This is a genomic window from Streptomyces sp. NPDC048416, from assembly GCF_043200435.1.
Classification (GTDB): Bacteria; Actinomycetota; Actinomycetes; order Streptomycetales; family Streptomycetaceae; genus Streptomyces.
Genome location: NZ_JBICXU010000036.1, coordinates 1 through 55,562 on the forward strand (window position 1 = coordinate 1; position 55,562 = coordinate 55,562).

The window sequence follows — 55,562 nt, forward strand, 5'->3', positions numbered from 1 at the left end:
CGCGGACGAAGTCGGGTTTCTGCCGCGGTGGCCGCGAGAGGCGATTCCGGGTGCCCTACAGGGGCGCGAGGAACTGCGCGACCAGCCCCGCACGGCGGCGCGGACGAAGGGCGGGTTCCAAGGGGCGCGGGGAACTGCGCGAGAAGCGTCCACGGTGCGAGGACGAGAACGGGTTCTGGGGGTGCAGGACCGTGACTTTACGTGGCTCCGCCGCGGTGGGCGCGGCTGGCAGTTCGGGGTGCCCTACAGGGGCGCGAGGAACTGCGCGACAAGCCACCCACTGCCCGCAGTCGAAAACCGGGCCTCCCAAAGAACGCGGGGAACTGCGCGACCAGCCACCCACTGCCCGCAGTCGAAAACCGGGCCCCCAAGAAGCGAAGCGCGGGGAACTGCGCGAGAAGCGGGCACGGCTCGCGGCCGGGAGGGGGGTCAGGCGGCGTGGGGAACCGCGTGCGTTCGGCCGGGTTGGGGGGAGGGCGCTCGTATGCTCGAAGGATGACTTCCAGCGCACAGGCCCCACCCCCGCACCAGCCCGCCGCCCCCACCGCCAACGCGACGCGGCGCGCGCTGAAACGTGCCAGGGACGGTGTCGCTCTCGATGTCACCGAGGCCGCCGTGCTGCTCCAGGCCCGCGGCGCCGATCTCGACGACCTCACCGCCTCCGCCGCCCGGGTGCGCGACGCGGGCCTCGCCGCAGCCGGGCGGTCGGGTGTCATCACGTACTCCAAGAGCGTCTTCGTCCCGCTCACCCGGCTGTGCCGGGACACCTGCCACTACTGCACCTTCGTCACCGTGCCCGGCAAGCTCCGCCGGGCCGGACACGGGATGTTCATGTCGCCCGACGAAGTGCTCGACGTCGCACGCCGCGGCGCCGAACTCGGCTGCAAGGAAGCCCTGATCACGCTCGGCGACAAGCCCGAGGACCGCTGGCCCGAGGCCCGCGAATGGCTCGACGCGCACGGCTACGACGACACCATCGCCTACGTACGTGCCATGTCCATCCGCATCCTGGAGGAGACGGGTCTGCTCCCGCACCTCAACCCCGGGGTGCTGTCCTGGACCGACTTCCAGCGGCTCAAGCCCGTCGCGCCCTCCATGGGCATGATGCTGGAGACCACCGCGACCCGCCTGTGGTCCGAGCCGGGCGGGCCGCACTACGGCTCGCCGGACAAGGAACCGGCCGTACGGCTACGGGTGTTGGAGGACGCGGGGCGCTCGTCGGTGCCGTTCACCAGCGGGCTGCTCATCGGCATCGGCGAGACGTACGAGGAGCGCGCCGACTCGCTGTTCGCGCTGCGCCGCGTGGCGCGCTCCTACCACGGCGTCCAGGAGCTGATCATCCAGAACTTCCGCGCCAAGCCGGACACGGCGATGCGCGGCATGCCCGATGCCGATCTCGACGACCTGGTGGCCACGGTTGCCGTCGCCCGGCACATCATGGGTCCCGCCGCCTGCCTCCAGGCGCCGCCGAACCTGGTGGCGGGGGAGTACGGCCGGCTGATCGGCGCGGGCATCGACGACTGGGGCGGGGTCTCGCCCGTCACCATCGACCACGTCAACCCCGAGCGGCCCTGGCCGCGGATCGAAGAACTCGCCGAGAAGTCCGGCGAGTCCGGTTTCGTACTGCGCGAACGGCTGTGCATCTACCCGGAGTTCGTCCAGCGCGGCGAGCCGTGGCTCGATCCCCGGCTGCTGCCGCACGTGCGGGCGCTCGCCGACCCGGAGACGGGCCTCGCCGACGAGGGCGCCGAGGTGCGCGGACTGCCCTGGCAGGAGCCCGACGAGGGTTTCACCAGCAGCGGTCGTACCGATCTGCACCACACCATCGACACCGAGGGCCGCACCGGCGACCGGCGCGAGGACTTCGACTCCGTGTACGGGGACTGGGCCGCGCTGCGCGAGGCGGCGGCCCCCGGCATGGTGCCCTCCCGCATCGACGCCGACGTACGGCAGGCACTCGCGGTGGCCGCCGACGACCCGACGAAGCTCACCGACGCCGAGGCGCTGGCCCTGCTGCACGCGGACGGCGAGGCGCTTGACGCGCTGTGCCGGGTGGCGGACGACGTCCGCAGGTCGATGGTGGGCGACGACGTCACGTACATCGTCACGCGCAACATCAACTTCACCAACGTCTGTTACACCGGCTGCCGCTTCTGCGCCTTCGCCCAGCGCCGCACCGACGCGGACGCCTACACGCTCTCGCTCTCGCAGGTCGCCGACCGGGCCGAGCAGGCCTGGGACGTCGGGGCCGTCGAGGTCTGCATGCAGGGCGGCATCCACCCCGACCTGCCGGGCACGGCCTACTTCGACATCGCGCGGGCCGTCAGGGAGCGGGTGCCGGGCATGCACGTCCACGCGTTCTCGCCGATGGAGGTCGTCAACGGCGCCAGCCGCACCGGCATGTCCATCCGGGAGTGGCTGACCGAGGCGAAGGCGGCGGGGCTCGACTCGATCCCGGGCACGGCGGCGGAGATCCTGGACGACGAGGTCCGCTGGATCCTGACCAAGGGCAAGCTGCCGACGGCCACGTGGATCGAGGTGGTCAAGACCGCGCACGAGCTGGGCATCCGGTCCTCCTCCACGATGATGTACGGCCATGTCGACCAGCCCCGCCACTGGCTGGGCCACTTCCGCACGCTGGCCCGCATCCAGCAGGAGACCGGCGGATTCACGGAGTTCGTCACGCTGCCCTTCATCCACACCAACGCGCCCGTCTATCTGGCGGGCATCGCGCGCCCCGGCCCCACGACCCGCGACAACCGCGCGGTGACGGCCATGGCGCGCCTGCTCCTGCACCCCCACATCCCCAACATCCAGACCAGCTGGGTGAAGCTGGGCCAGGAGGGGGCGGCCGACATGCTGCGTTCGGGCGCGAACGACCTGGGCGGCACCCTGATGGAGGAGACCATCTCCCGTATGGCGGGCTCCAGTTACGGCTCGTACCGGTCCATCGAGGACCTGGTGGCCATCGCGGAGTCGGCGGGCCGGCCCGCGCGTCCGCGCACGACGCTGTACGGCGAGGTGCCGGCCGAGCGGATGACGGCGGCCCACGCCTCGGACGGGCATCTGCCGCAGCTGTTGCCGGTGGTGGGGGACTGAAGCTGTTGCCGGTGGTGGGGGACTGAGCCGAGCGGAAGGCGCCGCTCCCACGCGTTGCTCCCACGCGCCGCCGGCCACGCGCCGCTGGCCACGCGCCGCGCCCCCCCACGCCCTCTGGCGGTGCCCGATAGGGTCGAGTGGGGAACGTTGCGGTCTCGGCCGGCGGGGAGTGGAGGGGGAGTCGTGGGGGGCGTACGGCCTTCGATGCAGGAGCTGATCCGGCGGCGCAGGCGGTCCGGGTTCGTGGGGCGGCGCGATGAACTCGCCCTCTTCCGGCGGAACTTCGACCTGCCCGTCGACGACGAGCGGCATCGGTTCGTCTTCCGTGTGCACGGCAACGCCGGAGTCGGCAAGACCTCTCTCGTGCGCGAGCTGGAGCAGGCGGCCCTTGAGCGCGGCGCCCTGACCGCCCGTACCGACGAGGCCGCCGACCAGGTGCCCGACGTCCTCGGCGCGATCAGTGCCCGGTTCGCCCGCCAGGGCCGGCCGCTCAAGGCGCTCGACCGGAGCCTGGCCACCTACCGCAGGCGCCGGTACGAGGCCGAGGCGGGCGGCGCCGCGCCCGGCCCGGGGCCTTCGGCGGGTGCGGTCCTCACGGCCAGGGCGGGTCTTGCCGGGCTCGGGCTCGTACCGGGCGCATCCGTGGTCGCCGCGGCCGTCGACCCCGACCAACTCGCCGAGGGCGCCGAGCGGTTGAGGGCCGCGCTGAGTGCGCGCCTGGGACGCGAGGAGGATGTGCAGCTCGTCCTCGACCCACTGGGCGTGCTCACCCCGGTGTTCGTCGACGAGCTGGGCCGGGTGGCCGCCCAGGTGCCGTGGGTGGCCCTCTTCTTCGACACCTACGAACGCACCGGGGCCTTCCTCGACCGCTGGCTGCGCGACCTGGTCACCACCGACCGGTACGGCGCGCTGCCCGCGAACATGGTGCTCACCCTGTCCGGGCAGGGCAGGCCCGACCCGCTGGGCTGGCCCGCCGCCGAGGACTACGTCGCCGAGCTCCCCCTCGAACCCTTCACCGAGGACGAGGCACGCCAGCTCCTCGCCGCCAAGGGTGTCCTCGACGAGGACGTCGTACGGGACGTGCTGCGGCTCTCCGGGCGCCTGCCCGTGCTCGTCAGCACCCTCGCGGGCAGCAGGCCCGCGACCCCAAAGGACATCGGCGACCCCAGCGCCACGGCGGTGGAGCGGTTCCTGAAGTGGGAGTCCGACCCGGTGCGCAGGAGCGCCGCGCTGGAGGGCGCGCTCCCGCGCCGGCTCGACGAGGACGTCTTCCGCGCGGCGGTGACGGGGGATGCGGCCGGGCTCTTCGGCTGGCTGCGGTCCCTGCCGTTCGTCCAGGACGAGGGCGGCCGGATCAAGTACCACGACGTCGTGCGGGCCCCCATGCAGCGCCTCCAGCGCACCTCATCCCCCCAGCGCTGGCGCGCGGGACACGAACGGCTCGCCGCCTGGTACGCCCTGGAGCGGGCCGCTGCCGGGACCGGCGCCGAGGGGCGCTGGCGCGACGAGGCGTGGCGCGAGCCGCGTCTGGAAGAGCTCTACCACCGGCTGTGCGCCGACCCCGTCGGCGCGTTCGGCGAGGTGCTGCGCGACGGCATCGAGGCCTGCCGGCAGGGCACGGTCACCGCCCGCCGCTGGGCGCGGGTGATCGCCGACGCGGGCGAGGACGCCAACCGGGAGCCGCTGCGCAAGTGGGGCGCCGCCTGTCTGACCGCGCTCGCGGCGGAGCATCGCCACGGCGTCGACGTGCTCGGCATGATGCTGGCCCGCCCCGAACTCACCGGCGAGGACCGGGTCGCGGTGCACATCGCGCGCGCCTGGGGCCACTTCAGGTCGGAGGCGTACGAGGAATGCCTCGCCGACCACCGGCGGGCGCTCACCCTGGACGCGTCCAGCGCCGACGCCCACCACGGGCGGGCCGTCGCGCACCGGGCACTCGGCGACCACCCGGCCGCGCTCGCCGACCTCGCCCGGCTCGAAGAGCTGGAGCCTGGCCGGCCCCGCGCGCCCCGCGAGCGCGGCGAGACCCACCGGCGCGCGGGCCGCTACGCCGAGGCGATCGCGGAACTCGACCGGGCCCATGGGCTGGATCCCGGCGACGCCCTCGTCCTGGGCAGCCGAGGTCAGGCACAGGCTCAACTGGGCCGTCCGGCCGAGGCGTTGGCGGACTTCGACCGGGCGCTGCTCATCGACCCCGACTACGGCTGGGCGCTGGTGCGCCGGGCCCATGTGCGCGGGCTGCTCGGCGACACCGGGGGCGCGCTCGGCGACCTCGACCGGGCCGAGCAACTGTCGCCGTCGTGGGCGTGGGTGCTGGGCGAGCGCGGTGACGTGTACCGGTTCGCCGGGCGTCACGAGGAGGCCGTCGCGGCGTACGGGCGGGCGCTCGCGCTCGATCCCGGGTACGCGTGGGCGCTGGGCAGCCGGGCGATGGCGCTCGCGGAGCTGGGGCGCACGGAGGATGCGCTGGCCGACCTGGACCACGCGGTCGCCCTGGTGCCGGACTACGCGTGGGCGTACGAGCAGCGGGCCCGGCTGCACCGGGCCGCGGGCCGCGAGGGGGCGGCGCTCGACGACCTGGCGCGGGCGGCCGGGGTGCGGGCGGGTCCGGCGGTGGGCCTGCCGCGCGGCCCGCTCCCCGCCGACGAACGCGACCCCGCCTACCCGGGCAGGCCCCCCGAGCCGGGTCCCACACCCCGGGCCGAGGGCACGGACCGGGACCCGCGCCCCGGGGGCTGAAGGCCCGGACCGCGGCCCACGCCCCGGGATGGGGGCGCGGCCAGGGAGCCCGGCGGCCCAGCGTGTCCAGGATCGCTCAATTTGCCCTCTTAAACGGGCGCACCCGTTCAGGTACCGTGCTGCCGCATGAGCGCAGCAGCCGGAGCCACCGCACCCATATGGGGCCGGGCCGAACAGCAGGACTTCCGTAGCCGGGTGCGGGGTTGTCTGCTGGGCGGGGCGATCGGGGACTCGCTCGGCGCGGGCGGCGCCGGACTCGCCCTCGCGGAGATCCGCGAACGGCACGGACCGGACGCGCTTGCCGACCTCGTCCCGGTGTACGGCCGCACGGGCGCCGTGACCGCCGCGACCCAGCTCACCCTGTTCACCGTCGACGGCCTGATACGCGCCCAGGTGCGCCGCGACACCGGCGCCTGGCACCCGCCCACCGATGTGCACCGGGCGCATCTGCGCTGGGCCGCGACCCAGCGCGACTGGGGGCCGGACGAGCGCCGCGAGGACAACGGCTGGCTGGCCCAGCAGGAATGGCTCTACGCCCGGCGCGACCCCGCCAAGGCCTGTCTCGTGGGGCTCGGCGACGACATCATGGGCACCCTTGAGCAGCCGAAGAACCCGGGCGCCGACGACCCGGCGGCCCTCACCCGGTCCGCGCCGTTCGGTCTCCTCGTGGGCTGGGAGCCGCAACTGGTGCTGCAACTCGCCGTGGAGTGCGCGGCGCAGACGCACGGCGACCCCGCGGCCTACCTCTCGGCCGGCGCGCTCGCCGTCATCGTGCACGGCCTCGCCCGGGGCGAGTCCATGGACGGCGCCGTCCAGCGCACCCTGGCACAGCTCGCCCTGCGGCCCGGCCACCAGCGGGTCACCGAGGCACTTCAGCACGCGCTCGGCGCCGTACGCCAGGGGATGCCGAGCCCGGCCCTCGTCGCCACCCTCGGCACCGGGCACACCGCCCCCGAGGCGCTGGCCATCGGCGTGTACTGCGCGCTGGTCGGCGAGGACGTCCGGCACGGCCTGCTGCTCTCCGTCAACCACGACGGGCCGTCCGACGCCACCGGCGCCGTCTGTGGAAGCCTGCTCGGCGCGATGCACGGCGAGACTGCGCTGCCGCCCGCGTGGCTGGCCCAGCTCGAAGGCCGCGCGACGGTGCTCGAACTCGCCGACGACTTCGCGATGGAGATGACCCAGGGGCCCGCGCTGCACGGTCCCGCCGTCAACACGGCGGGCTGGCTGCTGCGCTATCCGAGGGGCTGAAACCACTCGTGCGGGCGAAGGATCGGCTCGGGCGCCGCGTGTTGTTCGCGCGCGCACGCGGGGGTTCGCCAGGGTCGTCGGCATGACCCCCCTTTCCACGGCCCGCACCGCGTACGCCCTTCGCACCGTGTCGGCCCGCTGGTTCACCGCTCCGCTGCTCGCCCTCGCGCTGATCGGATCGGGCGCGGGAACGTCGTCCGCCGCCCCGGCCGACGACGCCGATCACCCGGCCTACGTCCAGAGCGAGACCGAGCCCGCCTTCACCGACCCCTCGGCCCGGGTGGACGACCTGCCGCCCTACGACGCGCGGGACGCCCAGCAGGCCGTCGACGCCATGGTGATGGACGAGGAGGAGGAGACCGAGGGGCAGCACTGCCCGCCGAGCGACGAGGACCGGGCCACCCGGTACGACCACTGGGGGCCGCACCGCGACGACGCCTACCCCGCCGAGGGCGGCGGCGACGGCCAGGACGCCCCGTCGCCGCGTGACGACGGCGACGATCAGGGGATCGTCGGCTGATGCGGCAGGGGGGCCGGGCGTGACGGATGCCGGCGCCCGCCGGGGCGGCCCCGGGACCGGCGAACCGAACGTCAGTCGGCCGTCATCGCCTCCGCCCCCGCCCCCGTCTCCGCTTCCGTCTCCGTCTCGCCGGACGTCCGGCGCCCCACCGCCGACGCCGCTGCCGAGGACGAACTCGGGCCCGGGTCATCGGAGTTGATGCGGGCGAGCAGCGCGTCGCGCTCTGCGGTGTCCTCCGGCTTGAGCAGGCCGACCACGATGTACAGGACGAGTGAGATCGCCAGCGGCACCGACACCTGCCACTCCAAAGCCACCCCGGTCCGCTGGGAGCCGTCGAGGTCGTAGTTCACGAAGAAGAACGCGAGCAGACCGGCCGCCCAGCTGCTGAGCGCCGCCGTCGGGCCCGATCTGCGGAACGACTTCAGCATCCCCAGCATGAACGGGATCGCGATCGGCCCCATGAGCCCCGCCACCCACTTGATCACCACGGTGATGATGTCCTTGAAGGTGGGCGAGCTCACCTGCGTGGCGATCGTCATCGAAAGGCCGAGGAAGACGAGCGTCGAAAGGCGCGCCGCGACGAGCCCCGCGCGCGAGCTCCACGCACGGGCCGACTTCGACAGGGCGGGCATGATGTCCCGGGTGAAGACGGCCGAGATGGCGTTGGCGTCCGACGAACACATCGCCATGGTGTGTGAGAAGAAGCCGACCACCACGAGCCCGAGCATGCCGTGCGGCAGCAGCTCCTCGGTCATCAGAGCGTAACTGTCCGAGCCGTCCGGCCTGTTGGCGTGGACGAGCAGCGGCGCGCACCACATAGGGAAGAACAGGACGGTCGGCCACACCGCCCACAGGGTCGCCGAGAGCCAGGCCGAACGGGTCGCCGAGCGCGCCGAGTCGGTGGCCATGTAACGCTGGGCCTGGTTCCACATGCCGCCGTTGTACTCGAAGGTCTTGATGAAGAGGAACGCCATCAGGAAGGTGACCGTGTAGGGGCCCGCGGTGGGGTCGGCGTGGCCGCTGGGCAGCTTGTCCCAGACCGTCCACAGGGTGGGGAAGCCGTCGAGCCTGCCCATGACGGCGATGAGCATCGCGACCCCGGCGAACAACTGGATGATGAACTGGCCGAGTTCGGTCAGGGCGTCCGCCCACAGGCCGCCGACCGTGCAGTAGACCGCGGTGATGCAGCCCGTGACGACGATGCCCTGGGTGATCGTGACGCCGGTGAACACCGACAACAGGGTGGCGACGGCAGCCCACTTGGCGCCCACGTCGACGATCTTCAGAAGCAGGCCCGACCAGGCGAGGGCCTGCTGGGTGGAGACGTTGTAGCGGTTCTTGAGGTATTCCAGCGGTGAGGCCACGTGGAGTCGGGAGCGCAGCCGGTTCAGGCGGGGCGCGAAGAGCTTGGCGCCGATGCCGATGCCGACCGCGATGGGGAAGGACCAGGTGACGAAGGACGTGACGCCGTACTTGTAGGCGATGCCCGCGTAACCGGTGAACATCACCGCGCTGTAGCCGGACATGTGGTGCGAGATGCCGGACAGCCACCACGGCATCCGGCCGCCTGCCGTGAAGAAGTCGGAGACGTCGTCGACCCTCTGGTGGGACCAGATGCCGATCGCGACCATCACGCCGAAGTAGCCGATGAGCACGGCCCAGTCGAGACTGTTCATGTGCCCCCTCCCAGGGGTCCGCCTTGTGAACGCCGCCCGGCGGCGTCAATGAACTCGGATGCTCTTCGTCGGCGCGTCCGATTCAGCGGTTCCCCGTGCGGGAGCGGGGACTTGGGGGATTGAACCCCTTGGCGGAGGAGGTGGTCAAGACATCTGACGGTCATGGATATGAACGAGGATCAGAAAGTCGAACGAATTTACCTCGCCTTTGCCTGGGCTGGTGTTGTGGTGCGCCCGGCGCGAGCCACACGATGAGCGGGCTCTTCGTCAGCCTCAGCCCACGACGCCGCGTACGGACGCGTGCAGGCGCGTGCAGGCGCGTGCAGGCGCGTGCAGACGCGTGCAGACGCGTACAGCCGTGTACGGACACGTACGGACGCGAACGGCCGCGCGGGATGCGGGTCCCGCGCGGCCGAGAGAGACAGGTGCGACTGCCTGCCGTCGCCTGCCCAGGTGGTGCCCATGCGCCTCACCTCATGGGGGTGCCCATGCGCCTCACCTCATCAGTTCACCGGCGTTCACCAGGAGTGACTGGCCCGTGATCGCGCGGGCCCGGTCCGACGCCAGGAAGACCACGGCGTCCGCCACGTCGCCGTCCGTGGCCAGCTCCGGCAGGGCCATCCGTTCGGTGAGCCGGCCCAGCACCTCGTCCTCGCCGACCCCCTCGGTGTGCGCGGTGAACTGCACGTACGCCTGCACCGGCGGCCCCCACATCCAGCCCGGCAGCACCGTGTTGACCCGGATCCGGTCGGGCCCGAACTCGCGCGCCATCGAGTACATCGCCGACGTCAGCGCGCCCTTCGACGCGGCGTACGCCGCCTGCCGCACCTGTGAGGGCGCCGCCACCGAGGACTGGGTGCCGATGACGACGACGGAACCGCCGTGCACCGTGAGGGCGGGCAGACAGGCCCGGGTCATACGCAGGGTGCCCAGCAGGTTCACGTCGATGACCTGTTGCCAGGTGGCGAAGTCCGCGTCCCGCACGCCGCCGAAGTAGCTGTCCCAGGCGGCCACATGGACGACCGCGTCGATGCCGCCGAACCGCTCCACGGCGAGCGCGGCCAGTGCCTCGCACTGGGTCTCGTCGGTGATGTCGGTCGGCAGGTGTGCGGTGCGGGCGCCGTCCGGGTCGATCTCGGCCGCGGACTTGGCGAGGTTGGCGCCGGTGCGCGCGCCGAGCACCGCGTTGCCCCCGTCGCGCACCACGGCCGCGGCGACCTGGTGCCCGAGCCCTGCCCCGACCCCGGAGACGATGACGGTCTTCCCACGCAGCAACATCCGGTCGCCTCCCGGCTCTGGCACATCTTCTGACGGAGCGTCAGAGTAGGGCGCGTCCGGTGGCAGAGGGAAGGGATGCGGCATGAGCGAGGACACGCGGCCCGAGGCGTACGCGGAGCTGGCGTCGGCGGGGCCCTACGGGGTGCGGCCGGGACACGCGCTGATCACCTTGGTGGAACCGCACCCGGGCCACGAGTACGCGTACAACCGCTGGTACGAGGACGATCACTACTACGCCGGCGCGATGGCCATGCCCTGGATGTTCTCCGGGCGCCGCTGGGTGGCCACCCGTGAGCTCCAGGAGCTGCGCTACCCGGAGAAGTCGGCGATCGCGCAGCCGGTGAGCGCCGGGTGCTACCTCTCCACGTACTGGATCACCGAGGGGCGCTACGACGAGCACATGAGGTGGACCGTCGGCATCAACAAGCGGCTCAACCGCGACGGCCGTGTCTATCAGGACCGTACCCATGTCTTCACCGCCTTCCAGGACCACGAGGCGACCGTCTACCGCGACGGCGCCGCGGGCCCGCGCGACTACCACGCCCTCGACCACCCGTACGCGGGCCTCGTCCTGGAGGTCGTCGACGCGCACAGCCCGGACGCGCGGCCCGAGTTGCTGGAGTGGCTGCGCTCGCGCCGGCTGCCGCAGCGTCTCGCCGGAGGGCCGGCCGCGCTGGTGACGGTGTTCGCGCCGACCCCGCTGCCGGGCGACCGCATGACGTACGTGAAACAGGTCGAGGGCGTCGGCACCCGGCTCACCCTGCTTTGGTTCCTCGAACAGGACCCGAGGGAGGTCTGGGCCGACCACTTCACCGGGCTCGACGCGGCGGTCGCCGAAACGGGCCTGGGGAGGCTGGAGTTGGCCGCGCCGTTCCTCCCCACCGTGCCGGGGACCGACCGCTACGTGGACGAACTGCGCCGACGGGCCGGGTGACGCGGGCATGGCCGAGCCCCCTCGGCCGGGACGGCGGGCCAGTCGAGAGGGCTCTGTCGGTAACGCGGATATCACGGGGGCGGGCGTCCTGGTCAGCTGAGGGAATCCCGGGTCACCTCGGCCACGAACGCGTTCCACGCGCCGGCGGCGAAGGAGATCGAGGGGCCCTCGCAGACCTTGGAGTCCCGCACCGCGATGGCCTCCATCACGGGGGACTTGACCTCAACGCATGCGCCGTTCCCGGTGGAGTACGAGGACTTGGTCCAGGTGTCCGTGGCGCCCTGAAGAATTGCCATGTTCGCTCCGGTTCTTGCGAGTTGGTCGTTCTCGGCCAGCGTTTTTCGTTGGCGTGATCGACGCTACTCGCAGGTCCCGGGGTAGGAGGCGGCCATTCACTCGACCGGATGGCATATTCCGGTTGGGTCTTCCACCGCGGTACGCGTGGGGTGTACGCTGCCGCGCTTCAACGCTCAGCCGGCCGTTTCGGCGGCGTAGTCCTTGGCGATGGCGGTGATGAATTCCCGGGTCTGGTCCACATTCAGGGCCTGGGCCCGCAGATGCTCGTACATCACGCTGTATTTCTGGACATCATTGGCCTTCTCCAGGTACAGATCGCTGGTGATGCCCTCGATGTAGACGACGCTGGAGTCCGAGGCGTCCGGGAATTCCAGGATCGCGTACTGGCCGTTGATGCCGGGGTGCGCGCCCATGCTGAACGGCAGCACCTGCACGGTGACATGGGGCAGCTGGGACTGCTCGATGAGGGATTCCAGCTGGTTGATCATCAGCTGCCGGTCGCCGACCCTGCGGCGCAGCGCCGCCTCGTCGATGACCACCCACAGCCGCAGCGGGTTCTCCGCGGCCTTCACGCGCTCCTGCCGTCGCAACCGGACGTTCACCCGCTTCTCGACGTCGCTCTGCGCGGTCTCCGGAAGCGCCCCCGCGATCAGTGCCTCCGCGTACTGCCGGGTCTGGAGCAGGCCCGGCACGACCTGGGGATCGTAGACGCGCAGGCTCGCCGCGTCCGTCTCCAGGCCGATGTAGACGCTGTACGGGATGTCGCCGAAGGCGTGCCACCAGCCCTGCTGGCGCGAGTCCTTGGCCATCTGCATCAGCGAATCGACGATGCGGTGGTCCTCGACCTCGTACACCCCGCACAGGTCACGCACGTCGCGCTGGCTGATCGAGCGGCGGCCGTTCTCAAGCCGGCTGATCTTCGACTGGGACACCAGCAGGCGCTCGGCGACCTCTTCGGCCGTCATGCCCTTGAGCTCGCGGAGCCTGCGCAGCTCCTGGCCCAGTCGGCGCCGCCTGACGGTGGGATTGACATTGGACGCCACGGGTAACGCACCTCCGGCTCACGGCTTTTCTGTTCTTCTGCTCTGCAGACTGCCACCAACTTCCTGGCGCGCGCTGGAAAACGGCCACACACAGCGACTACGCGAACGCGCGGGGCTGTGACGACGCGAACGCGTGGGGCTGCCGCGACGCGAACGCGCGGGGCTGTTGGTACAGCCCCGCGCGTTCTGGGTGCGGCTCCCGAACCGGGTCATGGGGACGACGGTGCGGCGGTGGTGCGACCGGGGTGGTGCCGGGCCCTGCTAGTGGTGCACCACGGCCCTGGCCATCGCCCCGTGATGCGACTGCATCGGGACGCCGGCCGCCGCGGCGTGGCGGCTTCCGTTGTCCGGCGTGGCCGTGGTGCTGCGGCGTGGCTGAGCGGCCACACCGTTCTGGACGTCCATCACGGCGTGCGCGACGAGACCGCCCATGGGGTCGTGCCTGATCAGATCCCTGAGACGGGAGCGCGATGACCGCCCCTCGTTGCCGGGGTACAAATGCTTGCCGAGCCCGACTGCGTGGGCCAGCGCGGCAAGCGCCGCGGTCCGCGGGTCCGGCGGTACGCCGGTGCGGATCGCGCTGTCCAGCCGGGCCCTGATGTCCCGGCTGATCGCTGTCTCCGTCGCCTGGTAGCGAGTCGTCGGCAGCACCCCGCACATCTGGCCCGCCACGGCATGGACCATGCCGCACCGCTCCAGGTGCGCGAGGTAGATCTGGCGGAGCCCGAGGCGGGGTCCGCCGATCCAGTGGACCGCCCGAACCGGGCTGCCGCGCCTGCGCAGCAGTTCCAGTGCGGAGTCCAGTGTCGGATCTCCTGTCGGCCGTGCCATCACCACGGCGATACGATCCCCGTCTGGGGCTATCCGTCCTGCCAGAGCCAGCTCCACTAGCTGGGCTCCGGCGAGGCCGAGGTCGAGCGACTGCGGCTGTGCTGTGGTACCCGTGGCCGGGTCCAGAGCGAGCAGCAACAGCTCTTCCGGAATAGTTCTGCGGCTCCTGCCCATCCATGCCTCCCCGCGTGGATGAATGACAGGGTGACCCCTCTCACATTCATCTGTCGAGAGCGCCTGGGTGGTTCGTACGGGAACCAACAGGTATGTCGTTCTCGTCTAGCCGGGGGGTCCTACCCGGCACACAGGACACTGGTACATGGTTCGGACAGTTTCGAATGACGCCACCCGGCGTCTGGAGGAGGCATCGGTGGCGGGCGAGTCCCCCGACAAGTCGGAGCAGAAGCAGTCGTCGGGGGAGACGGCTACGAGCGAACGCGATCCGCGTCTCGCGCTTTCGCACTCCCCGTCCCCTTCCGGGTCCCCTTCCGGGTCCCCCTCCGGCGAGAGGGAGGACGACGCGAAGACGGCGAACGGTTCCGGGGCGGGTTCGGGCTCGGCTTCCGGGTCCGGTTCCGGGGCGGGTTCGGGTTCCGCCGGCTCCTCCGGTACGGGTTCGGCCTCCGCGGCCGACGGTGCGGCGGGCTCGGCGGACCACGCGACCGCGGTCTTCCGGACCCCGCGCCAGGAGGACGGCGACTCGCGGCTCCGCGCGGCGGTCGCGGCGTGGGTCGACCAGGAGGGCGAGACCCCGGAGGGTGCCGAGGGCGCCGAGGGCGCTGGGGGTGCTGGGGGTGCGGCTGCGGCTGCCTCAGCGGCCGGGTCCGAGGCCGACGGCGATGCGACCGGCGCGACCGGGGCGGACGACGACGAGGCCGCTTCCAGCAGCACCAAGCAGCCGGGCGCGTCCCGGGGTGGCGGCGAGAAGCGGGCCACGGAGCCGGACGCGGTTCGGGCGGACGAGCCCGATGCGGTGGCCGCGGCCACCGAGCCGGAGGCGCCCAAGGAGGACGACACCAAGGACGGCGGCGCCAAGCCCGCCGCCACCGAGACGGCCGCCCCGAAGTCCGAGCCCAGCGGCACGTCGACCCCGGCCGGCGCCCCGGACGCATCCGACGCCGACGCATCCGGAACCTCCGCTGCCGAGCCCACCAAAGCCTCCGACGACGCCGGTACGGCGACCAGCGCCAAGGCCGCTGCTGAGGCCGAGGCCGCCACCAGCGCCAAGACCGGTGCTGACGCCAAGCCCGGTACCAGTACCGAGCCCCGTACTGACGCCGCTTCCGACGCGACGCGGACCGCGTCCTGGGGAGCCAAGCAGAGCACCGCCGAGGGCGAGCAGAGCGCCGCCGAGACCAAGGCCGCCCCGGCCGATGGCGTCGGCGCGAAGCCCACCCCGGGTGCCGACGCCGCCGCCGACGCCGACGCGGCGAAGCCCGCCGGTACCGACGCGGCGAAGCCCGCCGCCGACGGAATCGATCAGCCCACCGCCGTCTTCAAGGCCGTCGCGCCGCCCGCCGTCGATCAGCCGACGGCGATGCTCAAGCTGCCCGCGCCCCAGCGGGAGCCGGCCGCCGAGCGGACGGGTGAGCGGACCGGTGAGCGGGTCAGCCAGTTCGTGCCCCTGCGGTCGGACGACGCGGGCACCAGGACCACCGGCACCGGCACCGGCACCTCCGCGACGCGCACCTCCGCGACGGGTGCCTCCGCGCCCGCCGCCTCCGCGCCCGGCACCCCCGTACGCAAGCCGGACGCCCCCGCCGAGCGGTCGGACGCCCCCGCCAAGCGGCCCGAGGCACCCAAGGTGACCCCGCCTCCGCCGCCCGCCGCCGGGATGGGCGCAGGAGCCGCCATCCCCGAGCGCGCCGAGCGGACCAGACAGCAGCCGCTGCCGCCGAAGCCCCCGCTCGACCTGCTCGCCGAGCTGACCAACACCCCGCCGCCGGCGCCGACCGCGGTCCGCTCCACCATGCGGCGGTTCAAGATCTGGACCCCGCTGGTCCTGCTGCTCCTGGTCGTCTTTGCGGTCGTACAGATCATGCGCCCGCTTCCCGAGCCGAAGCTGGACCTCACTTCCTCGGCCGCGTACACCTTCCAGGGTGGCGCGCTCGACCTGCCGTGGCCTTCGGACGGCCAGTCGGCGATCACCGTGGACGGCGTGGGCAGCCTCGGCACGCACGGCGAGCAGAAGCCCGCGCCGCTGGCGAGCGTGGCCAAGACGATGACGGCGTACGTGATCCTCAAGGGCCACCCGATCTCCGGGAAGCAGGAGGGCGACAAGATCACGGTCGACCAGCAGGCCGAGGACGACGCGAAGAAGCCCGACGAGTCGACGGCGCCGATCCGCAAGGACCAGCAGTTCACCGAGAAGCAGATGCTCGAACTGCTCATGATCCCGTCCGGCAACAACGCCGCGCGCCTGCTGGCCCGTTGGGACGCCGGGAACGAGGAGGCCTTCATCGCGAAGATGAACGCCACCGCCAAGGAACTCGGCATGACCGGCACCACGTACACCGACCCGAGCGGTCTGAAGGAGACCACGGTCTCCACGCCGACCGACCAGCTCAAGCTGGCCCAGGCCGTCATGCAGAACGATGTGTTCCGCGAGATCGTCAACACGCCCCAGATCAAGATCCCGGGCATCCCCACGATGATCTACAACAACAACAAGATCCTGCTCAAGCCGGGTGTGAGCGGTATCAAGACGGGCTCCTCCACGCCGGCCGGCGGCAACCTGCTGTGGGCGGCGGACACCATCGTCGACGGCAAGAACCAGCGCATCTACGGCATCGTCATGGGCCAGCGCACCGGGACCACCCTCGACAACAAGCTGACCTCCGCGATCAACAACAGCTACAAGCTGATCCAGGCGGTGCAGAAGGACGTCACCTCGGCGACCGTCATCAAGAAGGGCGATGTCGTCGGGTACGTGGACGACGGGCTCGGCGGCCGGACGCCGCTGGTCGCGGCCAAGGACCTCAAGGCGGTCGGCTGGCCGGGGCTGAAGGTCGACGTCAAGCTCGGCGCGGGCGGCAAGCCGGTCCCGCACTCGGCGAAGGCGGGTGACGTGGTGGGCGAGCTGTCCATCGGCTCCGGCAACGGCAAGCTGACGGCGCCGGTCCAGCTGAAGAGCGCGCTCACCGAGCCGGGTGTGGGCGACAAGCTCACCCGACTGGGCTGATCGTCCCGATCGCATCGAGGGCGCCCCGACCTGCGGGGCGCCCCCGTGCTAGCTTCGGGCAACTGGGGGCGCGGGGACGGCGTCCCTGTAATCGGGGCAGAATCGAGTCCTTCCCGTTCACAGCAGTACGGGCCGAACCGGGCGGCCCCGCGCAGGTCGTGTGCAGATGCGTACGGCGGCGCATTTCCAGCTGAGACAGCGTGAGGCGGGAGAGCCGCAGTGACCACCGCTGAGCCGACGCCGACCCGCGCCGACAGCAGCACGAGTACAGGTACGGGTACGGGTACGGGTACGGGTACGAGCACGGGTACGGGTACGGGCAGAGGCACGGGTACGGGTACGAGCACGACGGGTGCCGCGTCCGGGTCCTCGGGGGCCGGGCCCAAGGCGCCGTCCGGCTCCGGAACGGGGACCGGGGCGCGAATACGAGAGCCGCGACAACTGCGACAGCTGCGACGGCTGCGACAGCTGCGTCCGGGCCCGGACTCCTGGCCGATGCGTCACCCCGTCGCGTTCATGACGATCGCAGGGGCCGTGACCCACGTCCTGTGGTTCTTCCTCTTCGCCAACAGCGGCGGCGACCTCGCGGCCCAGGACGCCTGGACCGAGTTCGTCGGCCGCAACCCGGAGTCCGCGTACAACCTGGCCTGGTACGGCGGGATGCACCCGGTCTCCTACAGCGTCGTTTCGCCGTACCTGATGGCGCTGCTCGGCGTCCGTACGACGATGATGATCGCCGGGACGGTCTCCGCCGGGCTCACCGCGCTGATCCTGGTGCGCGTGAAGGCGGTCCGCAACCCGCTGGCCTGCTCGTTCGCGGCGCTCTTCGCCTTCCTGTGCAATGCCATGTCGGGCCGGGTCACCTTCGGGCTCGGCACGATGTTCGCGCTCGGCGCGGTGGCCGCGGTGTTCTGCTGGCCGCACAACAAGCGCGAGAACCGCTGGCCCAAGGCGGCCGTGGCCGCGCCCTGCGCCGCGCTCGCGACCGCGAGCAGCCCGGTGGCCGGGCTGTTCCTCGGTCTCGTCGCGGCCGCGCTGTTCCTGAACAAGCGGCGTCCGGGTGCGTACGCGATCGGTCTGCCGCCGGTCGTCGTGGTCGCTCTGTCGGCGTGGCTGTTCCCGTTCTCGGGCACGCAGCCGATGTCGCTGGCCACCACCTCGGGACCGTTCCTCTTCGCGGTCCTCATCTTCTTCCTGGTGCCCAAGGACTGGCGGACGGTCCGTACGGCCGCTGCGGTGTACGGCGTCGCCGTGCTGCTGTGCTTCGCGATCCATTCGCAGATCGGCTCCAACATCACCCGGCTCGCGATGCTGTTCGCGGGGGTGCTGTTCCTGGCCGCGCTGCCGTTCGCGGTGCCGAAGTCGCGCACGTGGTACGTGCTGGTGCTGGCGTTCGTCGGCCTCAACGGCTGGATCGGTTTCAAGTCGGTGGACGACATCGTGCACACCGCGCCTGCGGCGACCTGGGCCCGCGACCTGGCGCCGCTGGTGGACCAGTTGCAGGGGCGCGACGCCGCGACGGGCCGGGTCGAGGTGGTCCCGGCCTCCAGCCACCGCGAGGCCTCGGCGTTCACCCCGTACGTGAACCTGGCCCGCGGCTGGAACCGGCAGGCGGACATGGAACGCAACCCGCTGTTCTACGACGACACCCTGAACGCGGAGAACTACCAGGCCTGGCTGAATCGTTGGGCGGTGAGTTATGTCGTGCTGCCGCTGGGCCCGGCGGACCGCAACGGGGCCGTGCAGGAGGGCAAGCTGATCGAGCAGGGTCTGCCGTACCTGAAGCAGGTCTGGTCGAACGAGCACTGGCGGCTGTTCGCCGTCGACAACCCGACCCCGCTGGCCGACCCGCCGGCCACGGTCAAGCACGCGGGCGAGGGTGAGCTCACCGTGGACGTCCGGTCGGCGGGCACCGTGCTGATCCGCATCCCGTACTCGCCCTGGCTGAAACTGGTCGACGAGGACGGCAAGGGCGTCGAGGCACCGCAGGAGACACCGGCGTCGAAGCTGCGCGGCCACGGTCCGAAGACGTACACCAACACCAACGGCTGCCTGCGCAAGTCCCCTCTGAACGGCTCCGGCGACGAGTGGACGGAGCTGGTCGCACCGAAGCCGGGGACGTACCGCGTGGCGGCTCCTTACAGCATCCCCCGCGGCACGGGCTGCCCCCAGGGCACCCTGGTCAACCCGTGAGACGCCGTCCGCCAGGTGAGGCCCGTGCCGTCAGTCAGGGCACCTGGGCAGTTCACGGCGGACCAATGCCTGAGCGAACGGTTCGCCGGTCGCCCGCGCGTAGGCCATGCGCTCGCGCACCTCGCTGAGGGTGCGGGGGCGGTAGCCGGGGCCGCCGCAGCAGCCCATGGAGAACCGCACCCCGGCATGCAGCAGTACGGAGAGGGTGCGCCAGGCGGCCGCGTCCCGCCTCTTGGGCGCCGCGAAGGCGGCCCCGACATGGATCAGGGTTCCCGCGCAGCGCGGACAGATCCGGGCATGGTCGTGGTGGCCGGGGTGCGACTGCTTGTACGAGGCCCGGCAGGGCAGGCAGACGTACGAGGTCTTCGCAGGGGTCATACGGGGAGGGTAGGCCCGCCCCGGATCCGGGCTCGACCGAATTTGGCCGTGGGAATTTAGTGGGCGAGTCCCCGTAGTAGGGCTGCAGCGAGACTGGGTTGACACGTAGTCAGAACGTGCAGATAGGCCGAAGGTCCAGGCCGTACAGCTCTGTGACCTGGACCTTCACGGAGAGACGAACCTCTCACCTGGTGCCCCCGGCAGGATTCGAACCTGCGACACCCGCTTTAGGAGAGAACGCAAAGCGATCATGAGCTTCAGTGAGACTGAATGAAGCCCAATGAGTCCAGCCGCGGGGGGCGATGTCCTGCACAAACAGGTTTCAGTGAGTCTGAGTGAGACTCAGTGATGGGGTGTTGTGGAATCCATGTGGAATCCAGCCCCTCACACAGCCCGCAGCATTCGCACAACGGGCTCCTGCGGCACCATCACCGCCCGCACCTGGGCCGCGACATCCTCGGCCGAGTGCTGGTAGATCCACGTCACCTTCGAGCCGCGATCGTGTCCCATGACCGTCTGCGTGTCCTTCTCCGGGACGCCCAGATCCTTCAGCCACGTGGCGAACACGTGCCGCAGGTCGTGGACGTGAGGCCACCACTCGTTGCGGCCGGAATCCGGGTTCTTCACCTTCCGGGCCAGCCCGGCCTTCTGGATCGCATCCACCCATGTGCGCCGGAAGTTGTGGCGAGTCAGTACGCCGCCCTGCGGGCCCCGGAACACCAGCTCTTCCGGCACCAGCTCGAAGGGATCGTCGCCGATCGCTGAGGCCGTCTCCCGAGGGCGCCAGCGCCGAACCATCTCGCGGACCGCGTCAGCCGCCTCGGGGGTGAGCGGCACCGTACGGAACCCCGCGGCAGACTTGGGCGCCGGCTTCCGGAAGAGCTTCCCGTTGTCCTCGCTGAGCACCTCTTTGACCTTGAGGTGGTGCGCGTCGAGGTCCACGTGCTCCCACCGCAATCCCGTCGCCTCGCCCCACCGCAGACCCGTGTGTTCCAGGAACACGAGAAGGGGCCGGTAGTACTCCGGGGCGTGCTGGCGGATCAGCGCGCACTGCTCGCGCGACGGCGGCCGCAGCTCGTCAGCGTGCTTGTGCGCCGGGGCCTCTACCTGGACCTCGGCGGCGGGGTTGAACGGGATGCGCTTACCGTCCCGCACAGCGTCCGCGAGCAGGCCGTTCAGAAGCTCCAGCACCTTCTTACGGGTGTGGTGACCCTTCACGCCGTTCGTGATCCAACTCTGGATCTCCATGAACTCCAGGTCGCGCAGACGCCACTTGCCCCACTTCGGTTCGATGTGGGTGTTCCAGTTGCTGAGCTTGCGGTTCTGCGTCGTGACGGCCCGCTTGGGCTGAGCTGGCCACCACGTCTTCCACCACTCGCCGAGCGTGATCTCGCCGCGCTTCGGGTCGTTGTGGGTGCGCCGGCGTACCTGCGTGCGGATGTCGTCGAGGAAGTCATCCGCTTCGCTCTTCTTGGGGAAGCACTTCGCGAGCTGCTTCCCTGCCCGGTCGCGGTACCGGGCCTGCCATGACCCCTGGCAGTCGCGCCGGCGCTTCCTCTCCCCGTACGTTTCGGGCGGGTACTTCTCGATGCACAGCTGACAGCCGCACGATTGCACGCGCAGCTGCCGGGGGTTGTTTGCTCCTCTACGCCCCATGGCTCATCACCTGCTCTCTCCTTCGCTGCTCGGGTACGCGGGGGAGCAGCCGAACGGGCTCCCCGCAGAAACAGCGTGCACCGACCCGCGGCTGGGGGATGGCGAGTTGGGCGAGAACTGCCCGTACGGCGCCCACCGTCACGAGCCAGGAGCAGCCGGCGGGGACGGTGATGATGACGCGCTCTGCGTCCCATGGGACGTACGTGACGGCAGAGGTGTAGTGGACGCGGATGCACATGCGGAACCCCCCGTGGTGCGGGCGACGGAACGTCAGCCGCGGGGGAGGACGCGAGCCGAGAGATTGACCGTACTCCCGGATAGTGGAATATGCGACCACTCCAGAAACACGAGATGTGGAGGGTTCTACTGGCTGGTCAAGTGCCCATCTGTGTGGGACTCGTGAGGGTCCCGGACGGTTGCACAGGTGCCTGGGTCAGGAGCGGTTTGCGTCCCTGAGTGCCTTCATCTCGATCTCTTTCATCTGCTGCTGTTCGGGCGTCAGCTCGCGGAACAGCTCCAGGAGTCGCGCCTCGGCCTCGGGGGCGAGTGGGCCGGGCGCCTTGCGGCCGGTCGCGGCGAAGATCTCGGCGACGGTGAACTTGGGGAAGGCCGCGGACAGGGACCGCAGCGTGTCCGGGTTGGGGCCACGTCCGGTGCCGCGCTTCCGGTTCACCCAGGCGTTCACGGTGGCTGGCGAGACGTTCAGGGCACGCGCGATCTCCGACTCGTTGACGTCGTACGTCAGCTTGAGCCGCTTCAGTAGATCGGCGAAATCCTCGTGCTGCCCGTCGTGCTCCACAGGCACAGAGTGCCTGCCCGCCTTCTACTTTCGCAAGTGAAAGTAGAAGCGTGGCGCGAAAGGAACGCGGCGCGCGGCCTCCCCGCCGCGCGCCGTGCTGGATGGCATATGCGCCCAGAGTAGAACACTCATTCGATGCGAACCATCCACTTGCACAGACTCACCGAAACTCGGGAACGCTTGCTTGACCTCATTGACACTCACACTGTAGAAATGTGTCAACAGCGGCGATGGTGCCGCAGTTCACTCTCCATCAGCACGAGGTCTCTCATGAGCAAGGTGCTCCGCAAGGACGACGGCAAGCCACTGAGAGCCGCCATGCAGGCGGCCGGCCTTTCCGGACCCGGGCTCGCGGCGGCCACGAAGGCGGCCGACCCGCGCGGGATCGGGATCAGCCCGGCGATCGTCGGGCGGCTCACCACCACGGGCAAGACCGCCCGGACGCGGTGCCGCCGCAGGACGGCGGACCTGATCGCGGTGGCGCTCGTCGTGCCCCTGGAGCAGCTTTTCACGCCCCCAGTTTCAACTGACACAGTAGAAAGGTCCAGCCCTGATGCCGACTCTCGCTGAACGCGCCGAGACGCTGCGCACCACCGGGCTCGCCCCCCTGCTCACCACGGCTCAGTTGATGGCGCGCTACGGCGTCAGCAACTGGACGGTCAACGAGTGGGTGAAGAACGGCTGCCCCGTCGAGCCGACCGCGTTCCGCGGTCGCCGCTTCGACCTGGAGGCCGTCCGTACGTGGATGGCCGAGCGAGCGCAGCTCGCGGCCACCGCCTGACCAAAAAGAACGGGGCCGCCCGGACCGGGCCTGGTCCGTACGCGACCCCTCGGCACCTCAACCACACGAAATCGAGGACACCGTGACCATCGAGATTACCCCCGCACCCGCACCGGGCTCCGAGGACGCCCGCCGCTACGGGTACATCGCTGCCCTGTCGACGGCCGAGCACGTCGTATCGACGTCGCCGGTCGTGCCGACCGAGGTCAACATCAACTGCACGCCGTGGTCGGACGGCCCGTCCCTGCGTATCTACTTCCACGACTCGGCCGACGACATCCGCGCGTTCGCCGAGGCGTTCAGCGGCACGGTCGCCGAGGAGGAGCGGCCGGACGGCGAGCGACTGCACACGTCGGCGGTCGGCAGCATCGCGGGTATCCCGTTCGAGGCCTGGACGCTGGTGCACGTCGGCGGCGCGGAGTGAATACCCGCGCGCTGAACGCGCTGGCTGGCGTGATCGCCGCCGCGTTGAAGCAGGACCGGACGCCGATGGGGATCGCGCTCGCGGTCGAGTCGGCGGGGATGCTCCAGTCCCCCGAGACGGCGTCGCGCCTGATGCGCGCCGAGCAGCGGCGGGCGGAGCTGGAAGCGGTGCTCACGACGCACCGTAAGGACGACCGGGCCGAGATCGAGAAGTTGCGCGCTCGGGTCGCCGAGTTGGAGGCCGTGGCCGCACGCCCGCCGCTCCCGCGCCGCCCGGTCTCCCCACTAGCGCACGGGCGCGCCGCGTCGGAGCCGACGCAGACGCTCCGCGACCTGCTCGGCCACCAGCCCGTCGAGGACCCGCACGACTCTCCCCTCCACCACACGTACACGACCGCGCGTCTGCGCGACGACGAGCAGGGGGCCACCGATGGCCGATGACCGTACGCCCATAACCGGGCTCATCCCGATCCACGTGGTCGCGATCCCCGGCGGAGCCGCGCTCGACCTGAGCGCCCTGACTCAGCTGGTGGTGCAGGACACCGTCGAGGCGCTGCTCGCCTCGGAGGACCTGTGGGAGCGGCTGAACCAGCTGGGCATGCCCGGCCGTGCGGACGACACCCGGCTGCCGTTCGAGGAGCTGGTGGCGGAGATCGCGGAGCGCTGCTCGTCGCGGGTGCCACTGTACGGCGCCGAGCAGGTGTTGCTCCTGACGCGGGCCCTGCGCGCGGCCGTGGCGCCGAAGAGCATCCCGGGACAGCGAGGTGCCGCATGAGCGCCGCCGACGATGTGCGTGAGGCGATCGCCGTGGGCTGTACCCGCGACGACCACGACCACGTAGCCGATCACCGCGAAGAGGTCCGCGCCGAGCGTGACGCCGAGATCATTACGTGGCTGATCAAGAAGGCACGCGAGTACCGCTCCACCGGCAGCAGGCAGCACGAGTTGCAGGCCGAGGCCATCGAGCGGATGGCCTCCAAGATCCAGCGCGGGGCGGTCCGGTGAGCGCGCGTGAGCGGCTGCTGGCCGCGCTCACCGTGTCCCCCGAGGTCCGCGCCGGCGACGCCGAGCAGCTGCTCGACGAGGTCGCCATTGAGGACTGGCCCGGGGAATTGGCAACACTGCGCGCTGCTCTCTCTGCGGTCCGTACAGCGACTCAGCAGGGGTCACTGCCCTTCGTGCAGTTCTTCGTCTCGCAGTACTACGCGATCGAGCGCACCGCCCTCGACGATGCGGCAGGTGATGCGGAATGACAACGACCGCGCAGGCCGGGACTTCGGTCCCGGCCGCCGGCCGCCGGGTCACCCCGACCGGCCGACTCATTCTCCCTGCCGACGCCGACCGCGCTGACTGGCTCGCCGCCCGCCGGGGTGGCCTCGGCTCCAGCGACATGGCCGCGATCCTCGGGATCAGCGCGTACGGCAACGCCCTGTCGGTCTGGCACGACAAGACCGGCGGACTCCCTCTCGAAGGCGACGACTCCGAACCCGCGTTGTGGGGACGCCTTCTCGAAGAGACCGTGGCGCGCGAGTGGGCCCGCCGCAACCGCGCCGTCGTGCAGCGCGTCGGGCTCGTCGCGAACGACGCGCGGCCGTGGCAGATGTGCACGCTCGACCGCCGAGTGCTGAAGTGCCCGGTCTCCTCGGCGACCCGCGAGCGGTGCGCCGTCGAGATCAAATGCCGGTCGGCGTTCAAGGCCGGGCAGTGGCGCACCGGTTGCCCTGACGACGTCCTCGCCCAGGTGCTGCACCAGATGGACGTGTGCGGATACGCGCACATGCACGTCGCGGTGCTGATCGGCGGGAACGACTACCGGCAGTTCACCGTGTACCGCGCCGAGCACGAGCAGCTGCTCGACGACCTGCGCGCCGCCGGCGCCCGAGCCTGGCAGCAAATCGTCGACCGGCGCCCGCCCGTCCTGCCGGAGAGCGCCGACCCCGAGGTGCTGCTCGACCTGTACGAGCAGCTGCACCCGGCGCGCGCCGGGGACGTGTTCATCGACCGCGACGGCGACGCGCAGGACGCGCTCGCCGACTACCTCGACGCCGGGACGGACGAGCGCGAGGCCAAGGCCCGCAAGAACGCGGCCAAGGCCAAGCTCGTCGGCGCGCTCGGCGCCGGCGGCACGGCGTACCTCGGCGGCCACATCGCCTACTCGTACGACGAGACGGCCCGCGAGTACTGCGACACCGACCGGCTGCGCGAGGAGCACCCCGCGGCGTACGCGGCCTGCGTCGAGGACCGGCCCGGCCGCCGCATCAACATCCCGAAGCCTGTGAGAGAGGCGCACCAGGTATGACAACCCTCGCTGAGCGCGCGGCGGCGGCCGCCGGCCGCGCTGATACCGCGCCGGAGCCAACGGCTCTCGCGCCCGAGCACACCATCGAAACTGCCGTGGATCCTGGGATCCCGGAGCCCGGGCCTGATGGCCCGGAGCAGGTGCCGGTGTGGGCCGCGTGGTCCCGCGTCATGGGCACCGTGCGTGAAATCGCGAAGAACGGCTGGTACGGCAAGCCCGGCGAGCGAGGCAGCTACCAGTTCCGTGGTGTTGACGCGGCTCTGAACTCGTTCGGTCCGGCCTGCCGCCTCCATGGTGTGCTTGTCCTGCCGGTCCGTACAGACGCCTCGTACCGCGACGTGAAGACGTCGACAAACAAGGCGTCCCGCGAGTGCACCGTCACCGTGACGTACCGGATCATCGGCCCAGGCGGAGACCACATCGAAGTCCAGTCGGTAGGCGAGTCCATGGACTCGGCGGACAGGGGCACCGCAAAGGCGCTGTCCACGTCGCTGCGGTCGCTGCTCCTCCTCGGTGGTCTCGTGCCCGTCGACGGGCACGACCCGGACTCGACGAATGTCGAGCGCGGAGAGGCGCCGGTCCGTACGGCCGTCTCGTACGTGAACGAAATCTGTCACCCGGAAACGAGCGCTGGCCGCCTGCGGCAGATCCACTACGAGTTGAGGCAGACCCAGCAGCTCGGCGCATTCGTCACGAACGAGGTCGGCGACGAGGAAGCCGTGGGCGACATGGTCGTTCGGATCGGCAAGGCTCGCGCGGAGGGTGGTGCGTGATGTTCGGCGCCAAGTCCCGCGAGATCGCCCGGTTGAACCAGCTGCTCGATACCCGCGCGCAGCAGCTGAACAAGGCGAACACGACCATCGCGATTTACAGCGTCCGTATCGACCGGCTCGGCGGCAACCTTTCCGCCGCGCGTCGGATCGACCGCGCTGTGCGCGCCTGCGCCCGGTACCGGCACGAGCTGGCCATGGAGCGCCGGGTCGTCCTGCGGTTGTCGACCCAACTGTTCGACTCGCTCGACTACAACGCGGCGGCCCGCAAGTCGCTCGGCATGCCGCCACTCGCGGCCGCCGAGGAACCCGAGGTGAAGCCATGATGGGCCTGCGGACATTCAGCTTCGGCGGGGGTGTTCAGTCCACGGCTGCCCTGGTGCTCGCTGCTCAGGGGCGGATCGACTTCCAGACGTTCTTGTTCGCCAACGTTGGCGACGACAGCGAGAACCCCGGGACGATTCGGTACGTCGAGGAGTACGCCCGCCCGTACGCGGCTGAGCACGGCATCGAGCTGGTGACCCTCGACCGCGTGATGGTCCGTTCAGGCGAGACGCGCACGCTCTACGGGGAGATCACCCGCGCGGGCTCCAAGTCCCTCAAGATCCCGGTACGCATGTCCAACGGGGCGCCCGGTACCCGTTCGTGCACCGCCGACTACAAGATCATTGTGATTGGTCGGGAACTCAAGCGGCGAGGTGCGACGCCAGAAGACCGCGCGACGATCGGCATCGGGATCAGCCTCGACGAGATCCACCGCGCGAACAGCCGTCGCCCCGAACCGCACGAGGACATCGTCTACCCCCTGCTCGACCTCGGCCTCCGCCGGTCGGACTGCGCGCACATCATCCGGGATGCGGGCCTGCCCGTACCGCCCAAGTCGTCGTGCTGGTTTTGTCCCTTTCACCGGCCTGAGACGTGGCACGACAGGCGGCGTACGGACCCGGAGCACTTCGAGAAGTCGTGCCAGCTCGAAGAACTCCTGAACCGTCGGCGCGACGAACTCGGCAAGGACCACGTCTACCTCACCCGGTTCGGCAAGCCCCTGCGTGAGGCCATCCCCGACGGCGTCGACCTGCTCCCGATGTTCGACGAGGCCGACGGCCTCTGTGACTCCGGCTGGTGCATGACCTAGCCAGGCCACTCATCTCCCGCGGCCGGGCTGCCCGTGCGCCCGGCCGCGGTGACCCCTTCGCCACCGACCCAGGAGCCACCATGTCCTCCTCTCACGCTCCCACCGCGTACGGCCGACGCGACACCTGGCGCGAGCACGCGGCCTGTCTGCACCTCGAAGACCCCAACATCATGTTCCCGGACACCAGCCAGATCCGGGAGCGGCAGGCCATCGCGGTTTGCCAGTCGTGCCCCGTTCGTCAGGCGTGTCTGACCGACGCCTTCACGCACCCTGATGATTACAGCGTGCGCGCCGGCACCACCGCCAAAGCGCGCCGTGCCTTCCAGGCCGGGAATCCGGGCTGTTCGCCCGACGTTCTCGCCGGACATGTTCACGCGCTGCGCCCTGGACGGGTGGATCTCGGGGCCTATCTCGACGCGCGCACGGAGTTCCTGCCGGACGGGCACGCGCGGTGGTTCTCGTCGCACTGCTCCCTGACGGTCGACGGAGAGTCGTTCACGCCGATGAAACTCGCTTTCACTGTCGGCCATGGGCGACGTCCCGAAGGGACGGTGCGCGCCGCGTGCGGGGTAATCGGCTGCCTGACCCCGGATCACCTGACGGACAACGTGCTGCGCGCCGGTCGGCGTACGAAGCGAGCAACGGTGCGGGACGCGGCATGAAGGTCCGCGCCGATGCTGCCGAGCTGCTGCGTGCGGGAGTGCCGCAGATCCACGTCGCCCGCACGCTCCACATGTCCCCGGTCACGGTCCAGCGCACCCGCGAAGCGCTCGGCCTGCCCGCCCCGCGCTCATGTCGCGTTCTGCCGACGTCCCTGAAGGACGCGTTCACCCAGCACACGACACCTGTCGAGGGGGGGCACCTGCACTGGTCCGGATGGCATAGGGCGGGCAACCGTCCCGAGATGGGATACGGCGGCCGACGGTACCTCGGGTATCCGGTCGCGTTCCAGATCCGGTGGGGCCGCGCGCCGGTGGGCCACGTCCGGCCGGGTTGTGGTGATGACGGGTGCATTGCTCCGGACCACGTCGAGGACCGGCCGATGCGCGAGCAGAACCGCGCCCTGTACAGGGCGATCTTCGGCAGTCTCCCGTGACGCCGCGTCGCAAACGGCCGCCGGTTCCGGAGAACGGGGTTCTGGACTGGCGGGACTCGTCGCATTGGTCGTGGACGCCGCGGCCGTGCCGGTACTGCGCGCAACCCACGCAGATGCGCGACTCCAAGGGGTCTCCTGCTCACAAGATCTGCGCCGAAGAGGCGCTGCGCGTTCAGGCCGCTGAGGCGGCCGACGCCTACGAGAACGGACAACTCTGATGGACACCGAAGAGGCCTCGCAGCTCGCTTACAAGGCCTTGGCCCTGGCCGTGGCCGACGAGACGGACGAGGTGGCCGACGTCCTGGATGTGCTCGGCCACGGTTGCACCGACAACCAGATGTACGGCGTTTGCTGCGGGTTCGCCAACGTCGGAAAGCTGATGCTGGAGCGCCTTTATGGGGTCCGGATCGGCGCCGACGGCCCCATGGTCGCACTTCGGGAGATCGTGACGGGGGCGGCGGAGCTGGACCCGCCCCAGGCCTTCGCCATGCGGTTCCTGGCTGCCTTCGCCAACGGCGACAACGATATGACGCTCACTCTCTTCAACGTGGCGGTCTCCGCTGGTGCGGAGCAGTACGTCGACTCGGTGTGCGCCCTGCTGGCCAACGTCGCCGGGATCTGCCGTCTCGCCCGAGACACCCCTGCCCGCGAGTAACGCGCCTCGCGATCTAGAGCAATCGATTCCGCAACATCGTTGAGAGCAGGGCGAGTTGAGCAACGTAGAGCAGGGCCGCGCCAGCGGGAGCGTTCCCCACGCATTCGGGAACGCGATCGCGTGGCGCTGGTCACGGGAGATGCCCGCATCGCTGAAGCGATCGGGCATGCTCACCCTGCTCTACGCCCTGCGCGCCATGGCCAACGCCTCCGGCGAGCTGAAATTTCACGGCGACCACAAGCCCATCCGGATCCAGGACATCGCGAAGGCCGCCGGCGCCGACGAGAAGGACACCCGGGAGCGCATGGAGGCCGCGATCCTCGCGGGCGTCGTGATGGTCAAGGGCGAGCGCCGCCGGGGCCGTGCGTCGCTGTACGTGGTGATGGTGACGCCGTGGCCGGATTGGTCGGCGGCGGCCGCGTTCCTGGACGCGGCGAAAGCTCGGCGTGAGGCGGCGAAGAAGGGTCGAGCCGATCGTCGCCCGGCGCCGTGGGCCGAGGAGAAGCCGGGCGAAAAGTTCGGGGGGCGGTCCCCTGAACTTGATGGCCCGGAGTTCGGGGGACCGCCCCCCGAACTTACCGACGGTACGGCAGAAGAAGTTCGGGGGACCGCCCCCCGATTGAGTTCGGGGGACCGCCCCCCGAATGGTTCGGGGGACCGCCCCCCGAACAACCCAGGTACTACCCATGTGATTACCCAAGAGCGGGCTGAGGTTGTTCCCCAACCTCAGGTGGATGAGCCCCCCGGGCCTCACAAGATCACCAATTCCCACGAGCAAGACCACCCCGCGCAGCCGCCCGAACTCGACCGCTGCCGCCGCTGCTGGGGCGTGATGATCCCCGACCCGCAACGTCCCGGCCGCACCACCCACGCCCACTGCGCCGAAAGGACCTCCTCATGACCGGGAACCAGTGCCGGACGGACCGCTGCACCCGGCCCGCAGCCGCCGACCGCGCCACCTGCCACACCTGCCGTGAACGCAACCGCCCGCCCAAGGTCCACGTCCCGGAGCAGGAAGTCATCGACGCGGCAATCCGCGACCGCCAGCCGGTACGCGCGCTGTGCCGCCGGGACGCCCAGTTCGTCTCGCGGCGGTTGACCGCGCTCGGTGTCCCAGCGACGGAGATCGGGCGCGTCGTCGGCCGGACGCCGCGCACGATCAGCCGCTGGCGCGCCGCCGACCGCGCCGCCAACTCGTTCACGCACGCCGAACTCGTCGACCTCGACGGGCAGGGCGTCGGCCCCGTCGCCCTCCACACCTCCACCACCGTGCCCACCGGGAGCTACCTGTGACCGACCTGACTCTGATCATCAGCCAGCCCGAGCCGGGCGAATGGTTCGGCCGGCTCGACGTCGTCGAAGCCCTCGAAGCCGGTGGCTGGATCGGAGACGCCGACATGCCGCAGAGCATTCTGCGGCACCCGTCCGGCGCAGTCTGGGCCGTGATCAACGAGGGCGACGACTCCGGCCTCGACTGCCCGAACGGCGTGACCATCGAGTTTCCCAGAGACACCCCATCCGTGGTGATCGTCGCCGCCTGCCTTGCCGCAGCCGCCTGCCCGACGTACGGAGATCGACGGTGACCGACCGCATTCCGCTCGACGCGCTGGCCAGCGACCAACTCGACGCCCTGCACGAGCGCGCCGAACAGGCCGAGGCCGCACGGGACGCCGTATACCGCGAGCGCGCCCACCTTGTCGCTCACCTTGCCGCGCTCTACCCGTCGCACATCGGTTACACCGACCCCAGCGCGCCTGACTGGCCGGTACTCATCATCGAAGCCCCCGGCGGTCAGCTGAGCTGGCACATCGCACCGAACGACGTTGGACTCTTCGCGCACGTACGCCGAACCGATCGCATCTGCCGCGGCTGGGACGGACACGCCACCGACGAGAAGTACGAGCGCTTGGACCGGCTGACCAGCAGCACAATCCCGTTGCCCCTGGACGATGACTCGTCCGGCCCGTACCCGACCCGCCAGCAGGTCCATGACCACGCCGAGCAACAGGTACGAGCCGCCGCGCAACGCCTGCGCGCCAGCGTCGGCTGCCGCGTCCTCGACGCGCTCAACACCGAGGCCTGAACATGCGCAAGGGGCGCGCTCATCCGTCCGCCAAGACCGAGCACGCCCCCAGGTGCGATCACCGTACGCCCCACACGCACACGGAGCCACGATGACCACCCGACAGAACCTCACCACCATCGCCACCCACTGGACCGACCTCTACGACGCCCTCACCACCACCGGCACCGGCACATGGCCACCCGCCGGCCGCATGAACGACTACCTCGCCGCCCTCGACCAGGTCGACGCCGAAGAGATCGAGGCCCGCCGCGCGCTCCGCGACCTCGAACGCTCCCCCGAACAGCTCGGCGAGACCCGCGCCCCGATCCGCCTCCACATTCACGACACGATGCGCGCCGTCGAGGCCGCCCTCCTCGCACTCGCCGACCAGATCGCCGCCGACATCCAGCGCCCTGTGATCGAACCCCGGCGGATGCCCCGCGGCTGGAACGACGACACTGCCCTCCAGGTGGCCCTCCTGTGCGCCAAGGACGCCGCTGACTCCCGCCGGTGGCGCTACGTCGGCACCGACCGCCGTACGGCCCCGCGCGCGGCCCTGTGGCTCCTGGGCCGGTACGAGAACGCGCCCGGTCCCTTCCGGGCCCTCACCGAGGCGCAGGCGTACCGCGTCGAGCACACCGCGGCGGCCGCCGCCGACCGCGTCGAGGGCGCCCTCCAACTCACCCGCACCACCGCGACCACCCGCATGCAATGCGCCTGCACCGGCACCGTCGAGATCCACGGCGGCGACGGACACCCACCCACCGCCCGCTGCACCCTGTGCGGCCGCACCTACACCGCCCACGACCACGCCGCCTGACCAGCACGGACACGGTGTCCGGACACGTCCGGACGGAACATCCGGACACCGCCTTGACGCATCCGCTAGGATGCTGCTCGCGCTCCAACGGCTGAATAGCAGCGGCCCGAACGAGCCCCACAACCCCACAACGAAACGGGCCCCGGACGCGGAGATAGCAGCTCCGGCCGAGGCCCTGACCACAGGAGATGACACCTCCCATGGCTAACCCGCACTCTAGCGGGGCCAGTCCGCGCACCCGTGAAGTGATCCGGACCCGGACCGTCCCGCACACCATCGACGGCAAGACCCGCCTCGTCGAAGAGACATACACCGTCGCCATTCCCACTCCGCCGCGCGACTGGGACCTCGTTGCCCGCCGAGCCGCCACCGGCGGCGCCATCGTCCTCGTCACCGCCTCGGTGATCTGGTCAACCGCGAGCATCGGCGACCTCCTCACCCGCGTCACGATCCCCGCCGCCGCCTACGCCGCAGCCGGCGTCTTCGACCTTGCATGGATCATCTGCATGGCCGTCGAATGGCTCGCCCGCCATGATCCGCAGCGCGCCAAACTGCCGCGCGCCGCCGGGTACGTCGCGCTCGCCATCGCGATGGCCGCGGTCGGCGTGCACGGCTGGCTCGGCGGCCTCCTCTGGATCGGCGTCATCGGCGCGGCTGTGTCCGGCATCGCCAAGGGCGTCTGGAGCGTCGTCCTCGGCACCTACTCGACGCAGCTCGACCCGCGCACGCAGCAATGGGTCGACGCCGAGCGTGCCGAAGCTGCCGGACGGCTCGCGCTGATCCCCGTGCGCCGCGAACTGGCCCGCGCGAACAGCCTGATTGCCGCAGAGCACGCAGCCACCGAAACCTCGGACGACGAGGCGGACGACGAGCCCGGCATCCTGCCCATGCGTCCTAGCGCCCGTCAGGCCGTGCAGACCGCCGTCGCCAGCGGAGTAACCGACGCGGACCAGGTGCTCGCGTACGTACAGAAGGTCGCCGACGCCAAGGCCAAGCCGGACACGATCGAGCGGTACTTGCGCGGACTCGGCGTCCACCGCAGCGCCTGATCGCCGTGCCCTGGCTGGGCCTGTTCTTCGCGTGCACAGCGCTCCTCGCGCTCCTCGGCCTCGCATACGTCGCGGCCCCCGACGTCCCCCGCATCACCGGGACCGTCGCGCTCATTGTGACTCTCGCCGCGCTCGGCGCGGCCATCCTCCACTGAGGAACCCTCGTGAACGTCCAGTACGTGACCTTCGGCGGCGTCACCGTCGGCGTCTGCATCCTCGTCGCCGTCCTCGTCGAGTGGTGGCCCGGGCTCCGGCCACTCCGCAAGGACCCACTTCGCCACCTCGGCACCCTCCTGCCCTTCCTGCTTGCATGGGCCTACGGCGCCCTCACGATCCTCGGAGTCGGCGGCCTGATCGGCTGGGCCGCCCGCACCACCTTGTGGATCTCCAACTGGCTCGGCGATGCGGCTCTGGTCTGGGGTGTCGGCGGAAGCGTCGGCCAACACGGCAACGGAGCCCGCTACGTCCCGCTCACAGTGACCGGCGCGGGCGTCGTGCTCATCCTCACCGTGGCCATGGCTGCCGCGGCCAAGAAGTCCAAGTACGGCGACGTCCTCAAGAAGGGCACGTGGTGCGGGGTCTGCCTCGGCACGTCCGCCGGCGTTGCCGGGTTCGCGGCCGTGCCCCTGGCTCAGGCCGCGAACTGGCTCGGGACCACGGTCTACGGGGCCTTCGCATGAGCAGCCCCGAGAGCGGCGCCTGCGTCCTGATCGTGCTCACTGCGACCACGGTTGGGGGCACGTTCGCCGCCTCACCCACGGTCGGCGTCCTGCTCGTCTGGGTCGTGTCCTCGGCGCTGCTGTGGCGGGCCGTCCGGCGCCATGTGTCCAATTCGTCCTCCACTCCCCCACCGCCGCCTGACGGCTCTTCTGGCGACGTTTACGCAGCCCAGCCCGTACGTGTCGCAAGAGTGCAGCACGGTCCGGGGGAGGGGTTGTCGATCTTGCACCCGCAACGCGAGGAGGTGAACGGATCATGATACGGCGCCTATTGACCCTCGCAGCCGACGCCTACTGCGCCACCTGCGGATGGTGGTACCCGCCGCACATCCACTGACAGCCGTGCTCGAATCCGTACAGCCCTGCCCATCCGAAGGAGCCCAAATGATGATCGAACCACCACCCCCAAACCCCTACGGCTCGGCGGCCGACCTAGCCCACCACTACCTCGCGCAGGCCGCCATCGCAGCGGACGCCGCTCGGGCGTGCGTGAGCGGCCACCAACCCGCCGAAGAGGTGGAGAAGCGGGTACGTCTCGCCGAAGTGTTCGCGACTGTTGGCCGCCTGGCTCTGGACCTCGACGTGGCGAACCGCTTGCGCACCGATCACTGACCGAGAGGATGGCCACATGGACAACTTGGTGAAGTTCCTGCGCGACCGGTACACGACGGAACTCCCTGCCGAGCTGGCAGAGCACATCGGCCGCCACGACCCGGCCCGCGTCCTCGCCGAGATCGAGGCCAAGCGCCAGTTGCTCGACCGGTACGAGGCGATGGAATCCGGCGTCCTGGTCATGATCGGGGTGGAGTCGATTCTCTCTGAGTACCGGCGGGTTCTCCTGCCGAGCCTCGCCTTGCCCTACGCCGACCACCCGGACTACCGCGAGGAATGGCGGCCGTGAACTGCCGCGCCTTGCAATCCGGTCACTGATCGTCCATCCTGGCCCCACGTTCAGCGTGCCTGGACACTGAAGCCCCTCACACCGAGGGGCTTTCGCCATTCCCAGGGGCAGGTGACCATGAGCGAAGCCACACCCGACATCCAGCCCAGCGGAGCCGCCTGCACCCGATGCGGTGGCCCGGCCGTCGTCCACTGGGGCCGGCGCCTCACCGACGACGAGTTCGCCGCCTACCTTGCCCTCGAACAGGAACGGCGCGACAGAGTCGCCCTCCTCGCCGACCCCCAACTCCCCACACCAGATTTCGGCCCAATGCCCACCCCGGCCGACTGCACCCGCACCATCTACGGCTGCGCCGCCCACGCCATAGGCCTCGAAGCAGCCTCCCTCGTCCACGCGAAAACCTGCACCGCACCGCCCTGCAACTGCACCCCCGAAGCCGCTCCCCAGCCCGCGCCCAAACCCACGCCGGCCCCGCTCCCCGCTTCCTGGATCAATGCCTAGGCGCCCCTGCCTCGACTGCGGAACCCTCACCCGCAACCCGTCCCGCTGCGACGCCTGCACCACAGCGTTCAACCAACGGCGCGGCTCGGCCACACAGCGCGGCTACGGCTCGGCCTGGCGACACACCCGCGGCCAGGCCGTCACCGCGCACCGCCAGGCCTACGGCGATTGGTGCCCCGGCTGGAACGTCCCCGCCCACCCAGCAGTTGACCTCACCGGCGACCACAAGATCCCGAAGAGTCGAGGAGGGGCCGACACCCTCGACAACGTGGCCGTGCTCTGCCGGGCCTGCAACTCCCGCAAGCACAACAACTGACCCCCCGTCTCAGATTTCAGGGGCAGCACGCACTGAGGGGTCCAAGTTCTACCCCCCGTCCCAACTACCAGGGGTCACTCCTTCCGGCCCCATGTTGTAGTCGTAGGCACAGGCGCCCTGCCCTGAGAGATCAGGGTGATCAGCTGAGCGAGCAGTTCGTTCGTGCGCTGCTGCTCCACGAGCAGGTCCTCGAACCTGGTGTTCGTCTCGCCCTGCGCCTTCTTCAACTGCTGAAGCAGCGCCTGGTCCAGCATCCCCATCGTTCACAGCTCCTCGCCGCCCGCCACCATGGCAGGCCAAGGCCCGCACCGTAGCGCCGGACCACACCAGCACGACAGCCCCACCACACCACCCGCAGCCCAGCCCACGGCCCAACACAGCAGCGCACACCGAGCCGCGAGGCACGACGGCAAGGCAAGGCACCTCACGAAGAGCCGCGGTCATCACGCTAGGTATCGCGTTTTCCGGAGAGAACATGCGCAGGGGGGTGGGTAAATTTCAAAAAGCAAGATCCTTTTCGGACCCGGCCCCCAGCCCCCAAACACGGCCGCGATTCTGAGCCGGTTTTTTATCAAGGTCATTTCTTCCGGGGGTGGTCGCTATGCCCGGTGGACGGCCCCCAACCCCTACGGAACGTAAGCGCCGCACCGGCAACCCGGGCAAACGAGCCCTCCCCGAGCCGGTCGTGCAGCTGGCGGCCGTCGCGTCGATCCCGCCGCCACCTGCCACGCTCGGAGACAAGGGCGTCGAGGTCTGGGATCGGCTATGGACGGCTGGCCAGGCGTGGCTGTCGCCTGCGACGGACCTGGACCTGCTGACGAGGCTGTGCGAGGCGCACGACGAGCGCGAGGCCCTGCGGGACGCGATCGCGGACGAGGGTTACATGGTCACGGGGTCGATGGGCCAGCGCCGGGCGAACCCGCTGCTGTCCGAACTGCGCTCGCTGGAGTCGCAGATGACCAAGTACGAGTCGCTGTGCGGCTTCACGCCGACCGACCGGGCCCGGCTCGGCTACGCGGAGGTGAAGCGTGCCTCGAAGCTCGACGAACTCCTCGCGCGGCGCGCGGACCGCGCCCAGTAGCTGGCCGCCACGGTTCCTGACGCCGGTCCCGGACGCGGATGTGCGCCGCGGTGACGGCGCGCCGGTCGCGGAGTTCATCGAGGCGCTGTGCACGGTCACCCGGGACACCTTCGCCGGGCCGTCCGGGTCCCCGTTGACGCTGAGGCCCTGGCAACACCAGCTCCTCGGGCACGCTTTCGCCCGGCGCGAGGACGGCCGGCGCCGCCACCGTGTGGCGCTCGTCGGTGAGCCCCGCAAGAACGGCAAGAGCGGCTTGGCCGCGGGCATCGCGCTGGAGGGCCTGTTCGAGTGCCGAGGCGCCGAGGTCTACAGCTGCGCCGGCGACAAGGAACAGGCCCGGATTGTGTTCGGGGACGCCCGCCGGATGGTTGAGAACGCCCCCGATCTCGCGGCGGCGTGCAAGGTCTACCGGGACGCGATCGAGGTCGTCGGCACGGGGTCGGTGTACCGATGCCTGTCCGCCGAGGCCTTCACGAAGGAAGGTCTCTCCCCTACCCGGGTCGTCTTCGACGAGCTGCACGTGCAGCCGAACGACGAGCTGTTCAACGTCATGGCCCTCGCGGCCGGCGCCCGCATCGACCCAATGCTCTTCGCGATCACCACAGCTGGAGTGAAGAGCGACAGCACGGGCGCCGACAGCGTCTGTTATCGGCTCTTCCAGTACGGGCAGCGCCTGGTGGCGGGCGAGGACGCCGACCCCGCGTTCTTCATGGCCTGGTGGGGCGCCCCCGACAACGCCGACCACCGCGACCCCGCGGTCTGGGAGGCCGCGAACCCGGCCTACGGCGATCTGATCGACCCCGAGGACTTCGAGGCCGCAGTACGGCGGACCCCCGAGGCCGAATTCCGCACGAAGCGACTGAACCAATGGGTGAACACGGCCGCCGCGTGGCTGCCGGCCGGAGCGTGGGACGCATGCACCGGCTCGGGCCCTGTACCGGACGGCGCCGAGGTCTGCCTCGGTTTCGACGGGAGTTTCAACGGGGACTCGACCGCCTTGGTCGTCGTCTCCTGCCCGTCCGGCGCCGACGAGCTGCCGCATGTCGACGTTGTCGAGGCGTGGGAGCGGCCGCAGACCGCGGGGAACGAGTGGACGGTGCCGATCGTGGACGTCGAGGCGGCGATCCGCGAGGCGTGCCGCCGCTGGACGGTCAGGGAGATCGTGTGCGACCCGTACCGGTGGGGTCGCACCTACCAGATCCTGGAAGACGAGGGGCTGCCGGTCGTCGAGTTCCCGCAGAGCCCGGCCCGGATGATCCCGGCGACGACGAGATTCTTCGAGGCAGTCATGAACCGGTCGCTGACGCACTCCGGGGATGCGCGGCTGGCCCGGCACCTGTCGAACTGCGTGATCCGGACAGACTCGCGCGGTTCGCGCCTGTCGAAGGACGCGAAGGCCTCCCCTCGCAAGATCGACCTCGCGGTGAGCGCGGTCATGGCGCTGGAGCGCGCCTGCCAGGAGCCAGAAGTTGAGCCGACGCCCCAGTTCTTCAGCTGGGCCGACCTGTAGGGGGCGCCGTGCGACTGCCGAAGTGGACGCGTCCGCGCATCCCGCGCCGGCCGCTGTCCGATCTCGTCGACCTTGCGGGCCTCGGATGCCTCGACACGGCCGCGTGGTGGTTGCATCCCGTCGCGGGCATGGCCGTTCTTGGCGTGTTCTTGCTGCTCGTCGGATGGGTGGTGGACCGTGAGTCTCCTGCGCAGGGCAGCTGAACAGCGCAGTTCCCGGCCGTTCGGCGACTCCTCGATCCCCACGAACGGCTCTTTGATGGCTCCGACCGCCGCGGGGGTCGCGGTCAACGATCAGGCGGCCATGCAGTTGACCGCGGTATGGGCGTGCGTGCGGATCATCTCCACCACGCTGGCGAGCCTGCCGCTGTGGGCGATGACCAGCCGCGGCGGCATCCAGGTGCCGGCGTCTCCGCAGCCGCTCATCGTCTCCGACCCGTTCGGCGGGGAGGGTGGCGGCGCACGTTTTCCATCCCGGCGGGCCGGCATCAAGCAGATCGCGGCCTCGCTGCTCCTGCGGGGTAACGGGTACGGCATCATCACGGCCCGGGACTACCTTGAGCGGCCCATCCGGGCGCAGGTGGTCCACCCGGACCGGGTGAAGGTCGACCTCGACGACGAGGGCGGCCGGATCTACGAGGTCGACCGGAAGCGGGTCCCGACCGAGGACATGATCCACCTGACCGGGATGTGCATGCCCGGCTCGCCGACGGGCATGTCGCCGATCTCCTACGCCCGGCAGGCCATCGGCCTCGGGCTGGCCGCCGAGCAGTTCGGCGCCGAGTTCTTCGGGCAGGGTGCCCACCTGTCCGGTGTGATCACCGTGCCGGGCGACCTCGACAGGGACCGCGCCCGCCAGATGAAGGAAGGGTTCGAGGCCTCGCACTCCGGGCTGCGGAACGCCCACGCCATCGGTGTGCTGTCCGGCGGCGCCAACTGGCAGGCCATCTCCGTCACTCCGGACGATGCCCAGTTCCTCGGCACCCGGGCCGCCCAGAACCTCGACATCGCGATGCTGTACGGGGTGCCGCCGCACATGCTCGGCCAGGTCGACCGCACGACGTCGTGGGGTACCGGCATCGAGCAGCAGTCCATCGGGTTTTTGACGTACACACTGGCCGACTGGGTCCGCATCTTCGAGGACGCGTGGTCGGCAATGCTGCCGCGCACGCAGACAGCCCGGTTCGACACGACCGAGTTGCAGCGCACCGACACGACCGGCCGCTACGCCGGATACGTCCAGGCCCGCACCGCGGGTCTCCTCACGCAGAACGAGATCCGCGCCAAGGAGAACATGCCGCCGGTGCCCGGTGGCGACGATCCGAATGCACCTCTGAACTCCGCGCACTCCGGGGATGCTCCCGGGGCGCCCCCGCCGGTAGAGGAGCCGTGAATGGACCTGTCCGCCCGGGCCGAGCGGCCCGTCAATCAGCAGCGACGCAAGATGCCGTTCCGCGATGTCGAACTACGCGCCAAGCCGGACGGAACCGGTGGCAGCCTGCTGACCTTCACTGGATACGCCACGGTGTATGACGTTGCTTACCAGATGCAGGACTTCCTCGGAGACTTCGACGAGGTGATGCGGGCTGGCGCTGCGTCCAAGACGATCAGCGAAGGCGCCGACGTCCCGTTCCTGATCAATCACGGCGGCCTCACCCTGGCCCGAACGAAGTCAGGCACGCTGAAACTCGCTGATGACACAACAGGCCTCCACACAGAGGCCGCCCTCGACCCTCGAAACAGCGCCGTTCAGGACCTGCAATCGGCAATGGAACGGGGCGACATCGACGAGATGAGCCTCGCGTTCTGGGTCGTGCGACAGCAGTGGAGTCCCGATTACGACCAACGGGACATCCTGGAGATCAACCTGAACAAGGGTGATGTCTCGGTCGTGAACTATGGGGCCAACGAGCACACGGCCGGCGCCCAGCTCAACGCCCGCGACGTCACCGGGCAGCTGGAGCGGCTGTCGCCGGACGAGCGGCGCGGCGTGTTCGATCGCCTCGCCGCCGAGTTCCAGCCCGCGCCCGAACCGGCACCCGCCGCCGGGCTCGGCCTGTACAACGCCCGCGCCCGCGCGCTGGCCCTCTGACCGTTCCACCGCCCACGCCGCGCCGGAGCCGCGCCGCCGCTCACGCCGGACCCCACCGGGGCACCACCTGAGCCGCACCCAGGCCACCACCCGCCACGGGCACGCCACCACCCACTCCCAGAAGGGAACCGCCATGTCCAAGGCCCTCATCGACGGCCTGATCAAGCGGCGTGCCGAGCGCAAGACCGAGCTCGACGCCCTGCTCCAGGCCCCGACCGCCGAAACCCGCGACCTCAACGACGACGAGCGCAGCAAGTTCGACGCGATCGAGAAGGAGATCCGCGAAATCGACGACCGGATCAAGGAACTCGACGAACAGCTGACCCGGGATGCCTCGGCGGCCGAGGTCGCCAAGCGGTACAAGGCGCCGGCGCCCGGCGAGGGTGTCCGCTCCGAGCCGCGCGCCTACCAGCGCGGCCTGCGCCACTCCTACTTCCTCGACCTGGCCCGCGACCAGATCAACCGCGGCGACGGCGACGGCGGTGTCGAGGCGGCCCGCGAGCGTATCCGCCGGCACACGGCCGAGCTGGAGGTCGACATGCCGCGCCGTGAGGCGCAGCGTGCCGCCCGCGCGGAGAGCGAGCTGCGCGGCATCGACAAGATGTCGTCGTTCGAGAAGCGCACCAATCCCAACCGCACCGACGGGCAGGGCGGCTACTTCGTGCCGCCGCTGTGGCTGGTGGACGAGTACATCGACCTGCCGCGCTTCGGCCGCACGTTCGCCAACAGCGTCCGCAACATGACGCTGCCGTCCGGCACCGACAGCATCAACATCCCAAAGGTCGCCACCGGCACGCTGACGGGCGTGCAGACCGCCGACGCCGCCGCCGTGACCAGCCAGGACATGACGGACACGTTCGTGTCCGCGCCGGTGCGCACGATCGCCGGTCAGCAGGACATCGCGCTGCAGCTCCTGGACCAGTCGCCGGTCGGGTTCGACGAGATCGTCTTCGCCGACCTGATGGCGGACTACAACCTGCGCCTGGACTCCCAGTGCATCTCGGGCTCCGGCACGTCCGGCCAGCTCAAGGGCGTGCTTAACGTGTCCGGTATCAACGCCGTTACCTACACGGACGCCTCCCCGACTGTCCCCGAGCTGTACCTGCCGTGGCTGCAGGCCATGTCCAAGGTCTCGACGGGCCGGAAGATGGGCGCGACCGCGGCGTTCGTCACCCCGGCCCGCTGGTACTGGATGATGTCGGCCCTCGACTCCTCGAACCGGCCGCTCGTCCTGCCCGACACCAGCTCGCCGTTCAACCCGCTGGCACTGCAGACCGGCAGCGACGCCGAGGGCTACGTCGGCAGGGTCGCCGGTCTGCCGACCCTCACCGACGGCAATATCCCGTCCAACCTGGGCGGCGGCTCCAACGAGGACCGGGCGATCATCGCCCGCACCCCGGACATCTACCTGTGGGAGGGCGCGATGCGCTCCCGCGTCCTGACCGAGGTGCTGTCCGGCACCCTCCAGGTCCGCCTCCAGGTGTGGAACTACGCCGCGTTCATGGCGGACCGCCGTCCCGAGGCGATCTCCGTGATCTCCGGTACCGGCCTCATCGCCCCGTCCGGTTTCTGAGCCCCCGGGGCCGCCGTATGAGGGTGCGGCGGCCCCGGGCCATCCCCGAAAGGATCAGCCGATGCATGACCGCATTGCTGAACTGGCCGGGCTCCGGGCGGAGCTGGCCACCTGCAAGAACGGGCCGCGCGAGACGTGGCGCGACAAGACCGACGAGGTGCAGGCACAGATCGACCGGGTCCGCGGCGAACTCGACGAGGCGGCCGAGGCGCTGGAGACCCAGTCGACGACGCTCGCCGACGGCGGGCAGGACGTCCGCGCGGCCGAGGCCGCGGTCGAGGCGCGCCGGATCCGCGCCGTGCTCGCCGAGGGCGAGGACGACGGCGCGCGTGCGCCGCTCCCCAAGCGCGGCAAGCGCACCGCGCAGGCCGCGAAGGCTCCCGAGAACGCCAGCGGGGGCGGTTCCTGATGCCGCTGACCAACGGTCGTTATCCGTCCAAGAACCCGCAGTGGCTGGCCGCCGGGCAACCGTTCGGCACCTACCGCACCAACCTGGAACGTGGCTTGGTCGTCTCCGACTTCGCCGTCCTGACGACCCAGGTCATGCAATCCACTCTGGTCTACCTCCAGGCCGGTGACCTCGTCACGAACCTGACGTTCAAGTCCGGGGCGACGGCCGCGGTGACGCCCACGAACTGGTGGTTCGCGCTGTACAGCGACGACGCGACCCCGGTTCTTCTGGCGCAGAGCGTCGACCAGACCACGGCCGCGTGGGCGGCCAACACGGCCAAGACGCTGGCCCTGGCGACGCCGGTCAGCATTCCCCGCTCGGGAATGTACTCGGCGGCCGTCATGGTGAAGGCCGGCACGACACCGAGCCTGCTCGGCGCCGGGACGATCCTGGGCGCGGTGTCCGGGTTCGTGGCCGGTGACCTGATGCTCGCCCAGAACAGCGGTGCGTCCCTTGCCGCGACCGCGCCGAGCACCATCACGGGCGGTTCCGCGATCGGGTTCGTGCCGCGCGTCGTCGCGACCTGACGGAGGGTGGGGCGCCGTGTCGTTGATCTACTACACCGGGCAGGACATCGGTCTGACCACGACCGTGGTCGACGACACCGGCGCCGTGCCCGGCGGTGAGCTGTCCGTAGCGCTGACCGTCACCGACCCCGCGGGCACGGTCACGCAGCCCGCGACGGCTGACGCCGGGTCGGGTCGCTACACCGCGGTCGTCCCGGCGGCCGCCGTGTCCGGCGTGTGGCTGTACCGGTGGACGGCGACCGGTACCGGTACCGGGTTCGTTGATGAGGGCCAGTTCAGTGTGCGGCCGCTCGGAGTCGAGCAGCTGGTCGACCTCGCGTCGGTCAAGGCCCACCTGAACATGAACCCCACCGACACCCGGCAGGACGACGAGCTGCAAGGGTTCATCCTCGCGGCCGCCGACCTCGCCCGGGACGTCGTGGGCCCCGTCCTGCCCGAGCAGCACACCGAGTGGCACAACGGCGGCGTGGTGGCGCTCAGCCTGGACTGGAAGCCCGTCACGTCGGTCCAGTCGGTCACCGAGTACGTCGCCGCCTCGACCTGGGTCCTCACCGAGCAGCCGCTGGGCACCTCGACGGACGCCTACGGCTACACCGTTGACCTCGACCGCGGCCAGATCGTCCGCCGCGCCACCGGCGGCGCCGTCTGCTTCCCGCACGGCGTCAAGAACGTCAAGGTCGTGTACACGGCCGGGCGATCGGGTTCCGTGCCGTGGAGTGTGCGGCTGGGCACTCTGGAACTGATCCGGCATCTGTGGCAGCTCACCCAACAGGGCGGCCGAACCCGCTTCGGCGGAAGCACCCTCGACGGCGCCGACAGCGGCATCGTCCCCATCGGGTTCGCCCTCCCGCAGCGCGTCATCGAACTGTGGGCGCCGTACCGGAGGGGGCCCGGCATCGCATGACGATCCCCAACTCCACGGCGCCGGCCGCGCGCCGCTACCTGGTCGAGCAGTGCACCGCGCAGCTCACCCTGGACCCGCTGAACACGCGGGCGTCGCTGCTCGTCTGCTACGACGACCCAGGCACGAACGAACCCGGCGACATCGTCTCCATCGGCCGGATCGCCCGCACGATCAACCCGAACAGCATGGTCGGCTCGGGCGGGGCGGGCTGGCTCGAAGAGCAGTACACGGTGACCGTCACCATCGACTTGTTCCGTGGCGGCGACGACGCGCAGGCCATCTTCGAGCGTGGGGCGCTGCTCGTGGACCAGGTGTGCGCGATCGTCCGCGCCGATCCATCCCTCGGCGGTCTCGTGCTGGTCGCCCGGCCGATCTCCTCGGAGATCGAGGGCGAATGGGACGAAAAGCACATGGGTCGCCACGTCTTGGCCACCCTCGAAATCCACTGCTACCAGCGCATCTAGGAGGGCGGCGTGGCCGCGTACACCTACCGGGGCACGGAGCCCCGCTACTACCCGGGCCTCGGCATCGAGGCTGTCCCCGGCCTGTCGGCCGACCTCGATGACGACCCGGGAGACGGCCGCTGGGAGCCGACCCGCGGCGCGAAGACTGCGGTGAAAACCGCGCTGAAGGACGGTGAGTGATGCCTCAGCCCACGTTCCGGTCATTCCTGGGGATCGCGAAGGAAGCGACGTTCGGCACCGCGGTGCCAGCCACGAACTTCATCCCCGTCAAGAGCATGAAGCCCAAGGACAAGCAAGATCTCCTCGATGACGCGGGCATGCGCGGCTCGATGGTCGACTCCTACGGCAAGATCTCTGGGCCGTTGATGAGTGAGTTCGATTTCGACGGCGATGTCTTCCCCGACACCATCGGTTTTCCGCTGACCGGTGTTCTCGGCGATCTGACGAGCACCGGCTCGTCGGCGCCATACACGCATGCCCTGGCCGTGTTGAACACGGGCACGGGCCAGCCGCCGAGTTACACGATGTCGGACTTCTACACGATCACCACGCGGCAGTACGCGGGCGCCAAGATTAGCGAGGTCGGCCTAAAGTTCTCCGGGGACGGCCTGCTGACATATAGCGCCAAGGCGGTGGCCCTCGGGTCGGCCCCGACGTCGGCCCCGACCCCGTCGTACACGGCAGTCCCACCCCTGGCGGGCTGGGTCGGTGCGGTCAGCATCGGCGGCTCGGCGTCCACGTTCCTCATCGACGGCGAATGCACCATCAAGCGATCGGTCGACGCCATCCACACGGTGGATGGCACCGCCGCGCCCTACGCCCTGTGGTCCGGGCCGGTGTCGGTCAGCGGAAAGCTGAACCTGGTCATGGAGGACGACACCCAGCTCCAGAACTACCTCAACAACTCTCAGCCGTCCCTGGATATCAACTACACCCAGGGCGCTGCCGCGGCGCTGGTGCAGGTGAAGCTCCACATGACGAAGTGCGCGTTCACGACCGCTGAAATCGACCGCGGCAAGGACTACATCGCCTTGTCCGTGGACTACGAGGCGGTAGCGAACACCACGGACGTCGGCGGCAGCGGCGGCTACTCCCCGATCAAGGTCACCCTCCAGAACGCCCTCACGACAGGAACGTACAAGTGACGGACACCCTCGACATCACGCAGCCCAACCGGATTCCTCTGCCGGGTGGTTGGGCGGACCTGCGGCCGGTCTGCGACATCACCGAGCGGATGCGGCGCCCCATCAAGCGCCTGTCCGCCCGCCTCACGAGCTACCCGGCGTTCCTGGAGGCCATCCAGGAAGCGCAGGCCAAGGGCGAGGGCGCGAACCTGACGGCCGAGGACCAGCTGAAGGTGGCGGCCACCATGGGGGACGCCTTCGACGTGCTGGAGGAACTTCAGGACCAGCTCGTCATCGCCGCCGTGCGCGGCTGGTCCTGGGACTTCCCCGTCACCGCGGACGCGGTCCTCGACCTGCCCACACCTGCGCTCGACGAGCTGCGCGCCGCTGTCGCCCCGTACCAGAACGCGCTGAACCCGAACTTCGAGCCGAGCCCGGACCCGGCGTCCCCTACCGAGCCCTCCAGCGCCTGAGAGGCGTTCTGGAGGGGGCATTCGAGTACGGCCCCGGTGAACTGCCCGACGAGGAGTACCGGACGTGGCGGCTGTGCACCATGCTGCACTGCCGACCGTCCGACCTCGGCACCGAGTCCGCCGTCGATCTTGACTGGCTGCTCGCCGTCGACAACATCGTTGCGCGCGTGCGCGCAGATCAGGAAAGGCGGGCAGCCCGTGGCTAGTGGTGTCAGTATCGCCGTGCGCGGCGCGAAGGAGTGCGATGCGGCGCTGGCCGCGATGAACGCACGCATCAATGCGGCGACCCTGAAGGCTCTGAAGGCCTCTCAGACGACCGCGAAGGCGTCGGTGAAATCCGGCATGCGTGGACGGCCCCGGTGGGACCACCGCGGGAGGTCGGACCGCACCGGACCGGGCGTCAGCCTGCACCTGACTCCCCACCACGTCTCGAAGACAGGCGGCCCCGGCAAGCTGACGGGCCATCTCTACGGGGCCGTTGGCGGTGTCAAGCGCCCTAAGCCCCTACCCAAGGGCGGGTACAGCGGGGGCGTTGGCTGCGGTGGCACGAAGAGCGTCACGAACAACTACCGCGGAGAAGTCGAAGAGCGGTACCCGTACGTGAAGCCGGGCGTCCGCAAGGCCGAGCCGAAGATGGCCGTGGTCTGGCAGGCGGCTTGGGCGAAGGCCATGCGCTAACTCAAGAGCGGCACTGACGGGAGGTGATCCTGTGGGTGCACTGCCTCCGGTGTTCGTGGAGTTCATGGGCAGCTTCGCCGGGGTCAAGGCGGCTGCCACCGGCGTGAAGACCCAGATTGCCGAGGTCGACGCAGCGGGCGCAGGTGCTTTCGCGAAGACCGGCATGATGGGCAAGGCCGCGCTGCTGGGCCTCGGGGCGGCCGCCGCACTGGCTGCGAAGAAGACCGTCCAAATGGCCGGTGACTTCCAGGTTCAGATGACCCGCGTGCGTACCGGAGCGGGCGAGGCCGCCGCCAACATGAAGATGGTCGGCGACGGCGTGCTCGCCATGGCGGGCGAGGTCGGCCAGTCGACATCGCAGCTGACGGCTGGTCTGTACATGGTCGAGTCCGCGGGCTATCACGGTGCGGACGCGCTGAAAGTCCTGAAGGTCAGCGCTGAGGGCGCCAAGGTCGGCGCGGCCGATTTGCACACGACCACCGACGCGGTCACGACCGCGATGAACGCGTACAAGATGTCCAGCGGTGACGCCACCACCGCGATGAACGCTCTGATCGCGACTGAGGCCGAGGGCAAGACGAACCTCGAAGCTCTCGCCGGGTCGATGTCGTCGATCCTGCCGGTGGCCGCGGCGGCCGGCGTCCGCCTGAACGAGGTCATGGGCGCAATGGCGACGATGACCGCGCAGGGCACGCCGGCCGCAGTCGCGGCGACGTACCTGCGGCAGACGATCGGCCAGCTCTCCAACGTCCTGCCCAAGGCGGCGACGACGATGAAGGGCCTCGGCCTCAACGCCATCGACGTCGAGAAGGAACTTGGGTCGCAGGGCCTGGCAGCGACCCTGACGACGCTGACTGACGCCATTAAAGCGAAAATGGGGCCGTCCGGCACCGTGCTCATCAGTACGCTGCAAAAGGCCTCGTCCAATTCAAAGGACTTCGAGGGCCAGCTCAATAAGCTGAGCGGTTCCCAGAAGACGTACATCGGCGCCCTGGCGACGATGGTCGGTGGCACGAAGTCCATGATGGGCGCCCTTCAGTTGACCGGGTCTCACATGGCCACATTCCAGTCCAACATCAAGGGCGTCGAAGAGCACGTCAAGGCCGGTGGCAAGTCTATCGAGGGCTGGGCGGACGTTCAGAAGAACTTCAACCAGAAAACGGCAGAGGCGAAGGCCTCACTGCAAGCGTTTGGCATTCAGATCGGGCAAGTCCTGATGCCCTACGTACAGGCCATCATCGGTGTCCTCGCAACGGCCGCGTCGTGGATGGCCAAGCACGCCCTCGCCGCGAAGATCGCGGCCGGGGTCATCGGCGGGGTGCTGCTGTTCTCGATCGCCGCGTTGACGGCAGCGCTGTACAGCATGGCTGCGGCGGCCTCCGTGAACCCCGTGACGTGGATCATCCTCGGCGTGGTGGCGCTGGTCGCGGCTCTCGTCGTGCTGGCTACCCACTGGTCGACCGTGTGGGGGGCGATCAAGGGAGTTGCGGAGACCGTCGGCCACGCGCTGATGTCGGTGTGGCAGTCGATCGCGTCAGAAGCGACTTCGATCTGGGGCAGCATTACGGGCACGGTGATGGGCGCCTGGAATGCGATCGCCGGGTTCTTTTCCAGGGCCTGGCATCAGGTGGTTGATCCGCTGGTGCTGGGTTGGAATGTGCTCTGGGGCATCACGATGACCGTCTGGAATGCAATCTCCGGGTTCTTCAAAAAGTGGTGGCCACTCCTGCTGGTGATTTTCTTTCCGTTCGTGGCGTTGGTCATCGCGATTTGGAATCATTTCCATGAGCAGATTATCGGCACCGCGAAGACGGTATGGAATGCCATATCGGGTTTCTTCGTGGCAGTTTGGAACGGTGTCAAAACCGTGGCGACGGTGGTTTGGGGCGTGATTCGCGCTGCTATCGTTGACCCGATCGTATCCGCCTGGGACTTCATCAAGACCGTGTGGGCTGCCATTTCGAGCTACCTACAGTCGAAATGGAATGCCATCAAAGCGATCGCCTCGGTCATTTGGACGGGCATCAAGTCCAGCATGATCAACCCGCTGTTGGGCGCTCTCTCCACGATCACCAGCGTCATCAGCCGCGTCTCGTCTGCGATCTCCGGCGGCCTCAACCGCGCATGGAACGCCGTCAAGGGCGTCGGGAACCTGTTCCTGAGTATCGGCTCGTCGATCGTCATGGGCATCGTCCACGGCGTCGAAAACGCAGGTGGCTTTCTCCTGAGTTCCCTGAAGAATCTGGCGAGTCGCGCCTTGTCGGGGGCGAAGAGCTTCCTGGGCATCAACAGCCCGTCGAGGGTTTTTGCCGACAACGTCGGCGTGGCGATCCCCGAAGGCATCGCCAAGGGCATCACCGACAACGCTCACCTCGCAGTGCGGTCGGTCACCGCGATGTCCGGGGCGCTCGCCAGTCAACAGGTGGGCGTCCCCTCCCTGGCGCTCGCCGGCGTCGGTCCGGGCATCGGCGTCGGCGCGGCCGGGGGCACGGTGACCGTCCACCTGCACGTTCAGGGCTCGATCCTCACCGACAAGGATTTGCAGGACGTCATCCAGGCTCAGTTCCTTCAGCGTGGCGCGATCAGCTCTCAGACCTACCAGCCCTTCCGGAGGTGACCGTGGCCCTCAACGCCAACTGGCCGCTCATCGAGGAGGCGTGGGGGCCGTACTGGAACTCAGCCATCTACCTGACCCCGACGGACCGGTTCACCGAGGTCACGCCCACCACCACAGGCAAGTCGGACAGTAAGCGCGGGCGCCAGTACGAGCTGGATCAAATCCAGCCCGGCACGGCGTCCACCATCCTGACCAACACGACCGGCACCCTCGACCCCGCCAACACGGCCAGCCCGTTCTACGGGAAGATCCAGCCGTTCCAGCCCATGCGGCGCCGGGCGATGTGGCCGCCTAGCATCAATCTCCTGTCGCAGGTCATGGCGACGGGCGGGGATCTCGGCGGGAATGCCGTCGGTACGGACCTCACCACCGTGAACGTCTACTCGGACACGGACGCATCCGCCGCTATCGCCGCGTCCGCCACTGCCTACCAGGGCGCCAACGTCCTCCAGTTTGCGGTGCCGTCCGGCACGGCTGTAGGGGCTCGGATCTGTCACACGGCGGAGCCCGCCGCGTTGCCTGGCCAGACGTACACGATGCAGATGCGTATCCGGAACATCACGCCGGGTACCACATTGCAGGTCAAAGGCGGGCAGGCCTGGTACGTGACGCCTCTAGGCTCCACTACATCGTGGACCTACGGCTCCCCGGCGACGCTTACCGGATCGGCCACCGCCGCCTGGACGCAGATCACCGTCACCGCCACGGCCCTCACAGGGGCAGTCGGCACAGATTTCGGCGCAGTGGTCGCGGCCACTGCTGGCGCGACCTGCACCATTCAGGTCGACGCCTGGCAGCTGGAGAAGGGCTCCACCGTCTCGGCGTGGACGCAGCCGGGCGTCTGGTACCCCATGTACGAGGGCTACGCGAACCAGTGGAAGCCCGCGTTCAACGGCGCACAGTTCTCGACGATCACGCCGAACAGCGTCGATGCACTCTCGCTGCTGTCTCAGTACATCCTCGACGACCCGCTGACCGAGGCCCTGACCGCGGCCGGCGCCCGGTTCGCGTACCGCCTCGACGAGGGCTCGGGCGCGACGCAGTTCGCCGACGCCACAGGCAACTGCGACGTCGTGGGGATCATCAACTCGAAGAACGGGGCAGGCTCGGTGGCTCCCGGCACGCAGATCACGGCAACCGACCCGGTCAACGGCGTGTTCACCGGCAGCACGGGCACCGTCACCACGATCACGAACCCGTCCCCAGGTGTCGGCGCCCTGTTCGCCAGTTCCGTCATCGACCTGACCGGAGCAGGCATCAAGGGGCCGACTGACCCCACGGTGTGGACCCGCGCGATCGCGTTCCGGTACACGGGCCCCACCCCCTCGGACGCAGCTGTCATCTGGTCCTCGATGGACAAGCAGCACGCACCGACCGGTGCCCTGGCTACGGGGAGCAAGATTTTCCTGGCGGTCGGCTCGGATACGCACCTGTACTTGACGGTCGGTGGCCCCACGAACGTCAGCCTGTCTGCGCCGTTCCAGCTCAACGACGGATCAATTCCGAGCGTGGCAGATGGGAATTGGCACCTCGCGATTTTCGGGTGGTCCCAGGCTGACGGCGAGATGCGCGTCAGCATTGATGGGAACAACTGGTTCCGCACGGCCGGGTCCACGATCACCCCGACCGGCCTCGTCAGCGACAGTCTGGGCGCCTGGTACGACGTGGGCCTCGGGGGTGCGGCAGGAGACAATTTCCAGGGCGACATAGCGTTCGCCTGCGAATTCCCCACCTACCTGCTCAACGATGACACCGACGACATTTATGCGGCGTGGAAAAACTCCTTCTCGGGGGAGTCGACGGATGCCCGCTACCTCCGCATCCTCGTATACACCGGGTCCAACATCACCTGGTACATCCAGCCTGGCCTGACGAGGAGCATGGGGCCGGCCGACTTCGCCGGCCAAGACGCTTTCACCGCACTTCAGGCGGTTGTCGACACCGAAGGAGGAGAGCACTTCGTCGGGGCGGACGGCGTCATCAACTTCCGTTCCCGTGGCGCCCGCTACAACGCGACCGTGCCGGCGGCCGTCTTCGGCGAGAACACCGCCGGGGGCGAGTTCCCTTACGAGAGCATCGACCCGGATTACGACACCACACACCTCGCGAACGTCGCGGTGGTCAGTCAGGTCTCGCCCGCCAGCAAGTTCACCGCGCGGGATACGGCGTCGGTCACGGCCTACGGGCCGCGGACCATGACCCGCACGGTCAACTCGACGTCGCCGCAGGAGTGTCAGGACGCCGCGTCCTACCTGGTGTCCCGGTACAAGCAGCCCGCGTACCGCGTCGCCGGTCTCAAGCTCCACCCGTCGGCCTACCCAGCGTTGTGGCCGGTCCTGCTCGGCCTGGAGCTCGGCACCCGGGTACGGGTCATGAAGCGGCCCTTCGGCGCACCGGCAATCCAGATCGACTGTTTCGTCGAGTCGATCCAATGGGACTTCAGCGACAGCAACGAGGCGTTCTGCACGCTCCAGTGCTCGCCCGCCGACCTGACGCCCTACGGCCTGTTCGCCGCGTGGCACACGACGCTGAAAACCACGGTGGCATCCGGCGTCTCGTCGATCACGGTCAACAACTCGCAGGACAACACGAACCCCTTGGCCGCCCAGCTCTCGGTCGGCACGCAGATCGTCCTCGGGCAGAACACCGCCAACCAGGAGACCGTGACCGTCTCGGCGGTCGGGGCGACCTCAGCGGGCTGGACCAGCGCCGTCCTCACCCTCACCGCAGCAACCACCAAAGCCCACACGGCCGGTGACCTGGTCAACGAAGCACTCCCGACCGGAACGACCGACCCCACCACCTGGGACACCGCCAGCGCGTTCGACGCGACCGCGTTCGCCTACTGATCGGAGGGAACCGTGGGCCGCACCGTCCCCGTAGCCGTCACCGAATCGCCCGGCAACTACAACACGAGCGCGCTGTTCAACGCCCAGGTCGCAGCATTGAACAGCTTCCTGACCGCGCCCCCGATCTTCTTCGGATACGCCACGACCGCTCAGTCCATCCCAGGCAGCAACGCAATGGTCGGGCTGAACCTGGACACTGAGCTGCTGGATCCTGACGGCGGGCATTCCACCGTCACCAACACCAGCCGCTACACGCCCACCGTTCCGGGCGTGTACATGGTGTTCGGGTCGGTTGGCTGGCCCAATACCACCGCAGGCGACCGGCGCCTCCAAATTGGTTTCAACGGAAGCGGCGTCGTGGGCAGCGGTTCGTCATTCGACCCGGTCAACGCCGTGACATCCGGCATGCAGTGCTTCGGCCGCGTCACCGCGAACGGCACCACGGACTACATCGAAGTCATGGCCGGGCAAGCCTCGGGCGGCGCCATGAACACCACCGCGGGCAGCATTTTCACGGCATCCATGTGCGTCCACTGGATCAGCCGATAGCGAGGAGAACCCCGTGAGTTCCGTGTACGAATCCACCGAGTACCAGTTCACGTTCACCATCAACAGTGAGACAGGGGAGAACGACGGCGGGTTCACGCTGACATCGGCAGCCGGCGTCACCGACGAGATCGCCCTGAGCATCGTCCAGGGATTCAACGCGCAGCCCTGGCCGCACGGCGTCATCAACCCCATGTCCGTGCTCAAACAGGACCAGGAAAACCGGGTCTACAGCACGAACCTGAACGCGACCCCGCCCTCCTTCAGCTGACTCTGCCGTCCCCTACATCCCTCAACGCCCCGAGCCTCAGGCCGGGGTGTTTGTCATGCTCTGGAGGCATCGTGATCCGCTTCATTGACGAGTACCCCGGTGCGGGCAGGCTCGGCCGTCACGTCGAGCACGACCCCCGCTCCCGCGCCTACGCCCTGTCCGAGGATCTGCTGCCCAGCACGTACACCTCGGCCACGCACGCCGTGCGGATTCCCGTCCTGGATCAGGGCGACCTCGGCAGCTGCACCGGCAACGCGGCCGAGGGCCTGGCCGGCACGGACCCGCTGTACGGCGCGATCCCGGCCACCGTGGCCGCGCGCCCGACCGGCGATGCTGGCGCCGACGAGAAGCAAGCGGTCGCCCTGTACACCGCGGCGACCCGCCTCGACTCGATCCGCGGACAGTACCCGCCCACCGACACCGGCTCCACCGGCCTGGCCGTCGCGAAGGCCGCGCAGGCGGCCGGGCTGATCAGCGGGTACCAGCACGCGCTCAGCCTCGATGCGACACTGAAGGCCCTTACGACAATGCCGCTGATCGTGGGCGTGAACTGGTACGAGGGGTTCGACAACCCGGACGCCTCGGGTCTGGTCAGCATCTCCGGCAGCGTGCGCGGCGGCCACGAGTTCCTGCTCTACGGCATCGACGCAGCCGCCGGGACCGTACTCGCCCGGAACAGCTGGGGAACCGGGTTCGGCGTCGACGGCTGCTTCTCGTTCTCCTTTGACGACCTCGGCCGGCTCCTCGACGAGGACGGCGACGCCACGGTGTTCGTCCCGTTGACCAGCCCTGCCCCCGTCCCGGCACCGCCGACCCCGGCCGGCGTCGACCAGGCCCTGGCCGCCGCCATGCACACCTGGCTGACCGCGAAGGCCCTGTGACGTGGGCGTCTACGGTCAGGACTGGGCGTCGTACCAGTCGACGTCACCCAGTACGAGCGGCCTGTCGTTCGCGTTCGTCAAGGTCACCGAGGGTCTGTCGTACATCAACCCGAACTGGGTGGCGCAGCGCGACCACGCCAGGGCGAACGGTCTGGTGTGGGGCGCGTACCACTACCCCTACATGGCCAACAGCCCGCAGGCCGAAGCAGATCACTTCCTGTCTCAGGTCAAATGGCAGCCCGGCGACCTGATCGTCCTCGACTGGGAGGGCTACGACAAGGCCAACTCCGGGGTGCCCAAGGCGACGCAGGCCGCGTACAAGGACGCGTGGCTGCGGTACGTGAAGGGCCGCATGCCGCACCTGCGGGTCGGCATGTACGCCAACACCGACTACTGGCGCAACGTCGACAAGAGCGGCTTCTACGGCGACTTCCTGTGGATCGCCACCGCCGGACGCGCCGCCGGCGACCCCGGCATCCAGACTCCGTGGCTGTTCCACCAGTACAGCGAAGCAGGCGGCCTCGACCGCGATTACTGCCACCTCGACGCCGCCGCGCTCCGAGCGTGGGCCCTCGGCACCCCAACCCCGGAGGACGACATGGCTACCACCCCCCTCGACGTCTGGTCGTACAGCCACGGCGACAAACCGGACGTACACCAGACCCTCATGGACGCCGCAAACGCCGCCGCAGCCGCGCAGGCCGGCGTCGCCGCGCTGAGCAAGAAAGTCGACACGCTCGGCACCACCGGCGCGAGCGACGCGCAGATGCAAGCGCTCGCCGCCGCGATCGCCGCGAACCCGGCGCTCGCCGACGCCATCGCCGACAAGGTCGCCGCCAACATCGCGGCCCGCCTCGACAGCTGACCCCTCACAGAAACGGATCCACCATGTCCATTCCTTCGATCAACGGCCTCGTGAAGACCGGCGAGACCTACGCCAAGGACGTCACCGAGCGGGTGCTCGCCACGTTCGTCGGGGCCGCGTGCGGCATCGGCGTGGCGGCCGGCCCGGCCGACATGTTCCACGCCAGCTTCTGGGAGACCATGGGCGCGGCCGGTATCGCCGCGGCCGCGTCGCTCGTCAAGGGCATGCTCGCCCGCGCGATCGGCGACAAGAACAGCGCCTCGACCGCACCGGGCGTGTGATGTGGGGCGCGGGGGCGTGGCGGCCCGTCTCGCGCCGCCGCGCCATCCTCATCGTGGGGGGTCTTGGCTGGGCCGCATACGGCTACCTCGGCATCCTCAATGACCCCGGGTACGCCCGGTCCCGCAGCCTGGACTACCTGACCGCGCACGTCCCGCTGACCCTGTTGGGCTGGGGGTGGGTCGTCTGCGGGCTGGTTGCCGTGCTGGCGGGGCTCGTGGCGTCGCACCGGCAGAGCGTCGGGTTCGGCACGCTCGCCGTACCGGCTGCGGTGTGGGCCGCCGCGTTCACGATCTCGGCGTCCCGCGGGTACGGGCCGGCGGCGGGCTCGGCCGCGGCGTGGGTCAGCTTCGCGATCCTCATCACGATGGTGAGCGGTATGGAAGATCCCCTGCCGCCGCACCTCAGAAAGCGCGGTGACTGATGGATTGGGGAGTGCTCGCCACGGCTGGAGTCGGGGCGCTCGGGGGCATGGCGGCGTGGTCGCAGTCTCGGCGGGCGTCTCGGCGGGACGACTTCGCGGCGATCACGACGCGTCTCGACCAAGAGCTGAAGGACGAGCGGACGCAGCGGAAGTTGCTGACCTCGTTCGTGTTGGACTTGTTGAAGTGGGCCCGCAAGGTGGAGCCGACGTCTGAGGCAGGCCCGTTGCCCGACCCGCCGGCGGACTTGGATTTGTCGCCATGGCGTAGGTAGGTGTTCCCCCCGTCGCCTTCGGGCGGCGGGGGGTGTTTTGCGTCTCAGGCGGACTGTTTGGGGAGTTTGGCGCCGGGCTGGCCCGCGAACCAGGGTCGCCGAGCACAAACGCCCCCTGGCCGCCCTTCGGGCCAGTCAGGGGGCGTTGTGTCGTGTTCAGGATGAGGTGCGTCCCGCCCGTACGGCGTCGGTGTACAGCTCGGTCGTCAGGTCCTCTTCCTCGATGCCGAGGTCGCGGAGCACCGCCCGGACGTCACCGAGGGCTGCGGCAACGTCT

General features: G+C 69.7%; 65 protein-coding genes (1 of these 65 running past the window's edge). 55 read left to right on the forward strand and 10 right to left on the reverse strand.

Translation table 11 applies throughout. From position 1 onward, the window contains the following. The first annotated feature begins 495 nt into the window (after positions 1–495). From ACGFW5_RS30845 to ACGFW5_RS30860, 4 genes are all read left to right on the forward strand, one after another. A complete protein-coding gene (locus tag ACGFW5_RS30845; protein WP_393837613.1) occupies positions 496–3,099 on the forward strand; it encodes a bifunctional FO biosynthesis protein CofGH in 2,604 nt (867 codons plus the stop codon). 204 nt (positions 3,100–3,303) lie between these two features. After that, a complete protein-coding gene (locus ACGFW5_RS30850; RefSeq protein WP_393837614.1) occupies positions 3,304–5,838 on the forward strand; it encodes a tetratricopeptide repeat protein in 2,535 nt (844 codons plus the stop codon). A gap of 126 nt (positions 5,839–5,964) precedes the next feature. Then, positions 5,965–7,089 carry an ADP-ribosylglycohydrolase family protein gene (locus ACGFW5_RS30855; protein WP_393837615.1) on the forward strand — a complete coding sequence of 375 codons (1,125 nt, stop codon included), beginning with the start codon at positions 5,965–5,967 and terminating at the stop codon, positions 7,087–7,089. An 82-nt stretch (positions 7,090–7,171) separates the two neighbouring features. Next, the gene (locus ACGFW5_RS30860) at positions 7,172–7,609 is read left to right on the forward strand and encodes a hypothetical protein (RefSeq protein WP_393837616.1); all 438 of its coding nucleotides are present in this window, start codon (positions 7,172–7,174) and stop codon (positions 7,607–7,609) included. 71 nt (positions 7,610–7,680) lie between these two features. Here ACGFW5_RS30860 and ACGFW5_RS30865 read toward each other — a convergent pair whose 3' ends face one another. Both ACGFW5_RS30865 and ACGFW5_RS30870 read right to left on the reverse strand, forming a co-directional pair. After that, positions 7,681–9,285, reverse strand: a complete 1,605-nt coding sequence (locus ACGFW5_RS30865) for a sodium:solute symporter family protein (RefSeq protein ID WP_393837617.1) — start codon at positions 9,283–9,285, stop codon at positions 7,681–7,683. Between the two features lie 495 nt (positions 9,286–9,780). Beyond that, positions 9,781–10,563: an SDR family oxidoreductase gene (locus ACGFW5_RS30870; protein WP_393837618.1), complete on the reverse strand. Its 783-nt coding sequence runs from the start codon at positions 10,561–10,563 to the stop codon at positions 9,781–9,783. Positions 10,564–10,645: 82 nt separating this feature from the next. Here ACGFW5_RS30870 and ACGFW5_RS30875 point away from each other — a divergent pair, with 82 nt between their 5' ends. Continuing rightward, complete coding sequence (locus tag ACGFW5_RS30875) at positions 10,646–11,497, forward strand: hypothetical protein (protein WP_393837619.1); 852 nt, start codon at positions 10,646–10,648, stop codon at positions 11,495–11,497. 92 nt (positions 11,498–11,589) lie between these two features. On the opposite strand, the gene ACGFW5_RS30880 is transcribed toward ACGFW5_RS30875, so the two are convergent. The 3 genes from ACGFW5_RS30880 to ACGFW5_RS30890 all read right to left on the reverse strand — a co-directional run bounded on the left by ACGFW5_RS30880 (position 11,590) and on the right by ACGFW5_RS30890 (position 13,842). Then, positions 11,590–11,793 (reverse strand): DUF397 domain-containing protein, encoded by a 204-nt coding sequence (locus ACGFW5_RS30880; protein ID WP_393837620.1) that lies wholly within the window; start codon positions 11,791–11,793, stop codon positions 11,590–11,592. 174 nt (positions 11,794–11,967) lie between these two features. Next, positions 11,968–12,837 (reverse strand): helix-turn-helix domain-containing protein, encoded by an 870-nt coding sequence (locus ACGFW5_RS30885; protein ID WP_393837621.1) that lies wholly within the window; start codon positions 12,835–12,837, stop codon positions 11,968–11,970. 261 nt (positions 12,838–13,098) lie between these two features. After that, positions 13,099–13,842 (reverse strand): GPP34 family phosphoprotein, encoded by a 744-nt coding sequence (locus tag ACGFW5_RS30890; protein WP_393837622.1) that lies wholly within the window; start codon positions 13,840–13,842, stop codon positions 13,099–13,101. Between the two features lie 145 nt (positions 13,843–13,987). Here ACGFW5_RS30890 and ACGFW5_RS30895 point away from each other — a divergent pair, with 145 nt between their 5' ends. Together ACGFW5_RS30895 and ACGFW5_RS30900 are read left to right on the forward strand one after the other, a co-directional pair. Beyond that, positions 13,988–16,849 (forward strand): serine hydrolase, encoded by a 2,862-nt coding sequence (locus ACGFW5_RS30895; protein WP_393837623.1) that lies wholly within the window; start codon positions 13,988–13,990, stop codon positions 16,847–16,849. Positions 16,850–17,068: 219 nt separating this feature from the next. Continuing rightward, on the forward strand, positions 17,069–19,042 hold the full coding sequence (locus tag ACGFW5_RS30900) for an MFS transporter (RefSeq protein WP_393837624.1): 1,974 nt from the start codon (positions 17,069–17,071) through the stop codon (positions 19,040–19,042). A 30-nt stretch (positions 19,043–19,072) separates the two neighbouring features. On the opposite strand, the gene ACGFW5_RS30905 is transcribed toward ACGFW5_RS30900, so the two are convergent. The 3 genes from ACGFW5_RS30905 to ACGFW5_RS30915 form a co-directional block, all read right to left on the reverse strand. Next, the gene (locus ACGFW5_RS30905; protein WP_393837625.1) at positions 19,073–19,420 is read right to left on the reverse strand and encodes a deoxyxylulose-5-phosphate synthase; all 348 of its coding nucleotides are present in this window, start codon (positions 19,418–19,420) and stop codon (positions 19,073–19,075) included. A 384-nt stretch (positions 19,421–19,804) separates the two neighbouring features. Then, a complete protein-coding gene (locus ACGFW5_RS30910; protein ID WP_393837626.1) occupies positions 19,805–21,076 on the reverse strand; it encodes a tyrosine-type recombinase/integrase in 1,272 nt (423 codons plus the stop codon). A 433-nt stretch (positions 21,077–21,509) separates the two neighbouring features. Continuing rightward, the gene (locus ACGFW5_RS30915) at positions 21,510–21,875 is read right to left on the reverse strand and encodes an XRE family transcriptional regulator (protein ID WP_393837627.1); all 366 of its coding nucleotides are present in this window, start codon (positions 21,873–21,875) and stop codon (positions 21,510–21,512) included. Positions 21,876–22,145: 270 nt separating this feature from the next. Between ACGFW5_RS30915 and ACGFW5_RS30920 the strand changes: the two genes are divergently transcribed. From ACGFW5_RS30920 to ACGFW5_RS31045, 26 genes are all read left to right on the forward strand, one after another. Further along, positions 22,146–22,445 (forward strand): XRE family transcriptional regulator, encoded by a 300-nt coding sequence (locus ACGFW5_RS30920; protein WP_393837628.1) that lies wholly within the window; start codon positions 22,146–22,148, stop codon positions 22,443–22,445. Then, positions 22,429–22,656, forward strand: a complete 228-nt coding sequence (locus ACGFW5_RS30925; RefSeq protein WP_393837629.1) for a helix-turn-helix transcriptional regulator — start codon at positions 22,429–22,431, stop codon at positions 22,654–22,656. The genes ACGFW5_RS30920 and ACGFW5_RS30925 overlap by 17 nt, the downstream gene beginning before the upstream one ends. Positions 22,657–22,738: 82 nt before the next feature. After that, on the forward strand, positions 22,739–23,080 hold the full coding sequence (locus ACGFW5_RS30930) for a hypothetical protein (RefSeq protein WP_393837630.1): 342 nt from the start codon (positions 22,739–22,741) through the stop codon (positions 23,078–23,080). Further along, positions 23,077–23,520 carry a hypothetical protein gene (locus ACGFW5_RS30935; protein WP_393837631.1) on the forward strand — a complete coding sequence of 148 codons (444 nt, stop codon included), beginning with the start codon at positions 23,077–23,079 and terminating at the stop codon, positions 23,518–23,520. The genes ACGFW5_RS30930 and ACGFW5_RS30935 overlap by 4 nt, the downstream gene beginning before the upstream one ends. Further along, positions 23,510–23,854, forward strand: a complete 345-nt coding sequence (locus ACGFW5_RS30940; protein ID WP_393837632.1) for a hypothetical protein — start codon at positions 23,510–23,512, stop codon at positions 23,852–23,854. The genes ACGFW5_RS30935 and ACGFW5_RS30940 overlap by 11 nt, the downstream gene beginning before the upstream one ends. Next, entirely contained in the window at positions 23,851–24,084 is a 234-nt protein-coding gene (locus ACGFW5_RS30945; RefSeq protein ID WP_393837633.1) for a hypothetical protein, read from the forward strand. The genes ACGFW5_RS30940 and ACGFW5_RS30945 overlap by 4 nt, the downstream gene beginning before the upstream one ends. Next, complete coding sequence (locus tag ACGFW5_RS30950) at positions 24,081–24,332, forward strand: hypothetical protein (protein ID WP_393837634.1); 252 nt, start codon at positions 24,081–24,083, stop codon at positions 24,330–24,332. The genes ACGFW5_RS30945 and ACGFW5_RS30950 overlap by 4 nt, the downstream gene beginning before the upstream one ends. After that, positions 24,329–25,378: a YqaJ viral recombinase family protein gene (locus ACGFW5_RS30955; RefSeq protein ID WP_393837635.1), complete on the forward strand. Its 1,050-nt coding sequence runs from the start codon at positions 24,329–24,331 to the stop codon at positions 25,376–25,378. The genes ACGFW5_RS30950 and ACGFW5_RS30955 overlap by 4 nt, the downstream gene beginning before the upstream one ends. After that, the gene (locus ACGFW5_RS30960) at positions 25,375–26,151 is read left to right on the forward strand and encodes an ERF family protein (protein ID WP_393837636.1); all 777 of its coding nucleotides are present in this window, start codon (positions 25,375–25,377) and stop codon (positions 26,149–26,151) included. Before ACGFW5_RS30955 ends, ACGFW5_RS30960 begins: the two co-directional genes overlap by 4 nt. Beyond that, on the forward strand, positions 26,151–26,474 hold the full coding sequence (locus tag ACGFW5_RS30965; RefSeq protein ID WP_393837637.1) for a hypothetical protein: 324 nt from the start codon (positions 26,151–26,153) through the stop codon (positions 26,472–26,474). The genes ACGFW5_RS30960 and ACGFW5_RS30965 overlap by 1 nt, the downstream gene beginning before the upstream one ends. Continuing rightward, positions 26,471–27,283, forward strand: coding sequence for a phosphoadenosine phosphosulfate reductase (locus ACGFW5_RS30970; protein WP_393837638.1), 813 nt, complete (start codon positions 26,471–26,473; stop codon positions 27,281–27,283). The genes ACGFW5_RS30965 and ACGFW5_RS30970 overlap by 4 nt, the downstream gene beginning before the upstream one ends. 80 nt (positions 27,284–27,363) lie before the next feature. After that, positions 27,364–27,945 (forward strand): WhiB family transcriptional regulator, encoded by a 582-nt coding sequence (locus tag ACGFW5_RS30975; RefSeq protein ID WP_393837639.1) that lies wholly within the window; start codon positions 27,364–27,366, stop codon positions 27,943–27,945. Then, positions 27,942–28,379: a hypothetical protein gene (locus tag ACGFW5_RS30980; RefSeq protein ID WP_393837640.1), complete on the forward strand. Its 438-nt coding sequence runs from the start codon at positions 27,942–27,944 to the stop codon at positions 28,377–28,379. Before ACGFW5_RS30975 ends, ACGFW5_RS30980 begins: the two co-directional genes overlap by 4 nt. A gap of 217 nt (positions 28,380–28,596) precedes the next feature. Beyond that, positions 28,597–29,034, forward strand: a complete 438-nt coding sequence (locus ACGFW5_RS30985) for a hypothetical protein (RefSeq protein ID WP_393837641.1) — start codon at positions 28,597–28,599, stop codon at positions 29,032–29,034. A 55-nt stretch (positions 29,035–29,089) separates the two neighbouring features. Continuing rightward, positions 29,090–29,935, forward strand: a complete 846-nt coding sequence (locus tag ACGFW5_RS30990; RefSeq protein ID WP_393837642.1) for a hypothetical protein — start codon at positions 29,090–29,092, stop codon at positions 29,933–29,935. Continuing rightward, entirely contained in the window at positions 29,932–30,327 is a 396-nt protein-coding gene (locus ACGFW5_RS30995; protein ID WP_393837643.1) for a hypothetical protein, read from the forward strand. Before ACGFW5_RS30990 ends, ACGFW5_RS30995 begins: the two co-directional genes overlap by 4 nt. Beyond that, entirely contained in the window at positions 30,324–30,617 is a 294-nt protein-coding gene (locus ACGFW5_RS31000; protein ID WP_393837644.1) for a hypothetical protein, read from the forward strand. The genes ACGFW5_RS30995 and ACGFW5_RS31000 overlap by 4 nt, the downstream gene beginning before the upstream one ends. After that, a complete protein-coding gene (locus ACGFW5_RS31005; RefSeq protein ID WP_393837645.1) occupies positions 30,614–31,117 on the forward strand; it encodes a hypothetical protein in 504 nt (167 codons plus the stop codon). The genes ACGFW5_RS31000 and ACGFW5_RS31005 overlap by 4 nt, the downstream gene beginning before the upstream one ends. A 91-nt stretch (positions 31,118–31,208) precedes the next feature. Continuing rightward, positions 31,209–31,919 carry a hypothetical protein gene (locus tag ACGFW5_RS31010; protein WP_393837646.1) on the forward strand — a complete coding sequence of 237 codons (711 nt, stop codon included), beginning with the start codon at positions 31,209–31,211 and terminating at the stop codon, positions 31,917–31,919. A gap of 200 nt (positions 31,920–32,119) precedes the next feature. Further along, complete coding sequence (locus ACGFW5_RS31015) at positions 32,120–32,968, forward strand: protein transporter Sec31 (RefSeq protein ID WP_393837647.1); 849 nt, start codon at positions 32,120–32,122, stop codon at positions 32,966–32,968. A gap of 5 nt (positions 32,969–32,973) precedes the next feature. Next, the gene (locus ACGFW5_RS31020; RefSeq protein WP_393837648.1) at positions 32,974–33,123 is read left to right on the forward strand and encodes a hypothetical protein; all 150 of its coding nucleotides are present in this window, start codon (positions 32,974–32,976) and stop codon (positions 33,121–33,123) included. Between the two features lie 9 nt (positions 33,124–33,132). After that, a complete protein-coding gene (locus tag ACGFW5_RS31025) occupies positions 33,133–33,648 on the forward strand; it encodes a hypothetical protein (RefSeq protein WP_393837649.1) in 516 nt (171 codons plus the stop codon). A 423-nt stretch (positions 33,649–34,071) separates the two neighbouring features. Next, complete coding sequence (locus tag ACGFW5_RS31030) at positions 34,072–34,299, forward strand: hypothetical protein (RefSeq protein ID WP_393837650.1); 228 nt, start codon at positions 34,072–34,074, stop codon at positions 34,297–34,299. A gap of 16 nt (positions 34,300–34,315) precedes the next feature. After that, positions 34,316–34,588: a DUF6221 family protein gene (locus tag ACGFW5_RS31035; RefSeq protein ID WP_393837651.1), complete on the forward strand. Its 273-nt coding sequence runs from the start codon at positions 34,316–34,318 to the stop codon at positions 34,586–34,588. A gap of 117 nt (positions 34,589–34,705) precedes the next feature. Further along, on the forward strand, positions 34,706–35,089 hold the full coding sequence (locus ACGFW5_RS31040) for a hypothetical protein (RefSeq protein ID WP_393837652.1): 384 nt from the start codon (positions 34,706–34,708) through the stop codon (positions 35,087–35,089). Then, positions 35,082–35,405 (forward strand): HNH endonuclease, encoded by a 324-nt coding sequence (locus tag ACGFW5_RS31045; protein ID WP_393837653.1) that lies wholly within the window; start codon positions 35,082–35,084, stop codon positions 35,403–35,405. The genes ACGFW5_RS31040 and ACGFW5_RS31045 overlap by 8 nt, the downstream gene beginning before the upstream one ends. A 74-nt stretch (positions 35,406–35,479) precedes the next feature. On the opposite strand, the gene ACGFW5_RS31050 is transcribed toward ACGFW5_RS31045, so the two are convergent. Beyond that, entirely contained in the window at positions 35,480–35,665 is a 186-nt protein-coding gene (locus ACGFW5_RS31050; protein ID WP_393837654.1) for a hypothetical protein, read from the reverse strand. A gap of 341 nt (positions 35,666–36,006) precedes the next feature. On the opposite strand from ACGFW5_RS31050, the gene ACGFW5_RS31055 reads away from it, so the two are divergent. The 22 genes from ACGFW5_RS31055 to ACGFW5_RS31160 all read left to right on the forward strand — a co-directional run bounded on the left by ACGFW5_RS31055 (position 36,007) and on the right by ACGFW5_RS31160 (position 55,013). Then, positions 36,007–36,486, forward strand: coding sequence for a phage terminase small subunit P27 family (locus tag ACGFW5_RS31055; protein ID WP_393837655.1), 480 nt, complete (start codon positions 36,007–36,009; stop codon positions 36,484–36,486). A 40-nt stretch (positions 36,487–36,526) separates the two neighbouring features. Continuing rightward, positions 36,527–37,996, forward strand: coding sequence for a terminase large subunit domain-containing protein (locus ACGFW5_RS31060; protein WP_393837656.1), 1,470 nt, complete (start codon positions 36,527–36,529; stop codon positions 37,994–37,996). An 8-nt stretch (positions 37,997–38,004) separates the two neighbouring features. Continuing rightward, positions 38,005–38,199, forward strand: coding sequence for a hypothetical protein (locus ACGFW5_RS31065; protein WP_393837657.1), 195 nt, complete (start codon positions 38,005–38,007; stop codon positions 38,197–38,199). A gap of 55 nt (positions 38,200–38,254) precedes the next feature. Continuing rightward, positions 38,255–39,388, forward strand: a complete 1,134-nt coding sequence (locus tag ACGFW5_RS31070; protein ID WP_393837658.1) for a phage portal protein — start codon at positions 38,255–38,257, stop codon at positions 39,386–39,388. Continuing rightward, positions 39,389–40,087 (forward strand): HK97 family phage prohead protease, encoded by a 699-nt coding sequence (locus tag ACGFW5_RS31075; RefSeq protein ID WP_393837659.1) that lies wholly within the window; start codon positions 39,389–39,391, stop codon positions 40,085–40,087. A 133-nt stretch (positions 40,088–40,220) separates the two neighbouring features. Then, entirely contained in the window at positions 40,221–41,660 is a 1,440-nt protein-coding gene (locus ACGFW5_RS31080; RefSeq protein ID WP_393837660.1) for a phage major capsid protein, read from the forward strand. A gap of 61 nt (positions 41,661–41,721) precedes the next feature. Beyond that, the gene (locus ACGFW5_RS31085; RefSeq protein ID WP_393837661.1) at positions 41,722–42,069 is read left to right on the forward strand and encodes a hypothetical protein; all 348 of its coding nucleotides are present in this window, start codon (positions 41,722–41,724) and stop codon (positions 42,067–42,069) included. Continuing rightward, on the forward strand, positions 42,069–42,638 hold the full coding sequence (locus tag ACGFW5_RS31090) for a hypothetical protein (RefSeq protein WP_393837662.1): 570 nt from the start codon (positions 42,069–42,071) through the stop codon (positions 42,636–42,638). The genes ACGFW5_RS31085 and ACGFW5_RS31090 overlap by 1 nt, the downstream gene beginning before the upstream one ends. A 16-nt stretch (positions 42,639–42,654) precedes the next feature. Next, the gene (locus tag ACGFW5_RS31095) at positions 42,655–43,542 is read left to right on the forward strand and encodes a hypothetical protein (RefSeq protein ID WP_393837663.1); all 888 of its coding nucleotides are present in this window, start codon (positions 42,655–42,657) and stop codon (positions 43,540–43,542) included. After that, the gene (locus ACGFW5_RS31100; RefSeq protein ID WP_393837664.1) at positions 43,539–44,006 is read left to right on the forward strand and encodes a hypothetical protein; all 468 of its coding nucleotides are present in this window, start codon (positions 43,539–43,541) and stop codon (positions 44,004–44,006) included. Before ACGFW5_RS31095 ends, ACGFW5_RS31100 begins: the two co-directional genes overlap by 4 nt. A 9-nt stretch (positions 44,007–44,015) precedes the next feature. Continuing rightward, the gene (locus ACGFW5_RS31105; RefSeq protein WP_393837665.1) at positions 44,016–44,186 is read left to right on the forward strand and encodes a hypothetical protein; all 171 of its coding nucleotides are present in this window, start codon (positions 44,016–44,018) and stop codon (positions 44,184–44,186) included. Then, complete coding sequence (locus tag ACGFW5_RS31110; RefSeq protein ID WP_393837666.1) at positions 44,186–45,151, forward strand: phage tail tube protein; 966 nt, start codon at positions 44,186–44,188, stop codon at positions 45,149–45,151. Before ACGFW5_RS31105 ends, ACGFW5_RS31110 begins: the two co-directional genes overlap by 1 nt. Continuing rightward, entirely contained in the window at positions 45,148–45,603 is a 456-nt protein-coding gene (locus ACGFW5_RS31115; RefSeq protein ID WP_393837667.1) for a hypothetical protein, read from the forward strand. Before ACGFW5_RS31110 ends, ACGFW5_RS31115 begins: the two co-directional genes overlap by 4 nt. A gap of 198 nt (positions 45,604–45,801) precedes the next feature. After that, positions 45,802–46,281, forward strand: a complete 480-nt coding sequence (locus tag ACGFW5_RS31120) for a hypothetical protein (protein WP_393837668.1) — start codon at positions 45,802–45,804, stop codon at positions 46,279–46,281. Between the two features lie 49 nt (positions 46,282–46,330). Next, on the forward strand, positions 46,331–48,898 hold the full coding sequence (locus ACGFW5_RS31125) for a phage tail tape measure protein (protein WP_393837669.1): 2,568 nt from the start codon (positions 46,331–46,333) through the stop codon (positions 48,896–48,898). 2 nt (positions 48,899–48,900) lie between these two features. After that, complete coding sequence (locus ACGFW5_RS31130) at positions 48,901–51,747, forward strand: hypothetical protein (protein ID WP_393837670.1); 2,847 nt, start codon at positions 48,901–48,903, stop codon at positions 51,745–51,747. Between the two features lie 12 nt (positions 51,748–51,759). After that, positions 51,760–52,296 carry a hypothetical protein gene (locus ACGFW5_RS31135; RefSeq protein WP_393837671.1) on the forward strand — a complete coding sequence of 179 codons (537 nt, stop codon included), beginning with the start codon at positions 51,760–51,762 and terminating at the stop codon, positions 52,294–52,296. Between the two features lie 13 nt (positions 52,297–52,309). Continuing rightward, positions 52,310–52,564, forward strand: a complete 255-nt coding sequence (locus ACGFW5_RS31140) for a hypothetical protein (protein ID WP_393837672.1) — start codon at positions 52,310–52,312, stop codon at positions 52,562–52,564. Positions 52,565–52,635: 71 nt separating this feature from the next. Then, on the forward strand, positions 52,636–53,445 hold the full coding sequence (locus tag ACGFW5_RS31145) for a hypothetical protein (RefSeq protein WP_393837673.1): 810 nt from the start codon (positions 52,636–52,638) through the stop codon (positions 53,443–53,445). A 1-nt stretch (position 53,446) separates the two neighbouring features. Beyond that, entirely contained in the window at positions 53,447–54,310 is an 864-nt protein-coding gene (locus ACGFW5_RS31150) for a glycoside hydrolase family 25 protein (RefSeq protein ID WP_393837674.1), read from the forward strand. A 23-nt stretch (positions 54,311–54,333) separates the two neighbouring features. Continuing rightward, complete coding sequence (locus ACGFW5_RS31155) at positions 54,334–54,591, forward strand: hypothetical protein (protein ID WP_393837675.1); 258 nt, start codon at positions 54,334–54,336, stop codon at positions 54,589–54,591. Between the two features lie 53 nt (positions 54,592–54,644). Next, on the forward strand, positions 54,645–55,013 hold the full coding sequence (locus tag ACGFW5_RS31160; protein ID WP_393837676.1) for a hypothetical protein: 369 nt from the start codon (positions 54,645–54,647) through the stop codon (positions 55,011–55,013). Between the two features lie 428 nt (positions 55,014–55,441). Here ACGFW5_RS31160 and cyaB read toward each other — a convergent pair whose 3' ends face one another. After that, positions 55,442–55,562 carry the 3' portion of a class IV adenylate cyclase gene (cyaB, locus tag ACGFW5_RS31165; protein ID WP_393837677.1) on the reverse strand. Its footprint extends 440 nt past the window's final position, so the window shows 121 of its 561 coding nt (coding positions 441–561); its start codon lies off the right edge, out of view; its stop codon occupies positions 55,442–55,444.

Coding starts and splice junctions, on each gene's coding strand:
- ACGFW5_RS31035 (WP_393837651.1), top strand. CDS start 34,316: ATGGACAACTTGGTGAAGTTCCTGCGCGACCGGTACACGACGGAACTC.
- ACGFW5_RS30895 (WP_393837623.1), top strand. CDS start 13,988: ATGGTTCGGACAGTTTCGAATGACGCCACCCGGCGTCTGGAGGAGGCA.
- ACGFW5_RS30960 (WP_393837636.1), top strand. CDS start 25,375: ATGACAACCCTCGCTGAGCGCGCGGCGGCGGCCGCCGGCCGCGCTGAT.
- ACGFW5_RS31085 (WP_393837661.1), top strand. CDS start 41,722: ATGCATGACCGCATTGCTGAACTGGCCGGGCTCCGGGCGGAGCTGGCC.
- ACGFW5_RS31040 (WP_393837652.1), top strand. CDS start 34,706: ATGAGCGAAGCCACACCCGACATCCAGCCCAGCGGAGCCGCCTGCACC.
- ACGFW5_RS30940 (WP_393837632.1), top strand. CDS start 23,510: ATGGCCGATGACCGTACGCCCATAACCGGGCTCATCCCGATCCACGTG.
- ACGFW5_RS30910 (WP_393837626.1), bottom strand. CDS start 21,076: ATGGGGCGTAGAGGAGCAAACAACCCCCGGCAGCTGCGCGTGCAATCG.
- ACGFW5_RS30845 (WP_393837613.1), top strand. CDS start 496: ATGACTTCCAGCGCACAGGCCCCACCCCCGCACCAGCCCGCCGCCCCC.
- ACGFW5_RS30955 (WP_393837635.1), top strand. CDS start 24,329: ATGACAACGACCGCGCAGGCCGGGACTTCGGTCCCGGCCGCCGGCCGC.
- ACGFW5_RS31110 (WP_393837666.1), top strand. CDS start 44,186: ATGCCTCAGCCCACGTTCCGGTCATTCCTGGGGATCGCGAAGGAAGCG.
- ACGFW5_RS31010 (WP_393837646.1), top strand. CDS start 31,209: ATGACCACCCGACAGAACCTCACCACCATCGCCACCCACTGGACCGAC.
- ACGFW5_RS31050 (WP_393837654.1), bottom strand. CDS start 35,665: ATGGGGATGCTGGACCAGGCGCTGCTTCAGCAGTTGAAGAAGGCGCAG.
- ACGFW5_RS30920 (WP_393837628.1), top strand. CDS start 22,146: ATGAGCAAGGTGCTCCGCAAGGACGACGGCAAGCCACTGAGAGCCGCC.
- ACGFW5_RS30995 (WP_393837643.1), top strand. CDS start 29,932: ATGACCGGGAACCAGTGCCGGACGGACCGCTGCACCCGGCCCGCAGCC.
- ACGFW5_RS31075 (WP_393837659.1), top strand. CDS start 39,389: ATGGACCTGTCCGCCCGGGCCGAGCGGCCCGTCAATCAGCAGCGACGC.
- ACGFW5_RS30905 (WP_393837625.1), bottom strand. CDS start 19,420: ATGACCCCTGCGAAGACCTCGTACGTCTGCCTGCCCTGCCGGGCCTCG.
- ACGFW5_RS30965 (WP_393837637.1), top strand. CDS start 26,151: ATGTTCGGCGCCAAGTCCCGCGAGATCGCCCGGTTGAACCAGCTGCTC.
- ACGFW5_RS30890 (WP_393837622.1), bottom strand. CDS start 13,842: ATGGGCAGGAGCCGCAGAACTATTCCGGAAGAGCTGTTGCTGCTCGCT.
- ACGFW5_RS30855 (WP_393837615.1), top strand. CDS start 5,965: ATGAGCGCAGCAGCCGGAGCCACCGCACCCATATGGGGCCGGGCCGAA.
- ACGFW5_RS31015 (WP_393837647.1), top strand. CDS start 32,120: ATGGCTAACCCGCACTCTAGCGGGGCCAGTCCGCGCACCCGTGAAGTG.
- ACGFW5_RS31030 (WP_393837650.1), top strand. CDS start 34,072: ATGATGATCGAACCACCACCCCCAAACCCCTACGGCTCGGCGGCCGAC.
- ACGFW5_RS30980 (WP_393837640.1), top strand. CDS start 27,942: ATGAAGGTCCGCGCCGATGCTGCCGAGCTGCTGCGTGCGGGAGTGCCG.
- ACGFW5_RS31045 (WP_393837653.1), top strand. CDS start 35,082: ATGCCTAGGCGCCCCTGCCTCGACTGCGGAACCCTCACCCGCAACCCG.
- ACGFW5_RS30970 (WP_393837638.1), top strand. CDS start 26,471: ATGATGGGCCTGCGGACATTCAGCTTCGGCGGGGGTGTTCAGTCCACG.
- ACGFW5_RS30975 (WP_393837639.1), top strand. CDS start 27,364: ATGTCCTCCTCTCACGCTCCCACCGCGTACGGCCGACGCGACACCTGG.
- ACGFW5_RS30850 (WP_393837614.1), top strand. CDS start 3,304: ATGCAGGAGCTGATCCGGCGGCGCAGGCGGTCCGGGTTCGTGGGGCGG.
- ACGFW5_RS30865 (WP_393837617.1), bottom strand. CDS start 9,285: ATGAACAGTCTCGACTGGGCCGTGCTCATCGGCTACTTCGGCGTGATG.
- ACGFW5_RS30860 (WP_393837616.1), top strand. CDS start 7,172: ATGACCCCCCTTTCCACGGCCCGCACCGCGTACGCCCTTCGCACCGTG.
- ACGFW5_RS31080 (WP_393837660.1), top strand. CDS start 40,221: ATGTCCAAGGCCCTCATCGACGGCCTGATCAAGCGGCGTGCCGAGCGC.
- ACGFW5_RS31070 (WP_393837658.1), top strand. CDS start 38,255: ATGGCTCCGACCGCCGCGGGGGTCGCGGTCAACGATCAGGCGGCCATG.
- ACGFW5_RS31155 (WP_393837675.1), top strand. CDS start 54,334: ATGTCCATTCCTTCGATCAACGGCCTCGTGAAGACCGGCGAGACCTAC.
- ACGFW5_RS30925 (WP_393837629.1), top strand. CDS start 22,429: ATGCCGACTCTCGCTGAACGCGCCGAGACGCTGCGCACCACCGGGCTC.
- ACGFW5_RS31090 (WP_393837662.1), top strand. CDS start 42,069: ATGCCGCTGACCAACGGTCGTTATCCGTCCAAGAACCCGCAGTGGCTG.
- ACGFW5_RS30870 (WP_393837618.1), bottom strand. CDS start 10,563: ATGTTGCTGCGTGGGAAGACCGTCATCGTCTCCGGGGTCGGGGCAGGG.
- ACGFW5_RS30985 (WP_393837641.1), top strand. CDS start 28,597: ATGGACACCGAAGAGGCCTCGCAGCTCGCTTACAAGGCCTTGGCCCTG.
- ACGFW5_RS31100 (WP_393837664.1), top strand. CDS start 43,539: ATGACGATCCCCAACTCCACGGCGCCGGCCGCGCGCCGCTACCTGGTC.
- ACGFW5_RS31055 (WP_393837655.1), top strand. CDS start 36,007: ATGCCCGGTGGACGGCCCCCAACCCCTACGGAACGTAAGCGCCGCACC.
- ACGFW5_RS30880 (WP_393837620.1), bottom strand. CDS start 11,793: ATGGCAATTCTTCAGGGCGCCACGGACACCTGGACCAAGTCCTCGTAC.
- ACGFW5_RS30875 (WP_393837619.1), top strand. CDS start 10,646: ATGAGCGAGGACACGCGGCCCGAGGCGTACGCGGAGCTGGCGTCGGCG.
- ACGFW5_RS30945 (WP_393837633.1), top strand. CDS start 23,851: ATGAGCGCCGCCGACGATGTGCGTGAGGCGATCGCCGTGGGCTGTACC.